This is a genomic window from Burkholderia sp. 9775_39, assembly GCF_015712225.1.
Taxonomy (GTDB): Bacteria; Pseudomonadota; Gammaproteobacteria; order Burkholderiales; family Burkholderiaceae; genus Burkholderia; species Burkholderia cenocepacia.
The window spans coordinates 1-56,045 of the sequence record NZ_JACCQC010000038.1; the positions used below are offsets into that span (position 1 = coordinate 1).

At 68.0% G+C, this 56,045-nt stretch carries 47 protein-coding genes; 25 read left to right on the forward strand and 22 right to left on the reverse strand.

From position 1 onward, the window contains the following. The 6 genes from H0X90_RS32115 to H0X90_RS32140 all read right to left on the reverse strand — a co-directional run. A partial coding sequence (locus tag H0X90_RS32115) for an ATP-binding cassette domain-containing protein (RefSeq protein ID WP_230878121.1) occupies positions 1–800 on the reverse strand: 800 nt, incomplete at its 3' end. 2 nt (positions 801–802) lie between these two features. After that, the gene (locus H0X90_RS32120) at positions 803–1,996 is read right to left on the reverse strand and encodes an efflux RND transporter periplasmic adaptor subunit (RefSeq protein ID WP_006483156.1); all 1,194 of its coding nucleotides are present in this window, start codon (positions 1,994–1,996) and stop codon (positions 803–805) included. 271 nt (positions 1,997–2,267) lie between these two features. Beyond that, complete coding sequence (locus H0X90_RS32125; protein WP_006483165.1) at positions 2,268–2,996, reverse strand: bifunctional 2-polyprenyl-6-hydroxyphenol methylase/3-demethylubiquinol 3-O-methyltransferase UbiG; 729 nt, start codon at positions 2,994–2,996, stop codon at positions 2,268–2,270. Between the two features lie 55 nt (positions 2,997–3,051). Then, positions 3,052–3,633 carry an HD domain-containing protein gene (locus tag H0X90_RS32130; protein WP_006498847.1) on the reverse strand — a complete coding sequence of 194 codons (582 nt, stop codon included), beginning with the start codon at positions 3,631–3,633 and terminating at the stop codon, positions 3,052–3,054. 78 nt (positions 3,634–3,711) lie between these two features. After that, positions 3,712–4,278, reverse strand: coding sequence for a helix-turn-helix transcriptional regulator (locus H0X90_RS32135; RefSeq protein WP_077021268.1), 567 nt, complete (start codon positions 4,276–4,278; stop codon positions 3,712–3,714). A gap of 47 nt (positions 4,279–4,325) precedes the next feature. Continuing rightward, positions 4,326–4,964 carry a hypothetical protein gene (locus H0X90_RS32140; protein ID WP_077021267.1) on the reverse strand — a complete coding sequence of 213 codons (639 nt, stop codon included), beginning with the start codon at positions 4,962–4,964 and terminating at the stop codon, positions 4,326–4,328. Positions 4,965–5,303: 339 nt separating this feature from the next. Here H0X90_RS32140 and H0X90_RS32145 point away from each other — a divergent pair, with 339 nt between their 5' ends. Both H0X90_RS32145 and H0X90_RS32150 read left to right on the forward strand, forming a co-directional pair. Next, a complete protein-coding gene (locus H0X90_RS32145) occupies positions 5,304–6,707 on the forward strand; it encodes an HdeD family acid-resistance protein (RefSeq protein ID WP_077188769.1) in 1,404 nt (467 codons plus the stop codon). A 93-nt stretch (positions 6,708–6,800) separates the two neighbouring features. Next, positions 6,801–7,373, forward strand: a complete 573-nt coding sequence (locus tag H0X90_RS32150; protein ID WP_006498849.1) for a hypothetical protein — start codon at positions 6,801–6,803, stop codon at positions 7,371–7,373. A gap of 78 nt (positions 7,374–7,451) precedes the next feature. Here H0X90_RS32150 and H0X90_RS32155 read toward each other — a convergent pair whose 3' ends face one another. Next, positions 7,452–8,036 carry an OsmC family protein gene (locus H0X90_RS32155; protein WP_227739690.1) on the reverse strand — a complete coding sequence of 195 codons (585 nt, stop codon included), beginning with the start codon at positions 8,034–8,036 and terminating at the stop codon, positions 7,452–7,454. A gap of 35 nt (positions 8,037–8,071) precedes the next feature. On the opposite strand from H0X90_RS32155, the gene H0X90_RS32160 reads away from it, so the two are divergent. Beyond that, positions 8,072–8,803 (forward strand): ribonuclease T2, encoded by a 732-nt coding sequence (locus H0X90_RS32160; protein ID WP_006498851.1) that lies wholly within the window; start codon positions 8,072–8,074, stop codon positions 8,801–8,803. 25 nt (positions 8,804–8,828) lie between these two features. Here H0X90_RS32160 and H0X90_RS32165 read toward each other — a convergent pair whose 3' ends face one another. The 3 genes from H0X90_RS32165 to H0X90_RS32175 form a co-directional block, all read right to left on the reverse strand. Then, positions 8,829–9,464: an isochorismatase family cysteine hydrolase gene (locus H0X90_RS32165; RefSeq protein ID WP_077188770.1), complete on the reverse strand. Its 636-nt coding sequence runs from the start codon at positions 9,462–9,464 to the stop codon at positions 8,829–8,831. Positions 9,465–9,682: 218 nt separating this feature from the next. After that, positions 9,683–10,333, reverse strand: coding sequence for a hypothetical protein (locus H0X90_RS32170; protein ID WP_077188771.1), 651 nt, complete (start codon positions 10,331–10,333; stop codon positions 9,683–9,685). A gap of 180 nt (positions 10,334–10,513) precedes the next feature. Continuing rightward, positions 10,514–11,428: a glutaminase gene (locus tag H0X90_RS32175; RefSeq protein ID WP_077188772.1), complete on the reverse strand. Its 915-nt coding sequence runs from the start codon at positions 11,426–11,428 to the stop codon at positions 10,514–10,516. Positions 11,429–11,647: 219 nt separating this feature from the next. On the opposite strand from H0X90_RS32175, the gene H0X90_RS32180 reads away from it, so the two are divergent. The 3 genes from H0X90_RS32180 (at position 11,648) to H0X90_RS32190 (ending at position 14,486) form a co-directional block, all read left to right on the forward strand. Then, positions 11,648–12,358: a response regulator gene (locus tag H0X90_RS32180; protein ID WP_006498855.1), complete on the forward strand. Its 711-nt coding sequence runs from the start codon at positions 11,648–11,650 to the stop codon at positions 12,356–12,358. A gap of 64 nt (positions 12,359–12,422) precedes the next feature. Then, entirely contained in the window at positions 12,423–13,553 is a 1,131-nt protein-coding gene (locus tag H0X90_RS32185; RefSeq protein ID WP_077188773.1) for an ATP-binding protein, read from the forward strand. 306 nt (positions 13,554–13,859) lie between these two features. Further along, the gene (locus H0X90_RS32190; protein ID WP_077188774.1) at positions 13,860–14,486 is read left to right on the forward strand and encodes an FMN-dependent NADH-azoreductase; all 627 of its coding nucleotides are present in this window, start codon (positions 13,860–13,862) and stop codon (positions 14,484–14,486) included. Between the two features lie 60 nt (positions 14,487–14,546). Here H0X90_RS32190 and H0X90_RS32195 read toward each other — a convergent pair whose 3' ends face one another. Then, the gene (locus H0X90_RS32195; RefSeq protein ID WP_077188775.1) at positions 14,547–16,964 is read right to left on the reverse strand and encodes a patatin-like phospholipase family protein; all 2,418 of its coding nucleotides are present in this window, start codon (positions 16,962–16,964) and stop codon (positions 14,547–14,549) included. A gap of 272 nt (positions 16,965–17,236) precedes the next feature. Between H0X90_RS32195 and H0X90_RS32200 the strand changes: the two genes are divergently transcribed. Both H0X90_RS32200 and H0X90_RS32205 read left to right on the forward strand, forming a co-directional pair. Then, complete coding sequence (locus H0X90_RS32200) at positions 17,237–18,271, forward strand: rod shape-determining protein (protein ID WP_006498859.1); 1,035 nt, start codon at positions 17,237–17,239, stop codon at positions 18,269–18,271. Between the two features lie 188 nt (positions 18,272–18,459). Beyond that, positions 18,460–19,119, forward strand: a complete 660-nt coding sequence (locus H0X90_RS32205) for a YdcF family protein (RefSeq protein ID WP_048989341.1) — start codon at positions 18,460–18,462, stop codon at positions 19,117–19,119. 482 nt (positions 19,120–19,601) lie between these two features. Here the strand turns inward: H0X90_RS32205 and H0X90_RS32210 are convergent, their stop codons facing one another. Then, entirely contained in the window at positions 19,602–19,799 is a 198-nt protein-coding gene (locus tag H0X90_RS32210) for a hypothetical protein (protein ID WP_077209982.1), read from the reverse strand. On the opposite strand from H0X90_RS32210, the gene H0X90_RS32215 reads away from it, so the two are divergent. The 3 genes from H0X90_RS32215 to H0X90_RS32225 all read left to right on the forward strand — a co-directional run bounded on the left by H0X90_RS32215 (position 19,741) and on the right by H0X90_RS32225 (position 29,564). Next, positions 19,741–26,838 (forward strand): autotransporter-associated beta strand repeat-containing protein, encoded by a 7,098-nt coding sequence (locus tag H0X90_RS32215; RefSeq protein WP_171984211.1) that lies wholly within the window; start codon positions 19,741–19,743, stop codon positions 26,836–26,838. The genes H0X90_RS32210 and H0X90_RS32215 overlap by 59 nt on opposite strands. Before the next feature lie 155 nt (positions 26,839–26,993). Beyond that, complete coding sequence (locus H0X90_RS32220; protein ID WP_077188777.1) at positions 26,994–29,216, forward strand: amylo-alpha-1,6-glucosidase; 2,223 nt, start codon at positions 26,994–26,996, stop codon at positions 29,214–29,216. Positions 29,217–29,312: 96 nt separating this feature from the next. After that, positions 29,313–29,564: a hypothetical protein gene (locus H0X90_RS32225; protein ID WP_006482135.1), complete on the forward strand. Its 252-nt coding sequence runs from the start codon at positions 29,313–29,315 to the stop codon at positions 29,562–29,564. Between the two features lie 478 nt (positions 29,565–30,042). Here the strand turns inward: H0X90_RS32225 and penR are convergent, their stop codons facing one another. Then, a complete protein-coding gene (gene penR / locus H0X90_RS32230; RefSeq protein ID WP_077188778.1) occupies positions 30,043–30,933 on the reverse strand; it encodes a beta-lactamase transcriptional regulator PenR in 891 nt (296 codons plus the stop codon). A gap of 136 nt (positions 30,934–31,069) precedes the next feature. Here penR and blaPEN-B point away from each other — a divergent pair, with 136 nt between their 5' ends. Next, a complete protein-coding gene (gene blaPEN-B / locus H0X90_RS32235) occupies positions 31,070–32,008 on the forward strand; it encodes a PEN-B family class A beta-lactamase (protein ID WP_077188779.1) in 939 nt (312 codons plus the stop codon). 481 nt (positions 32,009–32,489) lie between these two features. On the opposite strand, the gene H0X90_RS32240 is transcribed toward blaPEN-B, so the two are convergent. The 5 genes from H0X90_RS32240 to H0X90_RS32260 form a co-directional block, all read right to left on the reverse strand. Beyond that, the gene (locus H0X90_RS32240) at positions 32,490–32,690 is read right to left on the reverse strand and encodes a membrane protein (RefSeq protein WP_006485688.1); all 201 of its coding nucleotides are present in this window, start codon (positions 32,688–32,690) and stop codon (positions 32,490–32,492) included. Between the two features lie 598 nt (positions 32,691–33,288). Next, a complete protein-coding gene (locus H0X90_RS32245; protein WP_060263825.1) occupies positions 33,289–33,657 on the reverse strand; it encodes an antibiotic biosynthesis monooxygenase in 369 nt (122 codons plus the stop codon). 35 nt (positions 33,658–33,692) lie between these two features. Continuing rightward, positions 33,693–34,139, reverse strand: coding sequence for a MarR family winged helix-turn-helix transcriptional regulator (locus tag H0X90_RS32250; RefSeq protein ID WP_006485683.1), 447 nt, complete (start codon positions 34,137–34,139; stop codon positions 33,693–33,695). Between the two features lie 322 nt (positions 34,140–34,461). Further along, positions 34,462–35,838, reverse strand: a complete 1,377-nt coding sequence (locus H0X90_RS32255) for an ATP-binding protein (RefSeq protein WP_060263829.1) — start codon at positions 35,836–35,838, stop codon at positions 34,462–34,464. Further along, a complete protein-coding gene (locus tag H0X90_RS32260) occupies positions 35,835–36,497 on the reverse strand; it encodes a response regulator (protein WP_006485687.1) in 663 nt (220 codons plus the stop codon). Before H0X90_RS32260 ends, H0X90_RS32255 begins: the two co-directional genes overlap by 4 nt. Before the next feature lie 234 nt (positions 36,498–36,731). On the opposite strand from H0X90_RS32260, the gene H0X90_RS32265 reads away from it, so the two are divergent. From H0X90_RS32265 to H0X90_RS32295, 7 genes are all read left to right on the forward strand, one after another. Continuing rightward, positions 36,732–37,085: a YgiW/YdeI family stress tolerance OB fold protein gene (locus H0X90_RS32265; protein ID WP_077188780.1), complete on the forward strand. Its 354-nt coding sequence runs from the start codon at positions 36,732–36,734 to the stop codon at positions 37,083–37,085. Positions 37,086–37,140: 55 nt separating this feature from the next. Then, complete coding sequence (locus H0X90_RS32270; protein ID WP_006485686.1) at positions 37,141–38,001, forward strand: MurR/RpiR family transcriptional regulator; 861 nt, start codon at positions 37,141–37,143, stop codon at positions 37,999–38,001. 64 nt (positions 38,002–38,065) lie between these two features. After that, positions 38,066–38,491: an N-acetyltransferase gene (locus H0X90_RS32275; RefSeq protein WP_006485684.1), complete on the forward strand. Its 426-nt coding sequence runs from the start codon at positions 38,066–38,068 to the stop codon at positions 38,489–38,491. A 183-nt stretch (positions 38,492–38,674) separates the two neighbouring features. Continuing rightward, the gene (locus H0X90_RS32280; protein ID WP_077188781.1) at positions 38,675–40,342 is read left to right on the forward strand and encodes an ankyrin repeat domain-containing protein; all 1,668 of its coding nucleotides are present in this window, start codon (positions 38,675–38,677) and stop codon (positions 40,340–40,342) included. A gap of 146 nt (positions 40,343–40,488) precedes the next feature. Continuing rightward, positions 40,489–41,349 carry an oxaloacetate decarboxylase gene (locus H0X90_RS32285; RefSeq protein WP_006489758.1) on the forward strand — a complete coding sequence of 287 codons (861 nt, stop codon included), beginning with the start codon at positions 40,489–40,491 and terminating at the stop codon, positions 41,347–41,349. 335 nt (positions 41,350–41,684) lie between these two features. Then, on the forward strand, positions 41,685–41,951 hold the full coding sequence (locus tag H0X90_RS32290; RefSeq protein ID WP_034178596.1) for a YodC family protein: 267 nt from the start codon (positions 41,685–41,687) through the stop codon (positions 41,949–41,951). Positions 41,952–42,056: 105 nt separating this feature from the next. Next, positions 42,057–43,217, forward strand: a complete 1,161-nt coding sequence (locus tag H0X90_RS32295; protein WP_077188782.1) for a cytochrome P450 — start codon at positions 42,057–42,059, stop codon at positions 43,215–43,217. Positions 43,218–43,232: 15 nt separating this feature from the next. Here the strand turns inward: H0X90_RS32295 and H0X90_RS32300 are convergent, their stop codons facing one another. Then, the gene (locus H0X90_RS32300; protein WP_006490851.1) at positions 43,233–43,559 is read right to left on the reverse strand and encodes a superinfection immunity protein; all 327 of its coding nucleotides are present in this window, start codon (positions 43,557–43,559) and stop codon (positions 43,233–43,235) included. A 90-nt stretch (positions 43,560–43,649) separates the two neighbouring features. Next, a complete protein-coding gene (locus H0X90_RS32305; protein ID WP_058903385.1) occupies positions 43,650–44,069 on the reverse strand; it encodes a rhodanese-like domain-containing protein in 420 nt (139 codons plus the stop codon). A gap of 114 nt (positions 44,070–44,183) precedes the next feature. On the opposite strand from H0X90_RS32305, the gene ftrA reads away from it, so the two are divergent. The 5 genes from ftrA to H0X90_RS32330 all read left to right on the forward strand — a co-directional run bounded on the left by ftrA (position 44,184) and on the right by H0X90_RS32330 (position 49,371). Beyond that, positions 44,184–45,146 carry a transcriptional regulator FtrA gene (gene ftrA, locus H0X90_RS32310; protein ID WP_006490855.1) on the forward strand — a complete coding sequence of 321 codons (963 nt, stop codon included), beginning with the start codon at positions 44,184–44,186 and terminating at the stop codon, positions 45,144–45,146. Positions 45,147–45,331: 185 nt separating this feature from the next. Continuing rightward, positions 45,332–46,786, forward strand: a complete 1,455-nt coding sequence (locus H0X90_RS32315; protein ID WP_006490856.1) for a M20 family metallopeptidase — start codon at positions 45,332–45,334, stop codon at positions 46,784–46,786. 59 nt (positions 46,787–46,845) lie between these two features. Then, positions 46,846–47,955, forward strand: coding sequence for a malate/lactate/ureidoglycolate dehydrogenase (locus H0X90_RS32320; RefSeq protein ID WP_006490859.1), 1,110 nt, complete (start codon positions 46,846–46,848; stop codon positions 47,953–47,955). Then, on the forward strand, positions 47,952–48,491 hold the full coding sequence (locus H0X90_RS32325) for a TfoX/Sxy family protein (protein ID WP_006490858.1): 540 nt from the start codon (positions 47,952–47,954) through the stop codon (positions 48,489–48,491). The genes H0X90_RS32320 and H0X90_RS32325 overlap by 4 nt, the downstream gene beginning before the upstream one ends. Before the next feature lie 301 nt (positions 48,492–48,792). Beyond that, entirely contained in the window at positions 48,793–49,371 is a 579-nt protein-coding gene (locus H0X90_RS32330; protein WP_006490860.1) for an NnrU family protein, read from the forward strand. Positions 49,372–49,404: 33 nt separating this feature from the next. Here the strand turns inward: H0X90_RS32330 and H0X90_RS32335 are convergent, their stop codons facing one another. Both H0X90_RS32335 and H0X90_RS32340 read right to left on the reverse strand, forming a co-directional pair. Continuing rightward, entirely contained in the window at positions 49,405–50,784 is a 1,380-nt protein-coding gene (locus H0X90_RS32335) for an amino acid permease (RefSeq protein ID WP_006490861.1), read from the reverse strand. A gap of 289 nt (positions 50,785–51,073) precedes the next feature. Further along, positions 51,074–51,811, reverse strand: coding sequence for a sulfite exporter TauE/SafE family protein (locus tag H0X90_RS32340; protein ID WP_006490854.1), 738 nt, complete (start codon positions 51,809–51,811; stop codon positions 51,074–51,076). Positions 51,812–53,023: 1,212 nt separating this feature from the next. Here H0X90_RS32340 and H0X90_RS32345 point away from each other — a divergent pair. Then, positions 53,024–56,045, forward strand: a 3,022-nt coding sequence (locus H0X90_RS32345; RefSeq protein ID WP_196438379.1) for an Ig-like domain-containing protein, incomplete at its 3' end; no start/stop codon positions are given.

The following is a 56,045-nucleotide window of genomic DNA, read 5'->3' on the forward strand; positions in this document are numbered from 1 at the left end:
GTGTCGGCGGGCGGCGGGGCATCGTGTGGCGCGGGCGACGAAGCCGTCTCGGCTGCCGTTTCGGCTACGTCGGCTGCGCCGATTCCGACTTCCGCGAGCGCCTCCGCGTAGTGGCGGTTCGGCCGGTCGGCGACGATCTCGCCGTCGCTGATCTCGATGATGCGCCGCGCATGGCGCGCCACCGCCTTGTCGTGCGTGACGATCACGATCGTATGGCCGAGCGCGTTCAGCTCGTGCAGGATGCGGATCACGTCCTGGCCGCTTTTCGTGTCGAGTGCGCCGGTCGGTTCGTCCGCGAGGATCACCTGGCCGCCGTTCATCAGCGCGCGCGCAATGCTCACGCGCTGCTGCTGGCCGCCGGACAGTTGGCCGGGACGGTGATGCGCGCGATCCGCGAGCCCGAGGCGCGCGAGCAACGCGCGGGCGCGTGCATGCCGCTCGGCGCGCGGGGTGCCCGCGTAGATCGCCGGCATTTCGAGGTTCGCGACCGCGTCGACGTGCGGCAGCAGGTGATAGCGCTGGAATACGAAGCCGAAGTGCTCGCGGCGCAGCTGCGCGAGCTCGTCGCTGTCGAGCATGTGCGTGTCGCGGCCGCCGACCGTGTAGGTGCCTTCGCTCGGATGATCGAGGCAGCCGAGGATGTTCATCAGCGTCGACTTGCCGGACCCCGACGCGCCGACGATCGCGACGATCTCGCCCGCGTCGATCGACAGGTTGACGTTGTTCAGGACGACGACGTCCTTGTCGCCGGCCGGAAAGCGTCGCGTGACGGCGGCGAGTTTCAGCAGGGGCTGGCGCATCGTTACACCACGTCCGACAGCGGTGCGCGCTCGTCCGCCGACGCTTCGCCGATCACGACGCGCTCGCCGTCCTTCAGGCCGGCCAGCACTTCGACGCGCACGTTGTTGTTGATGCCGATGCGGATATGGCGCGTTTCCGTGCTGCCGTCGGCGCGCAGCACGCGCACCGCCACGGTGCCGTCCTTGCGCTTCTCGCCGAGCGCGGCGGCCGGAATGCTGAGCGCGTTGCGCGCGTTGCCGAGCACGATGTTGACCTGCGCGGTCATCGCGATGCGCAGCCGGTGCTCGGGATTCGGCACGTCGAACAGCGCGTTGTAGAACACCGCGCTGTTCGGTTTCGCGCCGCCACCCGCGCCGCCGCCGAGCGGGCTTTGCGCTTCGGCGTAGTTCTGCGGCGCCGGTTCGATCGCGCGCAGCTTGCCGTAGTGACGCTTGTCCGGTTCGCCGAGGATCGTGAAATACGCGGTCTGGCCGGCGCTTACGCGAATCACGTCCGCTTCCGACACCTGCGCTTTCACGGTCATCGTGTCGAGATTCGCGAGCTTCAGGATCACCGGCGCCTGTTGCTGCGCGATCACGGTCTGGCCTTCCTGCGTGACGATCGCGACGACCTCGCCGTCGATCGGCGCGACGATGCGCGTGTAGCCGAGGTTGGCCTGCGCGGTCTCGATCTGGATGCGGGCCGAACGGATCTGCGCGGCGAGCGACGCGAGCGTCGCGCGCTGCACGTCGAGCGCAGCGCGCGCGGCCTCGAACGATTCGCGCGACGTCGCGTCGTCGGGCAGCATCGCCTGCTGGCGGCGGAACGCGAGTTCGGCCTGGGTCAACTGCGCGGCGGTCGATTGTTGCTGCGCGCGCAGGCTTTCTTCGCTGGCGCGCGCCTGGCGCAGCGCGTTTTCCGAGATCACCGGGTCGATCTCGGCGAGCCACTGGCCTTTCGTGACCTTGTCGCCGAGCTTGACCTTCAGCGTCTTCAACTGCCCCGACACCTGCGCGCCGACGTCGACTTGCCTGAACGCCTGCAGCGCGCCGGTCGCGAGCACCGCGTTCTCGAGATCGCCGCGCGTGACGGGCGCGGACAGGTACTGCGGATGCTTGTCGGGCGCGCAGGCCTTCAGCGTGACGCCGACGGCGATTGCGACGACGGCAAGGGTAGCCAGCACGATGCGCCGGCGGCGATGGGTCTTCTGGGTCATGAGAATGCAGCGAGGATGAAGCGGGCGCCGGCGATGCGTGCGGCCGAACGGAACGATCCGGTCGGCGCCGCGTGCCGGGCGTGTTGCCCGCGACGGGTTCCGCGTACGCATCGCGCGGGCGTGCCGAATCGAATCAGGCGCTCATGGTAAGCGAGGAATTCGCGCCAAATCGTGTGGAAATTGTGCTGAATTGTGTGGACGCCGTATCGATGCGCGGGCCGGACGGTGCAATTGTTTCGATCTGTGAAGGCGGCGATCCGCCGCGACCGCGCTACCGCCGCGCGGCGACGATCGCCATCATCGGCCGGTCGCGTTCCTCGTCGAGAGCGGGCAGCGCGTCGACCTGCCCGGGCGTCGGCGCCCATTCGTCGAGGTGCGTGAGCGTGAAGCCGCTGCGGATCAGCAGGTTCACGAGCGTACCGAGCGTGCGATGCTGCTTGACGACGCCCGGCGCGAGCCAGTCGGTCACGCGTTCGCCTTCGCGCTGGTAGCCGTCGAGCGGCCACGAGCGGTTGCCCTGCGCATCGACGACGAAACCCGGCCGGCGCGGCGCCGTATAGATCGGATGCTCGATCGAGAACACGAGCCGGCCGCCCGGCACGAGCGCGCGGTGGATCGTGCGCAGCAGCGTGTCGAGGTGCACGACGTAGTGGAATGCGAGCGAGCTGTACGCGAGGTCGAACGCGGCATCCGGCAGCGCGAGCGTTTCGAGGTCGGCGCGACGGTACGTGATCGCCGGATGCGCGGTGGTCGATGTCGCGCGTTCGAGCATGCGTTCGGACACGTCGATGCCGAGCACGCCGGCAGCGCCCTGGTCGGCGGCCCAGCGGCTGAACCAACCGTAGCCGCAACCGAGATCGAGCACGTGACGGCCGTGCAGGTCGGGTAGCAGCGCGCGCAGCGCGGGCCATTCGGGCGCGCCGTCGAGCCCGTGAATCGAGCGGTTCAGGCGGCTGTAACCTTCGAAGAAGGCCGGGTCGTCGTAGATGTTCTGCGTCATGCGTCGGCTCAGGTGCGGGTGGGGCGCGCAAGGTGGTACGCCCGATCCCGCGAGCTTACGCGCGCTGCCCACCCGCGTCGATCCTGCGCTGCGTGTCGACATCGACGATCTCGCGGATCGCGCTGAACAGCGGCGCGGCGTCGGTATAGCGCCGGCCGTAGCCGAGATTGAACGCATAGTCGAAATCGGGCGGATTGCTGCCCTGGTTGTGCTGCAGGATCGTTTCGAGCTTGTCGAGCGCTTTCGCCGCGCGGGCTTCCGGCGAGGTGGCTGCCTCGTATTCGTCCCACAGCGCGACGATCTCGTCGCGCGCCGCGCGGTCGAGCGACGCGGTCAGCGTCAGCAGATCGTCGCGTTCGTGCGCGCTCTTGTCGGGGTGCGCGGCCTGCTCGATCGCGGGGATGTCGCCGTGCAGCGCCTCGCCGAGGTCGTGGACGACGCACAGTTTCAGCAGCTTCAGCGTATCGACGCCGGGCAGCGCGTCGGCGAACACGAGCGCCATCAGGCACAGCCGCCAGCTATGCTCGGCCGTGCTTTCCGCGCGCCCGGCCGACGTGTGGCCGCTGCGCAGCACGTCTTTCAGGCGTTCGGCGTCGCGCAGGAAATCGAGGCGCGCGCGGATCGTATCGGGATTCATGGTCGGCGTCCTTGCGATGAACCGCCAAGCGTACGCCGGCCGGCCGCGGGGTGTCCACGCATGAAATATGCGTGGGCGTCAGTGCGCGTCCAGCGTTTCCACGAGCCGCACGGCCGAGCCGTCCGACAGCGTCATCCGCGTCCATCGGCACAGGCTGCCGCGAATCGGCACGACGCGCGACGCGTTCGCGCCGGTATCGAACTCGACGCTCGGCGGTCCCGCGCGGTCGTACCAGCCGAGCGGGTCGAGCGCGGCTTCCATGCGGGCGATTTCCGGCGTCGCATAGCGCCACAGCGACGCGCCGAGCAGCGTCGAAAGCGGCCGCGAGAACTCGGCCGCGCGCGCCGGCGAGCTGGCCAGCAGGCGGTGCGTGAGGTCGCACACGAGATGCATGCGGCCCGTGCTGCCGGCGATCAGCCGCGCGAGCGCGTGGTCGCCCGCGGAATCGAGGCGCGCGGCGAGCAGCCGTTCGGCCGTCGCGCGCTCGGCGGGCGACATCTGCTGAAGGCCGGCTTCCCAGCGGGAGATCGTCGATTGCGCGACGCGGAACAGTTCGGCTGCATGGCTTTGCTTTACGCGGTGCAGCGCGCGCCAGCGCTTGAGTTGCGGGCCGAGCGAGGATGGATGAAGCGGTGAGGCGGTCATGACGATGTTCCTGTTGGGACCGTACCGTGCGCGCCGTGACAGCGCCGTTACATGATTCTGATGCCGCCGTTTGCCTGGATCGCGATTGCCGCAAACGGCACGAGCACGATGCCGCCCAGCACGAGTACGCCGTCGGCGGCCACGGTGATCGGCGTGGCGAGAATCCGCAGACCCATGCCGACGACGGACGGCGATTCCTTGATGTAGACGGAGTACGGGCGGTTGAACGGTTGCGCGGCCGCCTTGTCCTTCTCGACGAAGCCTTCGGTCGAGTAGCGCTTGCCGTCGATGTCGCCTTCGAGCACGAGGCCGGCCGGCTCGCTGGCGAAGCCGTCGGCGGAGGCGGCCCGTCGATCGTCGTCCGAAGCGTCTTTCGGCAGCACGATCCGGTAATGCCCGGTGACGCTGCCGCCGCTCGCGTGAAAGCCCTCGAATGTCGTGCGTACCGATTTCCGGTAGCCGGACAGTAGTACCGGCCGCAATTGGGCTGGCAGATCGAAGATGTAATGGTAGCGCGTGCCGAGGACGACCAGTTTCTTGCCGTCTTCGGTCATCATGAATGCGGATACGTGTTCGCTGTACGCGTCGTTCTTGTACAGCTTCGGCGTGAAACAGCCCGACAGCGCGAGGCTGCTCGCGGCGACGCCGGCGGCCAGCAGGCGCCGGCGCGTGATGGATGTGCTCATTTCTTGTTGTCCCGTCTGTGCGGTTCGGTTGGGTGGCTTTCGCCCTCGGAAGCTGGATTCTCGCGTATCCGTCGCACGTTGTCGAACCCGAACCCTGCCGTGGCAGTGGGCAGCCGCGCCCGTCCGCGCCCCGCCGAAAACGTTTTCGCCAGGCTTTCAACCGGCTCCGCCATATCTTATTATTCGGCCAGAGCGGCGCGTGCCGGCCGCCATCGATCACGTTGACGACATGACGGGCCGGCCACGACAACCGCCTTCCGGCCGGCACGTCGCCCGACGCGCGGTCGAAACGACAGGGGGCGCGAGGCCGCGCGTATCCCGAAAAAATACGAGGGCGCAATGGTACGACTGGTGTTGCTGCTGCTGGGCATCGAATATCTGCGAACCCGCTGGCGCGGGCTGACCGTGCTCGGCTGGCTGTGGGTGGTGGCGGGCGTCGGCATTTTCATCGACGCGCTCGATGGTGCGCTGCATTTCCCGATCGAGCTGTTCGCATGGTTGTTCCTGATCGAGGGGCTCGCGACGCTCGCGGTGGCCGGCAGCGGGGTCGGCGGCCAGCGCATTCTGCGCTACGTGAAAGGCATCGCGGTCGTGGTGGCCGCGGGGCTCGTGTTTGCCGGCCATCATCACGGCCACTTCCTGCTGTCGATGATCTTCGGCACGCTGTTCCTCGTCGACGGGCTGCTGCAGTGCACGTCCGCGTGGATGGTGCGCTATCGCCGCTGGAATGTCGCGTTCGCGTGGGGTGTCGTCGAGATCCTGCTGGCGGTCTTCTTCTTCCAGCCGTACCCGACGCACTACGCGGGCACCGTGCCGTACTGCCTCGGCCTGCTGCTGATGTTCGGCGGAATGCACATGCTGAGCCTCGCCGCGCGCGTGCGGCGGCTGACGCGCAATCCGGCGTTCGCGACCTCGCCCGCGCCGGCGCTGGCGCCGGATCTCGACGATGCGCAGTACCCGCCGCAGTTCGCGCAATCCGAATGGGACGGGCCGCCGGCCGACGGCGAGCGGGCGCTGACCGTGCACGTGTGGACCCCGACCGGCACGTCGAAGGCCGAAGCGCAGCGCTATCCGGTGATCGATCGCTACATCGCGGCGGTGGACGTCAATGGCGTGATCTCGACCGGCCATGCGGCGCTGGAATCGCCGGAGGGCATCTACATCAGCCTGTATCCGGCTGTCGAGATCGATCGTTCTCCGGACGAATTCACGCGTATCCTGCGCGCGACGCGCGAGAACGACGTGCCCGGCCTGTTTCAGCCCGACTATGCGACCGAGTCGAAAGCGTGGTGCCCGTCGACCGTGCGCGTGCGCATCCGCAACTACGATCCGGCCAAGCTCGAGGCGTTCTGGTCGTCGTATCGGCAGAACGTCACGTACAACCTCACGCACCGCAACTGCTCGAGCACCGTGTCGAACGCGCTCGAGGCGGCGCTCGACGGTGCGGTGTGGCGGCTGAAGGGCGCGCGGGCCGGGTGGGGTGCATTCGTGCGGCTGCTGCTCACCCCCGAGTTGTGGGTGGCCGCGCAGATCCGCAAGCGCGCGGTGACGATGGCGTGGACGCCCGGACTCACGCTCGACTATGCGCGCGCGCTCAGCATGCTCGCCGATCCGCGTCCGTTCGCATGGTGGAAGGTGGCGCGCTCGGCGGTGAGCGCGATCATGGCGTCGCGGCGTGCGTGGCGCGAGCAGGACAGCGCGGCGTTGTCGCCGGGCGGCTCGGAGGCGGCGTCGATGAAGTGAAACGCGTGATGCCGGACGCGGGCCCGGCATCACGAAGGGCGCCCGGCGCGGCCCGGCGATATTGCCCGCTACCCGCACCCACGGACGACAACAATGAACAAGACGAGAACGTTCCGCATCGTGATTCCCGCCGCGCTGGCGCTGGCGAGCGCCGGCCTCGCGCAGGCGGGCATGGACGAAGTGCCGCGCATGAGCAACGACGTGTATCGGATGTCGGTATCGTTCTGCTCGAACGTCACGGCCGACGAGAAGATCATGTGCCAGGGCGACATGATCGCCGCGGGCAGCAGGATCGTCGCGGCGATCGGCGGCCTGCCGCCGGCTTCCGCGTCGGCGATCGACGAAGGCGCGCGCAACAAGCTGCCGCCGGAAGAGCGCAAGGGCCTTGCGCCCGTCGAGCCGCGCGCGATCGACAAGGACGACGATCTGGCCGGCCTCGCCGGCATGGTGCGCCTGTGCGACGTGTACGAATCCGGGCCGGCGTCGCGCGCGCGGCACCACGCGGCGCTGCAGCAGAAGGCGCCCGATGTCGCACCGCGTGTCGAGGCGTTGCTGGCCGATGAGTCGACCGCGGCGCGCCAGCGCGTCAGTATCGGCGTGTGGCAGATTCTCGCGCTCGAGGGGCCCGAAGCGTCGGCGCGCGCGTGCACGCAGCTCGGCACCTGAGCGATCACGTGCGGTAAGCGCGTGCCGTTCGACCGTCGACGCACGGGTGCCGACCATGCGGCATCCGTGACGATCAGCTCAGTCGTGCGCGATCGTGGCCGGCCCGATCCGTATCGGCTTGCCGAGCGTTCGGGCGACCGGCGAGGCCCGTACCGCGTCGCGGACGAGTATGTGCTGCGCCTGCGACAGCGGCACCACGAAGCGCAGGGCGATGTCGAAACCGGTTTCGACATCGCGGCGTTCGAGGGTGACGTCCACCGTACAGGCCGGCAGCGTCACGCCCGCGCGTTCCGCTGCCAGTTCGACCGACATGCAGACGCAGGCCGCCAGCGCGCTTTCGAGCAACTCGTGCGGCCGCAGGCCGGCGTCGCCGCCTTTGCCTGCCTTGTGGGTGTCCGAGCGCACGACGCTGCGCCCGTTTCCGATCTCGACGCAGTACGGCTTGCCCAGCCGTGTGGCCGTCACCATGGGGATGCTCCGTTGCAGGATGAAAGTGGCGACAGCGTATGCCGGGGGCGCATGCGGCGGAAGGCAATCGCCGGTACCGGTACCGGCTGTAACAGGTTCGGCGGTACCCCGCGCGTTCTTTCGTGCACCTTCACATTCGTGCCACGTTGCGGCAGCAACAATCGCGGGCAGACATTCGACAACCTTGCGGCGCATCCCGCGACCGCAAGCCTTTTCCGAGGAAACACGCCATGCTCAAGACGCTCGCCCGCGCCGCTGCCGCACTCGCCGTCGCTTCCGTGTCACTGCACGCCGCCGCGCAGACCAGCTACGACTACCTGTTGCTCGCCGCATCGTGGGAGCCGGGTTTCTGCGCGTCGCACGACACACCGGAATGCACGAACCTCGCCGGATCGTACGCGGCGACGAGCCTGTCGCTGCACGGGCTGTGGCCGAACCGCTACGACGGCAACCAGCCGTTCTACTGCGGCGTGCCGCAGAACGACATCGACCTCGACAACGCGCACCAGTGGTGCAGCATGGACGCGTACCCGATCAGCAGCGCGACGCGCAACACGCTCTCGACGTACATGCCGGGCGTCGCATCCTGTCTCGACAAGCACGAGTGGTTCAAGCACGGCACCTGTTCGAACTCGGCGACGCCCGATGCGTACTGGAACCAGGCGTCGGGCATGATCAGCCGGCTCGGCAACACGTCGTTCAACGCGTTCCTGCAGGCGAACGCGGGCAAGACGGTCACGCGTAACCAGTTGCTGTCGGCGTTCGAAGGCGCGTTCGGCAGCAACACGCGCAGCGCGGTGTCGTTGAAGTGCACGAAGACGAACGGCGTGAGCTACTTCACCGAAGCGTGGATCGCGGTGAAGACGAACGCGACCGCGCAGTTTCCGAGCGCGGCGTCGCTCGTGACGGACGGCAACACGCAGGGCACGTGCCCGACGTCGGGCGTGTTCATCGCGAAGTAAGGCGGATGCTGCGGCTCGGCCGTCGTTACGCCAGCAGCCGCAGCGCCTCCGCGAGCGACAGCACCGTCGTGCGCGATTCGAACGCGGTGGCGAACAGATGCTCGTGGACGATCGGGTCCGGGTCGTAGCAGCAATCCTTGACCGTGTAGAGGCGGAAATCGGCGTCACTCGCATGGGCGATCGACGACAGCATCACGCCGGTCGACGCGATGCCGACCATGATCAGCGAATCGACGCCTTGGGCGATGAGCCGCGCCTGCAGATCGGTGCCGAAGAACACGCTCGCGCGGTGGGCGAGGATCAGCTGCTCGTCGGGCTGTTTGGCCAGCTCCGGGCAGGGGGCATCGTCGATGAAGAGGCCGAGTTGCTTGATGCCCTGGCCGTTCTTGTTGAGCGGACTGACTTCCGGATAGCCGGGACTGAAGCGGAGATTCGCGAACCACACGCCGACGCCGGCCGCTCGCGCCGCGTCGCAGAGGCGGCGCGTATTCGAGAGCAATTCAGGGGCGACCGACGGAAAGAGGCCGAGGATGTCGGTCTGGTAATGCATGACGAGCAGCGCGGTTCGGGATGGCGCGATGCGCGGGATCGGCGAGGAGGAATGGCTGTTGGCATGCGCGCGGGCCGTCGTTGCGACTTTTGATGCGTTGTCCGGATTCATGCGTGGGGCTCCAGTAATCGCTGCGGAATGTCGGGAAAGTCGGTTGTTCCGTATCGTCGGTCACGGCGGCGCCAGCGTGCTCGCGCGTTGCGCAGTCTCGGTTGGATATTTCCCGAGGATATCAACGAGTCGAACGATTTCCAGCGCGGCTTGACGGCAGGGGATCACGGCGTTTCGTTGCGATGCTTGCCGGAATCGCGCGTTGCGGCGACAGCGATCTATCGCACCCGTACCGTTCTTACGCAAGCCGGGGCCGGCGGCTCACCGTTATCGCCGCGTTCTCTGTAGGGGACGACCTCCACGGACATCTGCTCGCGCCAGAAGATCTCGGAGATCCGGCGGCCGTGCTCGCCGTAGTGGGTACGATGATTGAACCCCATCGACTCCAGTGCTCCAGTGAATTGCGCGAAATTCGGCTCGCATGTCGTCAGCGGAGCAGCCGGCATTCCGGGAATCGGATCAAAGCCCAGTTCTACGCGCGTCCCTCTTCCATAGACCACGAACCGCTGGATACCGACCGCCCAGTTACCGGGCAGGCGCTGGCCGTAGCCGAAGCTGTCTTGATCGATCGCGTGGGTCTGCACGCCGAAGCTGCGGTGCACCGCGTCGGGTGTCATGTCGGTAACCTGATTGCTGATCCGAATCAGCTCCAGCATGCCTTGCAGCGCTTGCGTGACGGTCAGGTTCGCCGGGCTTCGCGACTCGACGTGCGACGCCCCGCTGCCGTCGGGTGGGGCATCCGCCGATCGCCCATGTGCGCCGCCGAACGGCAGGCACAGGCTCAATGCCGTCACGGCGGCCAAGGGGTTGACGAAGCCGTGCCTGGTATGAGCGGTTGAAACGACGTGAATTCTGTTCTTGGTCTGCATCACGCTGGATCCTTGTTGTCGTCGAGCAAAGCAACGATGTCCATTCCCCGTGCCCGTCCCGCGCGGCGTTGTGACGACATTGTCGACAATCTCGCCGACGTAATGGCGTCACTTCGTGGTGCGCGTCGACATCAATACGCTGTCACGGCACCGGACGACGCGAGTGTCCACTGAGACTTCTCAAAAAATCGACCTTCCCGTGTACGTCGTCAACCACTCCAGCGCCAGCGTCCCCGCCAACGAGTTCCCGTTCGCATCGAGCCCCGGCGCCCACACGCACACCGCCATCTCCCCCGGCAGCACCGCAACGATCCCGCCGCCGACGCCGCTCTTCGCCGGCAACCCGACGCGATACACGAAATCGCCCGCCGCATCGTACGTCCCGCAGGTCAGCATCAGCGCCGACAGCCGCTTTGCCGAACTCGAATCGACGACCCGTTCGCCGGTCGCCGGCGCGACACCGCCGTTCGCAAGAAACAGCGCGGCGCTGGCCAGTTCGACGCAGTTCATCTCGATCGCACATTGGCGGCAATACGCGTCGATCACGGTATCGGGCGGCATCTGCATGTTGCCGAAGCTCGCCATGAAGTGCGCCATCGCGCGGTTGCGCTCCGCGTGCTGCAACTCCGACAGCGCGACGCGCGAGTCGTAGTCGATGTCGTTCGCGCCGATCAGCCGCCGCACGAACTCGACGAGCGCCGTCTCGGCCTTCACGAAGCGGCGGCACAGCACGTCGGTGACCACCAGCGCGCCCGCATTGATGAACGGATTGCGCGGCTTGCCGCGCTCGCTTTCGAGCTGGACCAGCGAGTTGAACGCGGTGCCGGACGGCTCGCGGCCGACCCGTTCCCACAGTTCGTCGCCCAGCAGCTGGAACGCGAGCGTGCACGCGAACAGCTTCGAGATGCTCTGGATCGAGAAGCGCTCGTGCGCATCGCCGACCGTGTAAACGTTTCCGTCGAGCGTCACGACCGCCATCCCGAACTTGTCGGCGGGCACTTTTGCGAGTTCGGGAATGTAGTCGGCCACCCGGCCCTGGCCAATCCAGGGGGCGAGTTCGGTGTGGATGCGTTCGAGAGTCGTCTGGTAATTCATCGCGTCAGGCAGGGTAGAGGCACGGCCGGATTCCGGCGAGCCCGTATGGAACCGTCCCGGCGCCGATTCGTCAAGCGCGGGCGGAATCGCGCCCTTATTTTCAAGACCGGCAAACAGGCAAGCGGCGGGCGCAGTATCATGCGGTACGTTTCGGCCGATGGCCGGCGTCCGGCACCGGCCGGCGCCGCCGCGGCTTCCCCGATGATCCGACCGCTGCCCATGTCTTTTCGCATCCTGCTCGTCGAAGACGACACCCGCCTGTCCACGCTGATCGCCGGCTACCTGCGCAAGAACGACTATGAAGTCGACACTGTGCTGCATGGTGATGCCGCGGTGCCGGCGATCCTGTCCATTCGTCCCGATCTCGTCATCCTCGACGTGAACCTGCCGGGCAAGGACGGCTTCGAAATCTGCCGCGAGGCGCGCAAGCAGTACGACGGCGTGATCATCATGGTGACCGCGCGCGACGAACCGTTCGACGAGCTGCTCGGCCTCGAATTCGGCGCGGACGACTACGTGCACAAGCCGGTCGAGCCGCGCATCCTGCTCGCGCGGATCAAGGCGCAACTGCGCCGCGCGCCCGCGCGCGCGGCCGAAAGCACCGCGCCGCAGCCGGAGCGCTACGCGTTCGGCAAGTTCTCGATCGACCGCACCGACCGCACCGTCGTGCTGCCCGACGGCAGCACGCCCGATCTGACGTCGGCCGAATTCGACCTGCTGTGGGCGCTCGTGTGTCATGCGGGCGAAGTCGTCAGCCGCGACGACCTGATGCTGCAATTGCGCGGCGTCGAATTCGACGGCCTCGACCGCACGATCGACGGGCGCATCTCGAAGCTGCGCCGCAAGCTGCGCGACGACGCGAGCAACCCGCAGCGGATCAAGACGATCCGCAGCAAGGGTTATCAATTCAGCAAGCACGCGTGGGAATGACGCCGCGCTCGCGCGACGCCGTCACGTTCCGCGCGGGCATTCCGCCTGCCGGCCGGGAGCCGCGATGATCCGACGAACCCGTTCGCACCCCGATGCACCGCCGCTGCCGACGCTGCGCTACGTCAAGTGGCGCTGGCTGCATTTCCGTCGCGCGTGGACCGACACGCGCGCCGACCGCATTCCGAGCTGGTCGCGCCTGTACGTGCGCACCTATCTGCATCTGCTCGGCCTCGTGCTGCTCACCGCACTGGTGCCCGCGCTCGCGCTGTGCGTCGAATTGTCGCCGCAGGTCGTGTGGCATGCGTTCGACTCGTTGCTGGGCGACATCTGGATCGTGCTCGCGTTCGTGTTCACCGCGCCCGCGCTCGCCGCGTACCGGTGGATGCGGCCGGTCTGGTCGGATCTCGTGATGGTGCGCGAGCGGGCGATCGACTTCACCGGCGGCCGCTTCAACACCCGCGCGCGCGAATCGCACAGCGTGATCATCGGTCCGCTCGCGCGCACGCTGAATGCGCTGGCGATGCGCATGGAGCGGCTGATCGCCGCGCAACGCGATCTGACGAACGGCATCTCGCACGAACTGCGCACGCCGCTCGCGCGCGTGCGCTTCGCGCTCGAAATGCTGCGCGAACCGGGCTCGGCGGCCGAATACCAGGGCGCGCTCGAGAGCATCGCGCAGGACGTGACCGAGCTCGAGGAACTGATCGACATGAGCCTCACGTATGCGCGGCTCGAATACAGCTCGCTGCAGTCGAACCTCGAGTCGACCGCGCCCGTCGCATGGTTCGAGCATCAGGTGAACGACGCGCAGCTGCTGTATCCGGAGCGTGCGATCGAGTCGCGCATCGCGATCGCGTCGGATTTGCGCGTGAAGATGGACCGGCGGCTGATGTCGTATGCGATGCGCAACCTGTTGCGCAACGCGAGCAAGTACGCGAAATCGCGGATCGTCGTCGGGATCTCGCTCGTACACGGCAACATCGGAATCTTCGTCGAGGACGACGGCCCCGGCGTGCCCGAGAGCGAGCGCGAACGGATCTTCGACGCGTTCGTGCGCCTCGACCGCCGCACCGGCGGTTACGGGCTCGGCCTGTCGATCACGCGGCAGGTGCTCCACGCGCACAACGGCCGGATCGCGGTCGTCGATCCGGTCGAGCTCGGCGGCGCGCGGTTCGAGATCAGCTGGCCGGTCTAGCGATACGCGGCAAGCGTCCCGAGCCTCGCCGCAACAACGGCACGACAGCACGCAGCCGCGCGCGCCGGACCCGGTGCGTCGCCGGCCTTTCCCGCCATACCTTCCCCTTATCGATGCCTTCCTGCACCGCGAGCGCGTGACGATTCGTTTGCCACGCGGGCGCGCTTTGCATTACGATTGCAATTGCAACTATATGGGTGGCCGATCCGTGACGGCGGACGCGGGCGCCCCGCGACGCAGCAGTGAAGCCGGGGCCGCCACGATGGCCGTCCCCTTGTTCATGCATTCCTGTCCGGGTCACACATCATGCGGCTTTTGAATATCGTGTCTTCTCCCCGCGGCGCGAAGTCGGCTTCGATCGCGGTCGCCAATGCCTTTATCGAGGCGTACCGGCAGACGGGCGCCACGCTCGACGTCGATACGTTGAATGTCTGGGAGGAGGATTTGCCGGACTTTGACGGCGACGCGATCGGCGCGAAATACAAGGGCGTCGCCAACGTGCCGATGGACGAGGCGGAGCAGTCGATCTGGCGACGAATCCAGTCCCTCGTGAAGCGCTTTCAGGAAGCGGACCGGATCGTCGTCGGCGTGCCGATGTGGAATTTCGGCTATCCGTACAAGCTCAAGCAACTGATCGATCTCGTCAGCCAGCGGAACATGCTGTTCACGTTCGATGGCACTGCCTACGGCCCGTTGCTGGAGATTCCGCGCGCACTGGCCATCCATGTGCGCGGGCAGGGCGAGGCGGCCGGCGCGGGACGTGCGGGCCATCCCGGCTTCGGGCATCAGGCCGATTACATCGAATTCTGGCTGAAGTTCATCGGCGTGGACGAGGTCAGAAGCCTGACCGTCGAACACACGTGGCATGCGAGAGTGCACGAAAGCATCGAACGCGCGCAAGCGCGTGCGGTCGCGATGGCCGCCGATTTCTGAGCGGGGAACACGCCGGCGCGACGGCCGCGCGGATGCCGCCGCAGCGGCATCCGCGCATGCTCAATAAGTCCGGCCGAGCTGCAGGTAGACGTTGCGTCGGCCGCCGGGGGCGAGCGCCACGCCGATGTAGACCGGCCCGAACGCGGTCGACAGGCTCGTGAAGAACGTATAGCTCTGCTTGAGCGCGCCGCCGCCGATCTTCTCGCCGGCGGCCCACACGTTGCCGACTTCCGCGCTGGCGCCGATCGACAGGGCCTTGATCGGCGACGCGTTGAACGTCATCAGCTGGTTCATGTACGTCACGTTGCCGTATGCGAGCTCGTTGCCGTTCAACTGGTCGGCCGCATAGGCGGCCAGATGCTGGAAGCCGCCGAGCGTGAAGTTGAACGCGTTGATCAGGTTGGTGCCGCCGATGCTCTTGCCGCCTTCGATCGTCGCGCTGATGCTGTGCCGGCCGAACTGTTGCGCGATCATCGCCTTGCCGTAGATCTCCGTGTACGGCGTGTTGGAGATCGCATCGTCGAATTCCTGCGCCGACTGGCTGTTGTGCGACAGCAGCGAGCGTTCGACGCGGAATTCGGTGTAGTAGCCGTGACGCGGGAACATCGGATCGTCGAGCTGATCGATGACGAGCCGCGCACGGGCGATGAGCGCCTGCGACGTGAAACTCGGCCACAGCAGCGTCGAGCTGCTGCCGTCGTCGGCCGAGAACGGCAGGTTGTAGTTCGGCGAGCCGTGCCCGGTCGCGTAGCCGAGGCCGATCCGGAAGTCACCGAGACGCCCGATCGGCAAGCCGAGGTCGAGCCCCGCGCGCGCCGTCTGCATCAGGTACTGGTTCAGCTTCACGTCATTGCTGTTGTCGTACAGGTTCGCATAGCGACGCTGGTATTCCGCGTACGGCGACAGGTACACGCCATATGCGGCCGGCAGCGGCTGGCGCAATTCGACGCGCGCCGACTGCAGGTCGCTGCCGATCGTCGTGTCCGCGCGGAATTCGAGCCCCGACTCCGTGAGCCACGGCCGCCGGTAGCCGACGTGCAGGCGGAAGCCGCCTTCGTCGGTCGAACTGCTCGACATGCCGAGCCCGAACAGCAGGAAGTTGGGCCCCCAGTACTTCTCGCGCGCGTCGATCTCGAGCACGTTGTCGTCGCCGCGGCTCACGATCTGCTGCGTGACGCTCTCGAAGTTGCCGCCCGTCGTGAGTCCGAGCAGATCCTGGCTGACGGTCTGCGGATCGTAGATGTCGCCGGGTTTCACGTGCAGCGCGTTGCTGACGACCCGCTTCGGCACGCCGCCGCTGGTCTTGATGTCGATGCGCGTGATCCGGATCGGTGGCGGCAGCGGCTGCGCGTGCGCGGACCGGTACGCCGCGTACTGTTCCGGCGTGAGCGCGAAACGCTGCAGCCTCGGCAGCGCCGCGGTCGCGGCGGCCTCGCCGGCGGCGATCGCCTGCCTCGCGTTCTGGAAATCGGTGAACGCGAGCGAGCCGAGGTCCGGCGTGAGCAGCACGTCCTGCGCGTCGAGTTGCTTGCGCTGCGCGGTCACGTTCTGGCGGATCAGGATGCCGACCATCTGCTGCATCACGTCGGCCGGCGACGCGAGCGCGTCGAGCGGGCGCAACTGCGAGCCGATGTCGACGGCGATCACGACGTTCGCGCCCATCTGCCGTGCGGTGTCGACGGGCAGGTTGCTGACGAGGCCGCCGTCCACGAGCGCGCGCCCGTTGATCTCGGCAGGCGCGAACAGGCCCGGCATCGCCATGCTCGCGCGAATCGCGAGCGGCAGCGAGCCGTGGTCGAGCACGACCATCTGGCCGGTCTGCAGGTCGGTCGCGACCGCGCGATACGGGATCGGCAGGCGGTCGAACGGCTGGTTGGTCGGCACGGCGGCCGTCCAGTTCGCGAGCAGCGCCTGCAGCCGGTTGCCCTGCACGAGGCCGACCGGTGCCTTGACGCCTTTCTTGCCGAAGCCGAGCGTCAGTCCGTTGATGTACAGGCGTTCGTCTTCCCGGCTGGTTTGCGGCAGGTCCGCGCGATCCGTCACGTCGAACGCGATATCCGCGAGGTTCACTTCCGACAGCCGCTTCTGCATTGCGTCGGCCGCCATTCCGCTCGCGTACAGGCCGCCGACGACGGCGCCCATGCTGGTGCCCGCGATGCAGTCGATCGGGATCCGGTTGTCCTCCAGCACTTTCAGGACACCGAGGTGTGCGTAGCCGCGCGCGCCGCCGCCGGACAGCACGAGGCCGATCGACGGGCGGCCGGCCGGGCCGCCGTCGGCCGAGCAGGTGTGCGCGGACGCAGCGGATGCAGCGGGCGTGGCGGCCGCCGGCGCGTTGGCCGCCGCGGCGACGGCCTGGGCGGCGGCGGATTCGGTGGCCGGCAGCGGTTGCGCGGCGACCGTGCAGCACCAGAAGGCAACGAGCGTCGTGCAGAGCGGGCGCACCGGCGCCCAGCGGAAGGAAACGGTCGCTGTCATGGTGAAAATACCTGGCGTGATCGTGCGTCTGACGCCTGCCGGGAGCAGGCAAGACCGAGAGATTACCGTGTTTTACAGGCCCAACGCGAGAGGCTGTTGCGTAGCCGGACGGGCGCGGAATGCCCGTTTCGGCAATTTCGTCGCGAAAAAATCATGGGAATTGCCTAAAGTATCGGAATGATTTGCCGCTAAGCTCGTGATGGGGCGGCATGGACGCGCGGCAAAAAAGTGCGGCGCGGCCGTCCCGGCCCGTTCCCTCACAAAGGTTTGATATGTCGACACCGCTGTTCGGAAAGTTGTTTGCGCAACCCGTTGCGATCGACCCGGGAACGGCGAGTACGCGGATCTATACGCATGAACGCGGCGTGGTGCTGAACCAGCCGTCGGTCGTCTGCTTCCGCAAGGGCGGCGCGAGCGACGCGCGGCCGACGCTCGAGGCCGTCGGCGAGCTCGCGAAGGCGCTGGTCGGCCGCGAACCGGGGCACCTCGAAGCCGTGCGGCCCATGCGCCACGGCGTGATCGCGGACGCGCACGCGGCCGAGCAGATGATCCGCAGCTTCATCGACATGTCGCGCACCCGCTCGCGCTTCGGTCGCCGCGTCGAGGTCACGTTGTGCGTGCCGTCCGACGCGACGGCCGTCGAGCGCCGCGCGATCCGCGAGGCCGCGTTCGCGGCCGGCGTATCGGAGGTCGAACTGATCGAGGAATCGCTCGCGGCCGGGCTCGGCGCGGGTTTGCCGGTGACCGAGCCGGTCGGCTCGATGGTCATCGACATCGGCGGCGGGACGACCGAAGTCGCGGTCATCGCGCTCGGCGGCATCGTCTACCGCGAGGCGATCCGCGTCGGCGGCAGCCAGTTCGACGCGGCGATCGTCAACCATGTCCGCAACCTGTACGGCGTGCTGCTCGGCGAGCAGACGGCCGAGCACGTGAAGAAGACGATCGGCTCGGCCACCAGCGCGGTGCCGCGCACGTCCACGCGCGCCGTCGGTCGCAGCATCGGCGACGGCCTGCCGCGCTCGGTCGAGCTGTCCAACCACGACGTCGCGGACGCGCTGGCCGCGCCGCTCAAGCAGGTCATCGGCGCGGTGAAGTCGGTGCTGGAAAACGCGCCGGCCGAACTCGTGACCGACATCGCGCATCGCGGCGTGGTGCTCACCGGCGGCGGCGCGCTGCTCGCCGATCTCGAACGCCTGCTGTACGACGAGACCGGGCTGGTCGCACGGATCGCCGATGAGCCGGCCACCTGCGCGGTACGTGGCGCGGGCGAGGCGATGGGGCGGCTCGCGATGTGCCCGGCCGACTGACCCGGGTGCCGGGTTCGCGTCGCGACGCGGCGCATCCTTCACATACTTTCGATCTCCCGATGGCCGGCCTGCGTGGCCGGCATCGGTTCGTCGCATGGACAGGCGCGAGCGCGCCGTGCTAGCGTGACGCGCCCATTCGGGGCGGGCCGGCCGATGCGCGCGGCGATACCTGAGAGAGACCGACTACCTTGAAATATCGAACCAAACGGGGCTTCGCGGCCCGGGCCGGCCGCGTGCTGGCCGTCGTTGCGTGCGTCTGGGCCGCGGCCGCTGGCGCGATCGTCGTCCATGGCATGCGGATGCCGAGCGATCCGGCGGACGTCGCCGTGATCTTCGGCAATGCGCTCGACGAAACCGGCGCGCCGAAGCCCGTGCTCGCGGCCCGGCTCGATGTCGGCGTGCGGTGTTACCGCGCGGGGCAGTGTCCGGCGTTTCTGGTCAGCGGCGCGATCGACGGCCCCGGGCTGAACGAGGCGACGGCGATGCGCGACTACCTCGTCGCGCGCGGCGTGCCGGCGGACCGGATCGCCGTCGACGACCAGGGCGACAACACGCTCGCGACCGCGCAGCACACGCTGGCCTACCTGCGCACGCACCGCCTGTCGCGCGTGCTGATCGTCAGCCAGTATTACCACCTCGCGCGGGCGCGCCTCGCGTTCGAGCGCGTCGGCATTGCGCGGTCGACTATCTCCGCCGCCTATCCGCGCCGCTTTCAGTGGCGCGATGTCTATTCGAGCTGGCGCGAGGTGCCGGCCTATGCGGTGTACGCGGTGCGGCTGTGGGTGAATCCCGATGCGCGGCCGGTTTCGTTTCGGCCGATGCTTTATCTGATGAGCCTGTTTTCGTGACGCGGCAGCCGCGGCGGCACATGCTTCCGGCCGCGTTGCAACGGTGTTTCAAGACGAAAATCGAAGCAATTCCGGGGATTGCTTGAAAATCCGGATTCCTCTGATGATTATTGACGGCGCGGATTATCCATTTCCTGATCCGGCAGGGTAAAAATATTGCACTGCAAGATTCGCGTATAACGCATCACGACGATATATCAGCGTTTTCACGGATGCGGCGCGTCCGATATCTTTGCGAAAACTCGAAACAAGCCGGTGAAAGACGTGCCGGTCGTTATTGATGAGCGCTTTCCGGCGAGTAAAAAATACATGTGCGTCGGCCCTTGATCCGATGGGAAAACATCGACTGGAAAACGGGTTAAGTTTGATATAGCCTTGTCTGATAAAAGCAGGGCAGTAATCAAATCAACAGAAAGTCGCTGCAAAAAACAGGGGCCGCCATCATGTTATTCGACTAGTTTCGACTTGCATTCCCGGTCTGACTAAAAATTCATCCATGAATAAACCGACATCGCGCCGCGATTGCCGGAGCGGACGCTTTCATCCGTGATTTTCTGCTGTGCGTCACCCTGTGTGGTCGCAATACCAATACCAAGGCCGAAATCAATAACGAGGGAAAGCATGAATACTGCGCGTTCGAAAAAGGCGAGTGAACCGTTCCCGAGGCTGTTGTTGCCCACGGGTGTTTTCCTGGCACTGTCCGGCGCGGGTATCGTGCCCGCTCATGCAACTTGCAACCAGGCGGGCACGACGGTGAGCTGTTCCGGCGTCGCGAACCCGCTGGCGCCGAGTTTCTCGAGCAACCTCAACAACATCAACGCGACGGTCAACCCCGGTGCGAGCGTCGGCGTGCTGCTCGGCGTCGGCGGCACGGCGATGTCGCTGACGGGCAACAACACCACGCTGACCAACAACGGCACGATCGACCCGTCGGCGCTCGGCTCGGGGCTCGGCGTGCTGTCGAGCGGCGCGGTGATCGGCAACGCGGCGGCGAGCTCGGTCAACGTCACCAACAACGGCGTGATGAACGGCTCGACCGGCGTGGCGATCAGCGGCGTGACGGGCATGGCGCTGTCGATCCAGAACGGCCAGGGCGGCACGTCGACCATTACGAACACCGGTTCGATCGGCTCTTCCGCGCTGGTCGGTGCGACGCTGATCGGCGCCGATGCGCCGGTGGTCGCCGCCTACGGCGGCGGCACGGTCAACATGACGAACAGCGGGACGATCAGCGGCCGCGTGTCGTTCGGCTCGAACAGCGCGCCCGGGGGCGGCAATACGTTCACCAACTCGGGCGTGATCAACGGCAGCGTGTCGATGGGCGCGAACAGCACGAACACGTTCAATGCCGTGACGGGCTCGCAGGTCAACACGGCCGGCGGCACCGGGGGCGCGTTCAACATCACGGTCGGGGCGAACACGCTCAACGTCGCGCAGACGGGCATCGTCGACGGCGGCGCGGGCGGCAACAACACGCTCAACCTGCAGCAGGGCGCTTCCGCGAACGGCACGATCGCGGCCAACAACTACATCAACTTCAATCACCTGAACGTCCAGGGCGGCAACTGGACGATCAACGGCGCGTCCACCGCGCAGGACGCGACGCTGAGCGGTGGCGTGGCGATCATCAACGACAACGCGTCGCTCGGCACCGGCAACATCACCGGGAACGGCGGTGCGTTGCAGGCGGGCACGGCGGCGCTCAACGTCTCTAACAACGTGTCGCTCGGCGTGGGGGGCCTGACGGTGCAGGGCACGACCGGGCTGACGCTGTCCGGTACGGTGTCGGGTGGCGGTGCGCTGACGAAGAACGACGGCGGCACGCTGACGCTGTCCGGCGCGAACAGCTACACGGGCGGCACCAACCTGAACGCCGGCGGCCTGGTGATCGGCAACAATTCGGCGCTCGGCATCGGCACGCTGAACGTGAGCGCGTCGGCGTCGCTCGATACGAGCACGAACGTGACGCTCGGCAACACGGTCAATCTCGCCTCCGGCTCGACGCTGTCGATCGGCGGCAGCAACAGTCTCGGGCTGACCGGCGCGATCAACGGAAGCGGCGGCCTCGTGAAGAACGGCGCGGCGACCACGACGCTGAGCGGCGTCAATACGTATACGGGCGGCACGACCATCAACAGCGGTACGCTCGCGCTGAATGGGGCCGGCAGTCTGTCGGCGACCGGCACGGTCAACCTGACCGGTGCGGGTGCAACGTTCGACGTGAGCGCTGCGTCGGGCGCGCAGACGATCGGCTCGCTGGCCGGCGCGGCCGGCACGAACGTGAACCTCGGCGTCAATTCGCTGACGCTCGGCGGCACCGGCAATGCGACCTATGCCGGCACGATCGGCGGGTCGGGCAGCGTGACGCTGTCGGGTACCGGCGTGCAATCGCTGACCGGTACGAACGTATACACGGGCGGCACCAACCTGAACGGCGGCAACCTCGTCGTCGGCAGCAATACGGCGCTCGGCAGCGGCGCGGTGAACGTGAACGGCTCGTCGACGCTCGACGCGACGACCAACGTGACCCTGGCAAACGGCGTCAATCTCGCGACGGGCACCACGCTGACGCTCGGCGGCGGCACCGATCTCGGCCTCGGCGGCGTGATTTCCGGTGGCGGCGGTCTCGTGAAGAACGGCGCGGCCGCGCTGACGCTGAACGGCGCGAACAATTACACCGGTGGCACGACGCTGAACGCAGGCAGCCTCGTGCTCGGCAACGGCTCCGCGCTGGGCACCGGTGCGCTGACCGTCGGCGGCGCGGCGACGCTCGATACGAATGCGAGCCTGTCGGTCGGCAATGCGATCGGTCTCGGCACGGGCGCGACGCTGACGCTCGGCGGCAGCAACGCACTCGGATTGAGTGGCGCGATTTCCGGTACGGGCGCGCTGGTGAAGAACGGCGCGTCGACCACGACGCTGACGGGGGCGAACACCTACACCGGCGGCACGACGATCAATGCCGGCACGCTCGCGCTCGGCGCGGGCGGCAGCCTGTCGTCCACGGGTACGGTGAATCTGGTCAATGCGGGAGCCGCGCTCGACATCAGCGCGGGCAGCGCGCAGTCGATCGGCGCGCTGTCGGGCGGCGTCGGCACGAGCGTGAGCCTCGGCGCCAACGCGCTGACGCTGGGCGGGACCGCGAGCGGCACGTTCAGCGGCACGATCGGCGGCACCGGCAGCCTGACGCTGGCGGGTACCGGCACGCAGACGTTGAACGGCGCAAATACCTATACCGGCGGCACGAATCTCAATAGCGGCAGCCTGGTACTCGGCAACAACGGGGCGCTCGGCTCCGGCGCGCTGAACGTCGGCGGGGCGGCGACGCTCGATACGAATGCGAGCCTGTCGGTCGGCAATGCGGTCAATCTCGGCACGGGCGCCGCGCTCACGCTCGGCGGCAGCAACAACCTCACGCTGGGCGGCGCGATTTCCGGCGCGGGCAGCCTCGTGAAGAACGGCGTGGCCACCACCACGCTGACCGGCGCGAATACCTACACGGGCGGCACGACGATCAACGCGGGGACGCTGGCGCTCGGCGCGGGCGGCAGTCTTGCATCGACCGGTGCGATGAACCTCGCGGGCGTCGGCGCGACGCTGGATCTGGGCGGTGCGACGGGCGGCCAAACGCTCGGCGCGCTGTCGGGTGTCGCGGGAACGAACGTCAACCTCGGGAACAATGCACTGACGCTGGGCGGGACCGCCAGCGGCACGTTCAGCGGTGCGATCGGCGGTACGGGCAGCCTGACGCTCGCAGGCACCGGCACGCAGACGCTGAACGGCGCGAGCACCTATTCGGGCGGCACGAACCTCAATAGCGGTGGCGTGGTGCTCGGCAACAATACGGCGCTGGGCACCGGCACGGTGAACGTGGGCGGCGCGGCGACGCTCGATACGAACGCGAGCCTGACGGTGGCCAATGCGGTCAATCTCGGCACGGGTGCGGCGCTCACCTTGGGCGGCAGCAATGCGCTCGACCTGAGCGGTGCGATTTCCGGTGCGGGCAGCCTCGTGAAGAACGGCGCGGCGACGACCACGCTGACGGGCGCGAACACGTACACGGGCGGCACCACGATCAACGCCGGCACGCTGGCGGTGGGCGCGGGCGGAAGCCTCGCGTCGACCGGCGCGATGAATCTCGCGAGTGCCGGCGCGACGCTCGATCTGAGCGCCGCGACGGGCGCACAAACGCTCGGCGCATTGTCGGGCGTCGCGGGCACGAACCTCAACCTCGGTGGCAACGCACTGACGCTGGGCGGGACCGCCAGCGGCACGTTCAGCGGTGCGATCGGCGGCACGGGCAGCCTGACGCTCGCGGGCACCGGCACGCAGACGCTGTCCGGCGCGAACACCTATACGGGCGGCACGACGATCGGCGGGGGCAGCACGCTGGCGCTCGGCGCGGGCGGCAGCCTTGCGTCGACCGGCACGGTGAATCTGGCCGGGGCCGGGGCGACGTTCGACCTGAGCGGCGCATCGGGCGCGCAGACGATCGGCGCACTGACCGGTGCGGCCGGCACGAACGTGAACCTCGGCGGCAACGGGCTGACGCTGAGCGGCAACGGCAGCAACACGTTCGGCGGCGCGATCGGCGGCGCCGGCGGCCTGACGCTCGCCGGCAGCGGTACGCAGACGCTGACGGGCGCGAACACTTATACCGGCGGCACCACGATCAGCGGCGGCGGCACGCTGGCGCTGGGTGCGGGCGGCAGCCTCGCGTCGACCGGCGCGGTGACCCTCGCCGGCACGGGTGCGACGCTCGATCTGAGCGGCGCGACGGGCGCGCAGACGATCGGCACGCTGGCGGGTGCGGGCGGCACGAGCGTGAATCTGGGCGCGAATGCGCTGACGCTGAATGGCACCACCAACGGTACGTTCGGCGGTGCGATCGGCGGGACGGGCGGTGTGACGGTCGCCGGCACGGGCACGCAAACGCTGACGGGCGCGAACACGTATACCGGCGGCACGACGATCAACGGCGGCAGCACGCTCGCGCTCGGTGCGGGCGGCAGCCTCGCGTCGGGGGGCGCCGTGACTCTCGCGGGCGCGGGCGCGACGTTCGACGTGAGCGGCGCGACGGCCGCCCAGACGCTCGGCACGCTGACCGGCGCGGCCGGCACGAACGTGAATCTCGGCGCGAATGCGCTGACGTTGAACGGCAGCGGCAACGGTACGTTCGGCGGTGCGATCGGCGGGACGGGCGGCGTGACGTTCGCCGGCACGGGCACGCAAACGCTGACGGGCGCGAACACATATACCGGCGGCACGACGATCAACGGCGGCAGCACGCTTGCGCTGGGAGCCGGTGGCAGTCTCGCGTCCGGTAGCACCCTGAATCTCGCGGGCACGGGTGCGACGTTCGACGTGAGCGCTGCGAGCGGCGCGCAAACGATCGGTGCGCTGTCGGGGGTGGGCGGCACGAACGTGAATCTCGGCGCGAATACGCTGACATTGAACGGCAGCGGCGACAACACGTTCGGTGGCACGATCGGCGGGACGGGGGGCGTGACGCTGGCGGGCACCGGCACGCAGACGCTGACGGGGGCGAACACGTACACGGGCGGCACGACGATCCATGGCGGCAGCACGCTTGCACTCGGCGCGGGAGGTAGCCTCGCGTCGACGGGCGCGGTGAATCTTGCGGGCACCGGTGCGAGGTTCGATGTGAGCGCCGCGACCGGTACGCAAACGATCGGTGCGCTGTCGGGCGCGGCCGGCACGAACGTGAGTCTCGGCGCGAATGCGCTGGCGCTGAACGGCACCGGCAGCAGTACGTTCGGCGGCACCATCGATGGCTCGGGCAGCGTGACGGTGGCGAGCGGCACGCAGGTGCTGACCGGCGGCAACACGTACACGGGCGGCACCACGATCGCCGCCGGCGGCACGCTGCAACTCGGCAACGGCGGCACGTCGGGCAGCGTGGCCGGCAACGTCGTCGACAACGGTGCGCTGATCGTCAATCAATCCGGCAATGTGACGATCGCGAGCGTGCTGTCCGGCACCGGCTCCCTCACCCAGGCCGGCAGCGGGCAACTGACCCTGACCGGCACGAGCACGCTGAGCGGGCCGACCACGGTCAGCGCGGGCACCCTCGCCGTCAACGGTTCGCTCGGCCAGTCGACCGTGACCGTGCAGAGCGGCGCGACGCTGACCGGCACCGGCACGGTCGGCGGCCTCGTCGTGCAGAACGGCGCGACGGCGGCTGCCACGCAACCGGGCGCGGCGCTGAACGTGGGCGGCAACGTCACGTTCCAGCCGGGTTCGACGTTCCAGGTCGCCGCCACGCCGCAGCAAAGCGGCAGCCTCGCGGCGAGCGGCACGGCGACGCTGAACGGCGGCACCGTGCAGGTGCTGGCGAACCAGAGCGCTTACCAGCCGAGCACGACGTACACGATCCTCAGCGCGTCGTCGGGCGTGCAGGGCGCGTTCACCCAGGTGAGCGCGAACTACGCGTTCCTGACGCCGACCCTCAGCTACGACCCGGGCCACGTGTACCTGCGACTGGTTCAGAACGGCACGTCGCTGCCCGACGTCGCGACGACGCCGAACCAGCGCTCGGTCGCGACCGCGCTGGGCGGGCTCGGCGCCGGCAATCCGCTGTACGACGCGGTGCTGACGACCGACGCGCCCACCGCGCGCCGCGCGTACGGGCTGCTCGACGGCGAACTGCAGGCGAGCCTGAAGAGCATGCTGCTGCTCGACAGCCGCTATGTACGCGACGCGGTGACCGATCGTGTCCGCCAGGGTCTCGCGCCCGGATCGGGCCCGCTCGCGGCCCTGTCGTCGGGCGGCGCCGCGCTGTGCGGCGACAACACGGCCGGCGTGGCCGACCCGACGCTGCCGCCGGAACGCCGGATCGGCTCGCGCGACGGGTGCTACGGTGGGACGCCGTATCAGCCGGTCGTCTGGGGGCAGGCGTTCGGCGGCCGCAGCCGGCTCGCCGGCGACGGCAACGCGTCGACGATCAACCGCAGCATGACGGGCTTCATCGCCGGCGCCGACATGGCGCTCAACGACAAGTGGCGCGCGGGGCTGGCGGCCGGTGTCACGCACAGCTCGCTCGACAACGACCAGAGTTCGTCGGCGGCGGTGAACAGCTACTACCTGTCGCTGTACGGCGGCGCGCAGTACGGCGCGCTCGGCGTGCGCGGCGGCGCGTCGTACACGTGGTACCGCATCAACAGCGACCGCTATCCGGGCTTCGCGGGCTTCTCCGATCACGACTCGGCCGGCTACAACGCGAATTCGGCGCAGGTGTTCGGCGAAGTCGGCTACGCGCTGCCGGTCGGGCCGGTCGCGATCGAGCCGTTCGCGGGCCTCGCGTACGTGAACCTGCATACCGACGGCTATACGGAAACCGGCGGCGCGGCCGCGCTGCGCGCCGGCGGCGAGACGACCCACGTCGGCTTCTCGACGCTCGGCCTGCGTGCGGCGTCGCAGCTCGGCTCGATCGCGAGCGGCACGTTCACCGCGCGCGGGACGGTCGGCTGGCGACATGCGTTCGGCAACGTGCGGCCGTCGTCGGCGTTCACGTTCGCGAATGGCGGCACGTCGTTCCAGGTGTCGGGCGTGCCGATTGCTCGCGACAGCGCGGTACTCGAAGCCGGCATCGACGCGAACGTCACGAAGCGCCTGACGCTCGGCCTCACGTACAGCGGCCAGTATGGCAGCGGCGTGCGCGACAACGCGATCCTCGGCAACATCCTGTGGAAATTCTGACCGGCAACTGACGTACCCGTCCGCGGCGCCTCGCGACGCAGCAACGTCGCGGGGCGCCGCGGCCGTTTCGTCGCTGCGCACGTGCCCGGTTCTGGCCTATCCTGTGCGAAACACGCGACGCGCGCCGCGCGTTGCGCCTCGACACAGGAGCATCGATGCCGAATCACGCCGAAGCCACGACGACGCAGGCGCCGCAAGTCGCGCCAGTTGCCCCGACCATCGCGTCGGGTCCCGCCTTCATCGCGCCCGAAGCCGATCAGCAGGTTCTCGCGCGCAACAACCAGTACGTGCTGAAATCCGGTGACGCGTTCGTGGTCAGCGACGCGCTCGGCGACATCGGCGGGCATGACGACGGCCTGTTCGTCGACGACATGCGCGTGCTGTCGAAATGGCGCCTGACGTTCGGCGGCCGCGCGCCGTCGCTGCTGTCGGGCGCGACGAGCGCCGACAACGCGTCGTTCACCGCGCACCTGACGAACCGCCCGCTGCCGCCGCTCGGCGGCCACGAGACGCCCGAGGGCGTGATTCATATCGAGCGCATGCGCGTGCTCGCGGGCGACGTGCTGTACGAAGCGCTGACGCTGACGAACTACGGCGCGAGCGAAGCCGAGGTGCCGCTGTCGCTGTCGTTCGCGGCCGATTTCAAGGACATGTTCGAAGTGCGCGGCACGCAGCGGCCGAAGCGCGGCACGGTGGGCGCGCCGCGCGTCGACGCGGGCGCGGTGCGGCTGCGCTACGACGGCCTCGACGGCGTGGAGCGCAACGTGACCGTGCATTTCTCGCCGGCGCCCAACGCGCTGTCGGTCGATCGTGCGGACTACACGCTGACGATCGCCGCGCAGGCGTGCGTGTCGATCTACCTGACCGTCGATGCGACGCTCGGGCCCGAGCAGGGCGAAGGGCCCGGATGCGGCCGCGTCGCGCTGCGTACCGCGCTGGTCGGCGTGCATCGCGAGATGCGGGCACGGCGCGAGTCGATGGCGCGCGTGAACACCGGCAATCCGCTGTTCGACGCATGGCTCGATCGTTCGCTCGCGGATCTCGGGCTGCTCACGACGCAGCTCGACACGGGGCCGTACCCGTATGCGGGCATTCCGTGGTTCTCGACGCCGTTCGGTCGCGACGCGATCATCACGTCGCTGCAGATGCTGTGGCTGCAGCCGTCGCTCGCGCGCGGCGTGCTGCGCTTTCTTGCCGAGCATCAGGCGCGCGAGACCTCCGCGTTCCGCGACGCGGAGCCCGGCAAGATCATGCACGAGTTCCGCCGCAGCGAGATGGCCGCGACGGGCGAGGTGCCGTTCGCGCTGTACTACGGCGGCGTCGATACGACTCCGCTGTTCATCGTGCTCGCGGGCGCCTATCTCGAACGCACCGGCGACGATGCGCTGATCGACGAGCTGTGGCCCGCGCTCGAGCGCGCCGCGCAATGGGTGATCGACAAGTGCGACCGCAATCCGTACGGACTGCTCGATTACCAGCGCACGTCGGAGCGCGGCCTCGCGAACCAGGGCTGGAAGGACAGCCACGATTCGGTGTTCCACGCGGACGGCCGTTTCCCGGACGGGCCGATCGCGCTCGTCGAAGTGCAGGCCTATGCGTGCGCGGCGCTCGACGCGATGTCGGCATGCTCTCACCGGCGCGGCCATGCGGCCGACGCGACGCGCTACGCGTTGCGCGCGAAGACGCTGCGCGACCAGGTCGACGCGCTGTTCTGGATGCCGGAAGGTGATTTCTACGGGATCGCGCTCGACGGTCATGGCGAGCTGTGCCGCGTGTTCGCGTCGAACGCCGGCCACCTGCTGGCGTTCGGGCTGCCCGACGCCGAGCGCGGCGCGGCGGTCGCCGGCGTGCTCGGCTCGGCGCTGTTCCAGACGGGCTGGGGCATCCGCACGCTCGCGGCCGGCCAGCCGCGCTTCAACCCGATGGCATATCACAACGGCTCGGTGTGGCCGCACGACAATGCGCTGATCGCGCGCGGCCTCGCGCGCTATGGCGACAAGACGGCCGCGGTGAATCTGCTGCGCGCGCTGTTCGAGGCGGCGGTGAGCTTCGAGATGCGCTTGCCGGAGCTGTTCTGCGGGTTCCCGCGCCGGCGCGGCGAACCGCCGACCGCGTATCCGGTGGCCTGCCTGCCGCAGGCGTGGGCGGCCGGCGCGCCGTTCATGATGCTGCAGGCGTGCCTCGGCGTGAGCATCGACGCGTCGCGCCACGAGGTGCGCGTCGAGCGCCCGGCCTTGCCGGAAGGCGTCGACTGGCTGCGGATCGACGCGCTGCGCGTCGGCGACGAAACCGTATCGCTGACGTTCCGCCGTGTCGACGGTCAGGTCGTCGCGGCGGCGGAGCAGCCGGGCCGCGTGAAGGTGGTCGCGGTACTGTAGCGGGGCGCTGCGCGAACGTTGCGCGATGTCGCGCCACGTTCGCGCGCAGCGGCATAGAATCGTGACATGACCCTTGAACGATGGCGGAGGTAGACGATGACGACCGACAACCGGCCCGACGACGGCGAGCACAAGCTCGAGAATCTGGAAGCGGCGGTCGACCACCTGCACAAGTCGATCGAATCGCAGAGTATCGCGGTCGGCGCGGCGAAAGGCATCCTGTTCAGCCTGATCGAAACGCTCGGCGCACTGATCGGCGATCCCGACCTGCCCGAGCATGCGCGTTCGGGCTACGAAGCGTTGCGCGACAAGGCGAGCGAATTGCGCGGCGGGCTCGACCGCCATTGATGCACGGGCGGCGCGGGCGCTGCCCGATTTGGCAGACGCGGCACAAAACCCCGTGCGCTCAACCAGTTAGGTGCCCGATACGCAGGATATCCACAAGCTTGCCAACACAATCTGTGGAGAACCGCCCGGCCGCCGGCCGGGTGCGTTGCGGGTGCGTGGCGAGCGGTTCGACAACCGTTCCGGTGCCACACCATTGACCGGTCAAGGTCCGTGGATCGAATCCCCTTGTGTATCAAGATGTTACGCGTCCGATCTGATGGATATCCACAGGCTTGCCAACAAAATCTGTGGACAACTCGCAATCGATTGCGTCGCAGGGGTTGAGGATCCGGCCGGAATGCGACCGGGGCACGAAGCCCGTGCGCAAAGGCTGCCCGCGCCGTGCACCGGCACGCTAATGCGTGCGCGATCAAGGGCTTAGGCGCCAGGTACCCAGGATATCCACATCCTTGCCAACACTTTCTGTGGACAAGCGGCGTTATTCGACGGGCGCGGCGCCGGCCGCCTCGGCCACGATCCAGTCGCGAAAGAGCATCATCGCGGGCGTCAGCGGTTTCGACTTCAGCGACGTGAGCCAGTAACCGCCCGCGCGCACGTCGATGTCGAGCGGCCGCGCGAGCTGGCCGAGCTGCAGTTCGCGCGCGAACATGCACGCGGGCGCGAGCGCGACGCCCGCACCCTGCATCGCGGCCTCGACCATCAGCCGGGACGAATCGAACACGGGCCCGTTGACGGCCCACGGTTCGAGCCGCGCGGCGTCGAACCAGCCGAGCCATTCGTCGGTGCGGTACGAGCGCAGCAGCGTTTCGTTCGCGAGATCGGCCGGCCGCGCGAGGCGCCGCGCGATCTCCGGCGTGCACAGTGCGGTGAGTGGCGCATCGAGCAGCCGCTCGTTGCGCGTCGCCGGCCAGTTGCCTTCGCCGAAACGGATCGCGAAGTCGAGGCCCTCGGCGGCGAGGTCGACGACATTGTTGTTGGTCCGCAGCCGCAGCTCGACGAACGGGTGCGTGTCGCCGAACTGCTTCAGCCGCGGCATTAGCCAGCCTAGGGCAAAGGTGCCGACGACGCCGAGCGTCAGCACTTCGTGGAAACGCCCGCCGTCGAACTGCTTGAGCACCGTTTCGATGCGGCTGAACGCGTCGCTCAGCACCGGCAGCAGCGCGCGCCCTTCGTCGGTGAGCCCGAGGCCGCGCGGCAACCGCGTAAACAGCGTACAGCCGAGCCGCTCCTCGAGCGAGCGCACCTGCTGGCTGACGGCGGCCTGCGTCACGCTCAGCTCGAGGCCGGCGCGCGTGAAGTTCAGGTGGCGCGCCGACGATTCGAACGCGCGCAACGCATTGAGCGGAAGATGAGGGCGGAGCTTCGTCATAAGAATTTCTTTTGTCAGCGCTCAATTATCGTTGCTTGTCAGGCAACCGTAAAGTCTCGATAGTGCTGTCTCGGCGGCCGGCCGTTTTCCCTCTCCCGACACCGTTGCGCCGCCATTCCACCACGAGACAACCGACATGACCTACTCATCGAAACGTCGAACCCTGTTGCTGGCCGCCGCGACGGCGCCGCTCGTTCTCACCGCCACCGCGTGCGCGTCGCGGCAGGCCGCTGCGCCGGACCCGGCCACGGCGGCAGCGGCGGCTGCCGCGGATGCCATGGCGCCCGCCGCGGCAGCAGCGACGCTCGCCGATCTCGAGCGCGACGCGGGCGGCCGTCTCGGCGTATGCGCGATCGACACGGCGAGCGGCCGGGTCATCGAGCATCGCGCGGGCGAGCGCTTCCCGTTCTGCAGTACGTTCAAGGCGATGCTGAGTGCGGCGGTGCTCGCGCAGAGCGTCGAGCGGCCGGGCTTGCTGCAACAGCGCGTGACGTATACCAAGGCCGACCTCGTCAACTATTCGCCGGTGTCGGAGAAGCATGTCGGCGCGGGCATGACGGTGGCCGCGCTGTGCGAGGCGACGATCCAGTACAGCGACAATTTGGCCGCGAACCTGCTGATGAAGCTGATCGGCGGCCCGTCGGCGGTCACCGCCTACGCGCGCTCGATCGGCGACGACGCGTTCCGGCTCGATCGATGGGAGACCGAACTGAATACCGCGTTGCCGGGCGACCCGCGCGACACGACGACGCCCGCCGCGATGGCCGCCAGCATACGCGTGCTGACGCTCGGCGACGCACTGCCGGCCGCGCAGCGTGCGCAGCTCGTCGCGTGGCTGCGCGGCAACAAGGTCGGCGACAAGCGGATTCGTGCGGGCGTGCCGGCCGGATGGGTGGTCGGCGACAAGACCGGTACTGGCGACTACGGGACGACGAACGACGCGGGCGTCATCTGGCCGACGTCGCGCGCGCCGATCGTGCTGGCCGTGTACTACACGCAGACGCGAGCCGATGCACGAGCGAAGGATGACGTGATCGCGTCGGTCGCGCGCATCGTCACGCAGACGTTCGGTTGAGCGGCGCGGCGCGGCGTGCGTGGCGAGATCCGCGGGCGCGCCGTGCCGCAGTCGTGACCCGCGCGATCAAACGTTGTGCGATCAACGACTTAGATCGCGCATGCTCAGGATATCCACATGCTTGCCAACAAAAAGTGTGGACAAGCCCGCACGCGGCGGCGCCAGGCATGCGCCCGCCGTCGTGCCGCGTTTGAAGCAGCGCGGACAAAGTCTTTCGGATCAAGCGTTTGGCCGCGGTATGCGCAGGCTATCCACACGCTTGCCAACACAATCTGTGGACAAGCGCGGCGAGCAGTGTGGCAGCCGGCGCGTCACGCGTCGAGGCAGCACATAATCGGTGATTGGCCGCTCGCGTGCCGTTTTCGAGGCGGCGCGGACAAAGTCTTTCGGATCAAGTGCTTGATCGCGGTATGCGCAGGCTATCCACATGCTTGCCAACACAATCTGTGGACAAGCCCGCGCGCTGCCGCGATGGCAACGCTCAGGGCTGCCGATCGCCGACGGCCGGCCAGCGCGCGAACGCGAACACCCACAACATGATGAAGTTCAGCACCGGGACGAACATCGTCAGGATCCACCAGCCCGAATGCCCGGTGCGCCGGACGATGCGGACGTACGGATAGACGACGATGGCGACGAGCACGAGCGAGATGAGCAATTGCCACGCGGTGAAGTGTTCCATGGTCTTCCTCGGATTGAAATGTCGTCATGCGGTGCCGGCGGAACGGCCGGCCCGTGGCGCCGACGCGCGTTGCCGGCCATGCGCGGCCGCGTGCGGCTTGCGTGATCTTGATGGGTGACGGGCGCGGGCGTCAAGGTATCGGCGCCGCGCTGCGATCGCACTGAATCGTCCGCGTGCGCGCCGGCCGCTACCGCGCGCTGCCGAAACGATGACACGCGGCACGAACCGTAGACCGATCAATGGGTTAGCGCAGGCTTGCGCAGGATATCCACAAGCTTGCCAACACAATCTGTGGGTAACTGGCGCAGCGCCGGCCCGGCATGCGTGCGGGCGTTACGACGCGCAGCGGGCGTGCATCGGACTACAGGACTACATCGGGACTACATCGCCGTGGCGTCGTGATGCGAAGTGCGGCGAAGCGGTGTGCGCGATGACCATGGCGCGCGCCGTGTCTGCATCACGCGTGCCAAAGTCCATCGGATCAAGGGTTTAGCGTCGCGGTGCGCAGGATATCCACAAGCTTGCCAACATTTTCTGTGGAGAACTCCACGTTCGCGAGGCGGCCGATGCCACGCACTGCCACGCTTCGCATGCCCGCTCACGCCGTGCAGATACCCGCCACGCCGACCTTCTGGAACAGGTGCGGGCTGGCGACGGCGGACGACGGATAGGCCGACAGCTTGGCGACGAACTCCGGATGCGTGAAGGCCGCGCGAAACGCTTCCGTCGATTCCCAGATCGCGTAGTTCAGGTAGGTCGGGCTGTCGCCGAGTGCGCGATGAAGCTGCGTCGAGATGAATCCCGGCTGCCGCTTCATGAAAGCCGCGTCGTCTTTCCAGGCGGCGAGAAAATCGGCTTCGTCGGCGGGCGCGAGCGTGAACACGTTGACGAGCACGACCGGGTCCGCGTCGATCGCAATCTGTTGCTGGATCGGAAAGGCCGGATCCATCGGCTTGAACTGGGGCATGGGTGCTCCTGGTGAGGTAGAGGGCAAGCGGGCGGCTACGCGTGGCCGTCCTGGCCGTGCGCGCCGGACATCGCCGACAGCACGCGCAGCGCCGCGTCGAGGTCGGAAGAGCTGAAGTCGCCGGCGATGTCGCGGACATGCCGCTGCCACTGCTCGACCACGGCCTGATAGGCCGCTTCGCCGCGCGGCGTCAGCGCATACAACGGCGAGCGCTTGTGCGCCGGATTGGGCAACGACAGCACCAGCCCTTCGTCGGTCAGCACGTTGATCTGTTTCAGGACGGCCTGCCGCGTGATGCCCATCGTGTCGGCGATCTGCGGGATGTTCGGCGCGTCCGGCGCCATCGAGATCGCGCCCAGCACCTGCCAGCGCGCGCTGGTCAAGCCGTGCGGCCCGGCGAAGGTGTTGCCCCATTCGATCAGCAGGCCGTTCAACCGGAATACGGATAGCGCGACGGCGGTCAACTTGTCGGATTTCGTCATGGCCAGTTCGGGTCGTAAATTGACAACTACTTTACGTAATAGACAACCGGTTGTCAAATTGGCGGGCGAGTGTCGACAGACGAAGGGGCTTCGGTATTGCAGCGTGGAAGCGCACGCGGACATCCGTGAAACCTCGACCGATCTTTGGGGCGAGCGGATCGTCCACGAGAAGTGACGCGCGCGGGCGTGCTTGCCCCGGGCCGGCGCATTTGCCGCGCACGCACGACAAACCCTTTCCGATCAAGGGCTTGGTGCTGTTAATGGAAGGTTGTCCACAAGCTTGCCAACATTATCTGTGGACAAGCCTTCGGCCGCCCGCGCATCAGGCCGGCAGCGGGAAGCGCACCGTGACGGTCAGCCCGCGCCCGCCGCGGGTGGTGCCGAGCGAGACGGTCGCGCGATGCTGTTCGGCGATCCGCTTGACGATCGACAGCCCGAGCCCGCTGCCCGACGACGTGGCGGCCTGCGCGCCTTCGCCGCGATAGAAGCGTTCCCACACGTCGGCGCGCTCGGCTTCCGGAATGCCGGGGCCGTCGTCCGCGACTTCGAGCACGGGCGTCGTGCCGTCGACGCGCGCCGACACGTCGACGCGCGCGCCTTCGCCTGCATAGCGGATCGCGTTGTCGACGAGATTGTTCAGCAGCACGCGCAGCGTGTCGGCATTGCCCGCGGCCATCACCGGCACGTCGACGATCGCGCCGAGATCGATCCGGTGCGCGTCGGCGACGCGTGCGCGATCGGACACCACCGAGCGGCACAGCGCGGCGAGATCGACCGGCGCCGATGCGGAGACGACCGCCTGCGCATCGGGTTCGAGGCGCGCGAGCGTCAGCAACTGTTCGGCGAGGTGGCCGAGGCGGGTCGTGCCCGCATGGATCTGCGCGAGGATGTGCTCGCGTTCCTCGGCCGTCGCCGCGCGCCGCAGCAGTTGCGACTGGATCGACAGCCCCATGATCGGCGTGCGCAGCTCGTGCGCGGCATCGGCGATGAAGTGCCGCTGCAGCGTGAACGAGCGGTCGAGGCGCGCGAGCAGGTCGTTGATCGCTTCGGCGAGCGGGCGGACCTCGTTCGGCATCGACGCGACGTCGACCGGTTCGAGGTTGTTCGCATTCCTGCGTTTCAGGCCGGACGCGATCGCCCGCAGCGGCCGCAGCCCCGCGCCGATGCCGAACCACAGGCCGAGCGCGAGCAGCGGCAGCATCGAGAACACGGGCCACAGCAGGTGGACGGCGATGCCCGCGATCGCTTCCCAGCGCGCATGCCGCGCCTGTGCGAGCCGGATCGTCGTGCCGCCGCGCTCGGTCACATAGGTGCGCCACGGCTGGCCGCCGACGTCGACGCTCGCGATGCCCTGCTGCGCGGGCGGCGGCAGCTTCGAGTCGCGATCGGTCGAATACACGAGCGTGCCGTTGCGCCACACCTGCAGCAGCACCGCGTCGGGGTCGCTCGCTTCGAAGCCGTGCTTGCCTTTGGCATGGTTGCTGAACGACAGCTCGCCGTTCGGGCCGACCACGATCTGTTTCGACATGCTGCGCATCTGGTCGTCGAGCAGGTCGTCGAGTTCGCGCAGCGCGCCCCAGTAGGTGCCGGCACTCGCGACCAGGCCGATCACGCACGCGGCCGGCAGCAGCCACGTCAGCAGGCGCCGCCGCAGCGACGCGTTGCGCCAGCGCGCGACCGCGCGTTCCATGCGCGTCACGTGCCGTCACCGATCCGGTAGCCGACGCCGCGCACCGTGCGGATCATGTCGTGGCCGAGTTTCTTGCGCAGGTTGTGGATATGCACCTGCACCGCGTTGCTCTCGATTTCCTCGCCCCAGCTGTACAGCCGTTCCTCGAACTGCTCGCGCGAAATCACCGCGCCCGGTTCGCGCATCAACTCGTGCAGCAGTACGAATTCCTTCGGCGACAGCGGGACTTCGTCACCGTCGAGCCAGACGAGGTGCTTGACGGGATCGAGCCGCAGCGGGCCGATCGCGAGCGTCGTCTGCGCGCGACCCGCATGGCGGCGGCTGACTGCGCGAATGCGGGCGAGCAGCTCGTCGAGCTCGAACGGCTTGACGAGATAGTCGTCCGCGCCGCTGTCGAGGCCGGCGATGCGGTCCGGCACGCCGTCGCGCGCGGTGATGATGATCGCGGGCAGGTTTTCGTCGCGGCGGCGCAGCGCGGCGAGCACCGACAAACCGTCGCGGTTCGGCAGCCCGAGATCGAGCAGCAGCAATCCGTAGCCGGTCGCGCGCAGCGCGAGCGACGCGGCGTCGCCGTCCTTCACCCAGTCGACCGCGAAGCCTTCCTGTTTGAGGCCCTGTTCGAGCCCGCTGCCGATCAGCGGATCGTCCTCGACGAGCAGTACGCGCATGAATTCGTGTCTCTTCAAACGGGGCGCCGCGGCGCCCGGGATCCCCATGATAAGCGCACGCGTCTTAGACCAAGCTTAAATGCGCGCGGGGCGCCGCGCGGTTTTCGTACTCGTCCAATGCGGCACCGTGTCACTTCGGCATGCCCTTCAGGTTTGCTTAATCTTACGGTCCGTAATCTGGCGCCGTCGCGTTCAACGGAGCGCGGCGCCACATCGAAGAAGAGGACCACGATCATGAAACACCTGGCCAGAATTCTGGCGGTCGCGCTCGTCGCGCTGCCCGCCGCCGTCTACGCGCAATACACGGGGCCGTCCGCGCTGACGACGACGACCGTGAAGGCGCTGCTCGCCAACGGCCGGGACGACCAGCACGTGCAGTTGCAGGGGCGCATCGTCAAGCACGTCGGCGGCGAGGATTACGAGTTCGCCGACGCCACCGGCACGATCCACGTCGAAATCGACCACAAGCTGTGGGCGGCGGGCCAGCCCGTCAGCGACAAGAACGAGGTGAAGCTGACCGGCGAATTCGAGCGCAAATGGTCGGGCCGCGTGAAGGTCGACGCCGATCACGTCGAAGTGCTGCGCTGACCGATGCGCGCGGGGCCGGTGATACCATGGACGACCGGTTCCCGTTCCCATCAAGATGGCCGCCAATTTCGACGAACTCGCGTCCCGGATCCGGGCGCAATTTTCCGAGCTGAGCCCGCAATTCCAGGCGGGCGCCGCCTTCCTGCTCGATCATCCCGACGAAGTCGCCACGTCGTCGATGCGCAAGGTCGCGCAGCGCGCGCAGGTGCAGCCTGCGTCGCTCGTGCGGCTCGCGCAGCAATTCGGCTTTCCCGGCTGGAACGAGCTGCGCGACCTGTGCGTCGCGCGCGTGCGCACGCGGCCCGAGCCGCTCACGCAGCGTGCGCGCTCGCTCGTGCGGCCCGACGCGAAGGCGTCGCTCGCGCACGACCTGCTCGCCGCGCAGCAGCACAACCTGTCGGCGACCGCCGCGCAGAACGAGCATGCGCTCGCGGATGCGGCAAAGCTGATCCGCAAGGCATCGCATGTGCACGTGGCGGGGTTTCGCTCGTGCTATCCGGTCGCGTTCGGTTTCGTCTACGGCTACCGGCTGTTCCGGCCGACCGTGTCGCTGCTGAACGGCGTCGCCGGGTCGCTCGAAATGGAACTGCGGACGATCGCGAAGCAGAGCGTGACCGTGATCGTCAGCTTCGCGCCGTATTCGGCCGAAGCGACGCGCGTCGCGCAGGCCGCGAAGGCGCAGGGCAGCCGGATCGTCGCGATCACCGACAGCGCCGTGTCGCCGATCGCGCTGCACGCGGACGCGCAACTGATCTTCACGCACGACAGCCCGTCGTTCTTTCCGTCGCTGGTGGCCGCGCATGCGATGGCCGAGGCGCTGGTCGCGCAGTTGCTGGCGCTCGAAGGCAGCGATGCGATCGCGGCGCTCGAGCGGACCGAAGCGGAACTGCACGCGAAGGGCGCGTACGTCGTTTGACGGGCGCGGCATGGGCAGTTTCAGCCCACTGTCATCACTTTCATTCACGACCCGACGCAACTCGATGACGTTGACCTACGCAGTGACCGATGCGGGCGACGCGGCGGTGCGCAAGCAGATCGTCGCGCCGCTCATCCGCTTCAACGAAAGCCAGGCCGGCCCGGTCGACTTCCGGCCGCTGGCCGTGATCGTGACCGACGAGGCCGGCGCGGTGGTCGGCGGCCTGTGGGGCGGCACGGCGTTCGGCTGGCTGCACGTCGACCTGCTGGTCGTGCCCGAGGCCGCGCGCGGCCAGGGCGCCGGCACGCGCATCATGGACCTGGCCGAACAGGAGGCCGTCGCGCGCGGCTGCCACAGCGCGTGGCTCGACACGTTCGACTTCCAGGCGCGACCGTTCTACGAGAAGCGCGGCTATGTCCGCTTCGGCGAGCTGCCCGATTATCCGGTCGGGCACAGCCGCATTTTCCTGACGAAGAAACTCGCGGGCTGAGCGCCGCCGCGCGGCACGATTGACGTTGCCGGCGGCCGTCGCCTACGATACCGGACAGCGATGCAGGTCGCTTCCGGGTCCGCGGAAAGGGTTCAACCCACCTGTCGCGGCAAATCCGGGCTTTCCCCATCCTTTGTGCTGGCGGTATTGCGGACCTTCGGCCATCCATGCACGAGGATCCGCATGAAAAAGCTGCCTCCCAACGCCCATCCCGATCATCTGAAAAAGCAGGCCAAGGCGTTGTTGCGCCTGTACCGGCAGGGTGACGCCGATGCCGTCGCGCGCTTCGTCGAGTCGCTGCCCGCCGCCGCGAATCGCACGCACGACGAAACGCTCGCGCTCGGGCTGCGCCTGCACGACGCGCAGTCCTGCATCGCGCGCGAGTACGGTTTTGCGTCGTGGGCCGATCTCGGCGTGTTCGTCGAAACCCATGCGCTCACGCGGGAACCGCGGCCGCTGCTGATTCGCCGCTGGCTCGAGCTCGCTTACGGCGCCGACGTGACGGGCGGCTTCGACGCGGCCCGGCCGCGCGTCGCCGCGCAATTGCTGCTCGATCATCCCGATCTCGTTTCGGCGGACCCGACCATCGCGTGTGCGGCCGGCGATCTCGACGCGGTGAAGGCCGCGCTGGCCGCCGATCCCGGCTGGATCGCGCGCGCCGGCGGGGCGCTGAAGCTGCCGCCGCTCGTCGCCGTCACGCATTCGCGGCTCGGGCAGCTTCCCGAATTCGCGGCGAGGTTGCGTGCGTGCGCGCGTCATCTGCTCGATGCGGGCGCTGATCCGAACCAGCGGATCGGCAACCGGTATCCGCCGGCCTCGCTCGCCGCGCCCGATGCGTCGGCGCCGCTGTCGGCGCTCTATGGCGCCGCCGGCGTCCAGGGCGATCCGGCGCTCACCGCGATGCTGCTGGAAGCCGGCGCCGATCCGAACGACGGCGAATCGCTGTATCACTCCGTGGAGAACCCGGCGTGCACGCGGCTGCTGCTCGAGCACGGCGCACGGGTGGGCGGGACGAATGCGTTGCGACGCGCGCTCGACGTGCCGGACGCGGCCGCGCTCGAACTGCTGCTCGCGCATGGCGGCGATCCGAACGAACCGGCCGGCGAGGGGCCGACCAGGACGTGGGGCGCGCCGTTGCTGCGCGCGATCGCCGTGCGTTGCCCGGCGCGCCATGTCGCCGCGCTGCTGGCGGCCGGCGCCGATCCCCACGCGCGGACCGCCGCGGGCGTCAGCGCGTACCGGCTCGCGATGCAGACCGGATCGTCCGATGTCGCGGCGCTGTTGCGCGCGGCCGGCGCGGAGGAGGCGCTCGATGCGCAAGACGCGTTCGTGGCGGCGTGCGCGCGCGCCGATGCCGACGACGCACGGCGCATCCAGGCGCGTCATCGCGACCTGCCCGGTGCGCTGTCCGACGACCGGCTGCGGTTGCTGCCGGACGCCGCCGCATGGGGTTCGCGCGATGCGGTGAAGGTGATGGTCGAGCTGGACTGGCCGATCGACGCGCGCGGCGGCGACTGGGACGCGAGCGCGCTGAATCACGCGGTGTTCCGCGGCGATGCGGAACTGCTGGCGTTTTTGCTCGCGCACGGTGCAGGCTGGCGCGACCTGCACGGGTTCGGCAGCGACGCGCTCGGTACGTTGTCGTGGGCGTCGGTCAACGAACCGGAGGGAGCCGGTGAGGCCGACTGGGAGGCGTGCGCGCGCGTGCTGCTTGCGTATGGCGTGCCGCCAGCGGTGCGCGATCCGTCGAATCCGGATGGCGTGCTGATCGACGGTCGCGCGATGCGGTTCTCCGAGGCCGTCACCGACGTGTTGCTGGGCAGCGACGGTGGGCGGCCCGTATCGACGTGAACCGACGCGGGCGGCCGCGCGGGGTGGCCTGCATTCGGCGTTGGGCCGCATTCTTCCTGTTGCGCGACGACATTTCGACGAAAGCTGAAACGTCGCGTGCACGACCGGCGTAAGCTCACCCGTCAACACTGTCCCTGGAGTTCGCGATGATCCGTTCCGACCTGCAAGCCCGCCACGCCGAAGCTTTCCGTGCGCTGCATACGCGCCCCGGCGCGTTCATCATCCCGAACCCGTGGGACGCCGGCACCGCGCGCCTGCTCGCGATGGCCGGCTTCGAGGCGCTCGCCACGACCAGCGCCGGCTACGCGTTTTCGAAAGGGCAGCCCGACAACGCGATCGACCGCGACGCGATGCTCGATCACATCGCCGATCTCGTCGCCGCGGGAGGCCTGCCGGTGAGCGCCGATCTCGAGAACGGCTTCGGCGACGCGCCCGGCACGGTGGCCGAAACGATCCGGCTGGCGGCCGAAGCCGGCGCGGTCGGTGGCTCGATCGAGGATGCGACCGGCCGCGCCGATACGCCGATCTATGCGCGCGACGCGTCGGTCGAGCGCATCGCGGCGGCCGTCGACGCGGCGCGCGCGCTGCCGTTTCCGTTCACGCTGACCGCCCGCTGCGAAAACTACCTGCACGGCCGCCGCGACCTCGACGACACGATCGCGCGGCTCGTCGCCTATCGCGACGCCGGCGCCGACGTGCTGTACGCGCCCGGCATCACCGACGCCGACGAGATCGCGGCGGTGACGCGGGCGGTCGGCGCGCCGGTCAATGTCGTCATGGGCCTGCAGGGCGGGCTGCTGAGCCTCGACGAACTGGCGGCGCTCGGCGTGAAGCGTGTCAGCGTCGGCGGCGCGCTGGCGCGGGCCGCGCTCGGCGCGTTCCTGCGCGCGGCGACGGAGATGAGGCGCGACGGCACCTTCACCTTTACCCAGGCGGCCGTGCCGGGGCGCGATATCAACCGCTGGTTTGCGGCGCCGGATAATTCGCCGATTTTGTTCGACGAATGAGCCCCAATAAAAGCCGGAATCGTTTACGGCGAAACATTGATTGACAATAATCAACCGGTTTCGCGTCCGAATTAATCGTCGATGACGACGCGAAAATCATCGTCTATTCTCCGCATTCCGCCCGTTCGGCCACAGCCGGCGCGCCGCGCCTGACGCCCGGCGGGCCGTCAGGCGTGACGATCCCGCGCATTGTTGCAGGTTATTGTTCAGAGCGTTGCCGCGCGCGGCAGTTGCCGGATGATTTTTTGATTGATAATCTGCGGCACGTTCCAATGGCCGGTCAGTGCGCCGCCGGGAATATCAATATATTCAATATATAAAAAGCTGAGAGAGCGATGACGATCCGAGAAAATCACCGCATGAGGTTTCGCGTGGGCGATGTCGTGACGCTTAAAACGGGCGGCCCGCGCATGACCGTCACGTATGCCGGGCCGGTCGTGTTCGACGACGGCGACTGGCTGATCTGCCAGTGGTTCGACGAAAGCGGCGAATTCCGGCAGGAAATGTTCCATCACGACACGGTGGTGCCCGAACCGCGCGCGATTTCGGCCGGGCGGGTCCGGCTGCGCATGCAGTCGCACCGCGACCGATCGGCGGCCTGACACCGGCCGCCTCAGCCATGCCGTGACTCGTCGCTCGCCGTTCGTACCGCGACATTTCACGCCATCCCGAAACATGCGGCGGCGCACTGCGCCGATACTGAGCGCATGAACCCGACCGATCCCATTGCCGCGGTCACGCACCGCGATCCCTATCCCTATTACGCCGCGCTCGTCGACGGGCCGCCGCTCGCGTTCGATGCCACGCTCGGCCTGTGGGTCGCGAGCCGCGCGACGGCCGTGACGGCCGTGCTCGGCGACCCGGCCTGCCGCGTGCGCCCGCTCGACGCGCCGGTGCCGCCCGCGTTGCGCGGCACGACGGCCGGCGCGCTGTTCGGCGAGCTGGTACGCATGAACGAGGGTGCATCGCGACACGACGTACCGAAGCAGGCGTTGCGTGCGGCGTTCGCGCCGCTCGACCCGGCCGCGCTGCGCGATCGCGCCGCGGTGATTGCCGCGCAGCGGTTGTCCGCGCCCGGCGATGCCGACGCGCTGAACGCGTGGTGCATGACGGTGCCCGTGTGCGCGGTTGCCGAGCTGCTCGGCTTCGACGAAACCCAGCTCGACGACATCGCGGCGCGGGTCGTCGAATTCGTCGCGGCACTGTCGCCGCTGTCGGATGCCGCGGCGCTGGCGCGCGCGAGCGACGCGGCGCGACAACTGCTCGACCGGATGACGGAACGCGTCGCGCAGTCGCATGCGCAGGACGGCACGCTGGTCGCCGCGGTGCAGCAGGCGGCCCGCGCGTCGGGCTGGCAGGCGGGCGGCGCGCTGGTCGCGAATCTCGTCGGGTTGCTGTCGCAGACATGCGAGGCGACCGCTGCATGGCTCGGCAATGCACTCGTGGCGTGGAACGGCGAAGCAGGCGAGGTGCCGGACGCCGCCGCGATCGACGCATTCGTCGCCGAAGTCGGGCGTTTCGATTCACCGGTACAGAACACGCGCCGCTTCGTCGCGGCACGCACGACGATCGAAGGCGTGAGCGTCGAAGCCGGCGACGCGATCCTCGTCGTGCTGGCGGCGGCGAATCGCGATCCGGCCGTGCATCGCGAGCCGCACCGGCTGATGCCCGGCCGCACGGCGGGGCCGAATTTCGGCTTCGGCACGGGGCCGCATGGATGTCCGGGCGAGCGAATCGCACGGGCGGTCACGGCGGGGGCATTCGCGGCGCGGTTGCACGCGGGCGGCTGGCCGCCGCGTGACGCACTGAAGTGGGATTACCGCGCGTCGACCAACGTCAGGATGCCGAAGTTCGACGCGAGTCGGTGAAGGGGAAAGAGGGACTTACCGGCAGCCTTGTTTTTCCGCCCATTGCTCCTGGGCGGCGACACGGCGTTGCACGCGTTCGACGAGGCCGGTCGAAAAAGTCCGCATGCTGATGCCGCGGCGCTTCGCGAGGATCGTCTGCGCGACGTCGGTGCGCGGGTTCGGCTGGCACGCCCAGTACAGCGTCATCAGCCAGCCGATGCCTGTCCACGCGAACAGGGCGTTGAACATCGCGATCGTCAGCTTGTCGTGCCGGCCGCGCCGGTCGGCAATGACGGCCGGCAGGAAATAGAGCGCGATCGCCGCGACTGAACCGGCCACTTGAATCAGGACTGCATCATGCATGGTGCTGCTCCGTCCGAACTGCAATGAGGCTGATTGTCGCGCTTTTTCCGTTCGTGTGCAGGCAATTGATTGTTGCGCTTTTAGTGACGATCAGGCGGGTTCGACGTCCGCCGGCTGCACGTCGTTGCTCAGTGCGAAACCTTCGTCGAGCCAGCCCGTCACGCCGCCGATCATCAGCTTGACCGGGCGGCCGAGGCGCGCGAGCCGGATCGCCGCGCGGGCGGCGCCGTTGCAGTGCGGCCCCGCGCAGTAGACGACGAACAGCGTGTCGGCCGGGTAGCCGGCGAGCTTGCTTTCGACGATCTTGCGGTGCGGCAGGTTGCGCGCGCCGGGCACGTGGCCGGCGGCGAACTGGTCGGGGCCGCGCACGTCGAGCAGCACGAAATCGGGCGTGCCGGATGCGAACGCGTCGTGCACGTCCCAGCAATCGGTCTCGAAGCGCAGCGAGGCCTCGAAATGCGCGAGGGCGGCGGGGCTGTCGGCGGCGGGGACGTCGGTGACGTGGGACATGGTCAGGCTCTCCGGGTTGAACGGGCACGAAATGCGCCGCAATGAAGGGCAGTATCGCGGTTCGGCGCGGGTCGCGGCAGTGGCGCGATCGACAAGTTCCGGTAACATCACGCCATGCACAATCATCTCGTCGTCGCGCTCGCCTACGATCGGCTCTGCACGTTCGAATTCGGCTGCGTGGTCGAACTGTTCGCGCTCGAGCGCCCCGAACTCGGCGTCGACTGGTATCGCTTCGCGGTATGCGCGAGCGAGCCGGGGCCGGTGCGCGCGGCGGGCGGCATTACCGTTGCCGCGCCCTACCGGCTCGCGACGCTCGATCGCGCGGACACCATCGTGATTCCCGGCTGGCGCGATCCGGACGAATTGCCGCCCGAGCCGTTGCTGAAGAAGCTGCGGGCCGCGCACCGGCGCGGCGCGCGGCTCTGCTCGATCTGTTCGGGCGTGTTCGTGCTCGCGGCGGCCGGCGTGCTCGACGGCCTCACCGTGACGACTCACTGGCGGTATGCGGAACGTCTGCAGGCCCGTTATCCGGCGCTGCGCGTGAATCCCGATGCGCTGTACGTCGACGAAGGGCAGATCGTCACGTCGGCCGGCTCGGCGGCGGGGCTCGACATGCTGCTGCATCTCGTGCGCCGCGATCATGGCGGTGCGATCGCGAACCGCGTCGCGCAGCGTCTCGTGCTGCCGCCGCATCGCGACGGCGGCCAGGCGCAGTTCGTGCCGCGTCCGGTCGCACCGGGCGGCACCGACCGGCTCGCCAAGCTGATCGACTGGATGCGCGCGCATGCGGCCGAGCCGCACACGCTCGCGTCGCTCGCCGCGCAGGCCGCGATGAGCACGCGCACGCTGCAGCGTCAGTTCTCCGATGCGACGGGGATGTCGCCGCTGGCGTGGCTGATCCGCGAGCGCGTGAACGTCGCGAAGGACATGCTCGAGGCGCAGCCGGCACTGCCGCTCGCACAGGTTGCGGCGCGCGCCGGGTTCGGTTCCGAGGAGTCGCTGCGCCGGCATTTCCGGCGCGTCGCGGCGACGAGCCCGGCCGCGTACCGGCGCGGGATGGATCGCGGCGGCACGTAGCGGGTGTCGGGCCGGAGCGCTCGCGCGACGATGAAAAGCCGCCCCTGCGGCACGATGCGCTCACCCGCGCGGCCGGGCTGCGCGACGCATTTCCGAACGCTGTCTGAACGGCCAGGAGGGGCGCCGGCGGGGGCGCATCGGCGTATGATCTGGGTTTTCGTCAGCCCGATCCAGGCACCCCCACCATGACTTCCGTCGACACTACCCCCGTCCTCGACCATGACAAGCTCGTTACCTTCATCGAGCGCAAGTGGAACGATGAAATCCTCCACGCCCTGACCGACTACATCGCGATTCCCGCGAAGAGCCCCGCATTCGACCCCGACTGGGCGAAACGCGGATATCTCGAGCGCGTCGTCACCGATGCCGCGCAGTGGGCCGAACGGCAGCCGGTGAAGGGCCTGAAGCTCGAAATCGTGCGCCTGCCGGGCCGCACGCCGGTGATCTTCTTCGAGTCCCCGGCCACGCGCTCGGGCAGCACCGACACGATCCTGCTGTACGGCCACCTCGACAAGCAGCCCGAATTCGACGGCTGGCGCGCGGACCTCGGCCCGTGGACGCCGAAGTTCGAGAACGGCAAGCTGTACGGCCGCGGCGGCGCGGACGACGGCTATGCGATCTACGCAAGCCTCGCGGCGCTCGGCGCGCTCGACGAGCAGGGCATCGAGCGGCCGCGCTGCGTCGGCCTGATCGAGACCTGCGAGGAGTCGGGCAGCTACGACCTGCTGCCGTACGTCGACGCATTGCGCGACCGGCTCGGTCAGGTGTCGCTCGTCGTGTGCCTCGATTCGGGCGCCGGCAACTACGACCAGATGTGGCTCACCACGTCGCTGCGCGGCCTCGTGTCCGGCGATCTGCAGGTCGAGGTGCTGGAAGAAGGCGTCCACTCGGGTGTCTACGGCGGCATCGCGCCGTCGAGCTTCCGCGTGATGCGCCAGCTGTTCGAGCGCCTCGAAGACGCGAAGAACGGCAACCTGCTGCCGGGCGTGTTCCATTGCGAGATTCCGTCGAGCCGCGTGCGCGAAGCCGAGGCCGCTGCCGCGATTCTCGGCGACACGGTGTGGAAGGGGCTGCCGTGGGCGTGCGGCCAGGATGGCAAGCCCGTGCTGCCGACCACGACCGATCCGCGCGAGGCGCTGCTGAATTCGACGTGGCGTCCGTCGCTGTCGGTGACGGGCGCGGCCGGCATGCCGGCGCTCGCCGATGCGGGCAACGTGCTGCGTCCGCGCACCGCATTCAAGCTGTCGCTGCGGCTGCCGCCGCTCGTCGACGCCGCGCAGGCCGTCCAGCAGCTCAAGGAATTGCTCGAACTCGATCCGCCGTACAACGCGAAGGTCACGTTCAAGCCGGACGCCGGCGCCGCGACGGGCTGGAGCGCGCCGGATCTCGCGCCGTGGCTCGCGTCGTCGCTCGACGCCGCGTCGCGCCGCCACTTCGGCGCCGACTGCGCGTACATGGGCCTCGGCGGCACGATCCCGCTGATGAACGTGCTGCAGGAAGGCTTCCCCGCAGCGCAATTCATGGTGTGCGGCGTGCTCGGGCCGAAGTCGAACGCGCACGGCCCGAACGAGTTCCTGCACGTACCGTATGCGAAGAAGCTCACCGCGGCCGTTGCCGACGTGATCGCGACCGCGCGCTGATCGGCGCAACGTTCGACGTACCGTTGCCCGACCCGAACCGCCTTGATGGAGTGTTGCCGATGACCGCACTGCCGACGCCCGATACCGAACCGCTGCGCATGCGCGCCGAATCGCTGCACGCCTTCGTCGCGGCACTCTGGGAACGGGCCGGCAGCCACCCGCGCGAGGCGACGCTCGTCGCCGATCACCTGGTCGGCGCGAATCTCGCGGGCCACGATTCGCACGGGATCGGGATGATCCCGAATTACGTCGCGTCGTGGCGCGAAGGGCAGTTGCAGTTGAACGGGCACGCGTCGATCGTCCGCGACGGCGGCGCGGTGCTGACGATCGACGGCGGGCGCGGCTTCGGCCAGGTGATCGCGTTCGAGGCGATGGTCGAAGGAATCGAGCGCGCGCGGCGCATGGGCATCTGCGCGATCGGGCTGCGCGACGTTCATCACCTCGGCCGCATCGGGCACTGGGCCGAGCAGTGCGCGCGCGCCGGGCTCGTGTCGTTCCATTTCGTCAACGTGCCGGGCGACCTGCTGGTCGCGCCGCTGCACGGCACCGATCCGCGTTTCGGCACGAATCCGTTCTGCGCCGCGTATCCGCGGGCGGGCAAGCCGCCGTTGCTGCTCGATTTCGCGACGAGCGCGATCGCGTACGGCAAGACGCGTGTCGCGTACAACCAGGGCAAGCGCGTGCCGGCCGGGTCGCTGATCGACCATCGCGGCCAGCCGACCGACGATCCGGCCGTGATGCACGAGCAGCCGTTCGGCGCGCTGCTGCCGTTCGGGCTGCACAAGGGCTATGCGCTCGCGGCGATGTGCGAGATCTTCGGCGGCGCGCTGGTGGGCGGGCATACGACGTACGGCGATACGCTGCAGAAGACGAGCGCGATCGTCAACGGGATGCTGTCGGTGCTGATCGATCCGAACGCGTTCGACGCGGCCGATGCCGAACGCGAAGCCGATGCGTTCGTCGCGTGGGCGAAGGCGTCGCCGCGGGCCGGCGATGCGCCGGTGCAGGTGCCCGGCGAGCCGGAAGAGGCGAGCCGCGCCGCACGCGGCACGGCCGGGATTCCGGTCGACCGCGCAACGTGGCGGCAGATTCGCGAGAGCGCGGCGGCCGTCGGGGTCGACGCGGCCGAGTTCGATGCGTGGACGCAGCGCTGCGAGGCGTCCGCATGAGCTGGCAGGCGGAGAAGGCGCACGGCGAGGAAATTGCGTATCAGCTTGCGCCGCTCGGTACGGTCGCCGTAGCACGGTTCTTCAGCGGGGCGGCCTTGCGGCTCGACGGCGTGATGTTCGGCTTCCTGTCGCGCGGGTCGCTGTTCCTGCGTGTCGACGACGTGAATCGCCCGGCGTTCGTCGCGGCGGGGATGGGGCCGTTCTCGTATGCGCGGCCCACGCGCACCGTCTCGCTCGAGGGCTATTACGAAACGCCGGCCGACGTGCTCGAGGATGCGGGCGCGCTGTTCGACTGGTGCCGCAGCGCGTATCGCGCGGCGCTGCTGGCCGGGCCGCCGAAGCGCAAGGCGCGGGCGGTGTCGAAGACGGGATCGAGGGCGGCGCCGAAGCCTGCAGCGAAACCGGCGCCCAAAAAGGCATCCACGCCAGCGGCGAAATCCGCATCGAAACCGGCGTCGGCGCAGAAAGCGAAACCGGCATCGAAATCATCATCCGCGCCGGCACCGAAACCGGCAGCGAAGCGCAAGCAGACGTAATACCGGCCGCGTGGCGCGACAGCCTCGCAAGGTTCGCTTTCCTTTCTTTCAGACCGCCTCGTCGCGGCCGACCAGCACGCCGCGCGGGCGACTGGCCCGCGCGATCCGGCGCATGAACGCATCGAGCGTGACGCACCGCACATCCTGCGTGCTTCACAACGGCGGCCCCGACGTTTATGATCGGCGCGGGCTGCGCCCGTGCGTCGCGCGACCCGCGCCGGCCTCGCCGCCGGCCCGCGAACGGCGCACCGTACGCCGCGCGGCACGCTTCCCCACTCATCATTCCAGACGGAGACAGCCGATGCTCGTCCTGATTCTCGGTTTAGCGATCTTCCTCGGTGTGCACTCGGTCCGGATCGTCGCCGACGGCTGGCGGTCCGCGACGATCGATCGGATCGGCGAGAAAGGCTGGAAGGGCGGCTACGCGATCGCGTCGATCGTCGGCTTCGTGCTGATCATCTGGGGGTACGGGATCGCCCGCGCGGGCGCGACGTTGCTGTGGGTGTCGCCGGTCGGCGTGCGCCACCTGACGGGCATGCTGACCGCGGTCGCGTTCGTGCTGATCGCCGCGTCCTACGTGCCGCGCAACCGGATCAAGACGCTCGTCGGGCATCCGATGCTGGCCGGCGTGATGGTGTGGGCGGTGGCGCACCTGCTCGTGAACGGCACCGTGCATGCGGTCGTGCTGTTCGGTGCGTTCTTCGTGTGGTCGATCGTCGATTTCGTCGTGTCGCGTGCGCGGGATCGCAGCGACGGTGTCCGCTATCCGGCCGGCGGGCTGGCCGGCGACCTCGCAACCGTGGCGGCCGGGCTCGTCGCCTGGGCCGTGTTCGCGCTGTTCCTGCACGGCCCGCTGATCGGCGTGCGGCCGTTCGGCTGAACGGAACGCGCACGCCGGTCGGCCTCCCGCCGGTCAACGCCCCTTCGCGCCGGCGGCCTGCCCGAACGACGGCTGCTTGCGCCGCAGGAAGTACGCCGCGACGATCGCGAGCGCCGTCAGCACCGTGAACCAGAACTGGAAGCGCGAATCCGGGTTGAACGCCTGCGACCCCAGCACGGCGACCAGCGCCAGCAGCGCGACCCAGTTCGATACTGGATAGAACCACGCGCGGAACGCCGTCGGGTCGCGTTGCTCGTGCTTCGTCTGCCGGCGCATCGCGAAGTGCGCGACGATGATGAAGATCCACACGATCATCACGAACGCGCCGCTGCTCTTCGCGAGCATCAGGAACAGGTCGCCGCCGCTCACGAAGTGAATGCCGAGGATCGACACGCAGATCGCGAGGCACAGCACGAGCGCGTTCATCGGCACGCCCTTCGCGTTGGTGCGGCCGAACACCGCCGGCGCGTGGCCGCGCTGGCTCAGCGAGAACAGCATGCGCGAGTTCGAGAACAGGAACGAGTTCATCACCGACATGAACGACACGAACAGCACGATCTTCATCGCGACGGCGGCCTCCGTGAAGCCTGCCATGCCGAACAGCGATACGTACGGCGATTTCAGGTTGGCCTTGTCGGTCCACGGCATGCACAGGATCAGGATCGACACCGAGCCGACGTAGAACACCATCACGCGCACGATCACGCTCTTGATTGCGCGGATCACGTTCCTGCTCGGGTTTTCCGATTCGCCCGCGGCCACTGCCGCGATCTCGCTGCCGCCGAGCGAGAAGATCACGACCATCACGCCGGCGAGCACGGGCGAGATGCCGTTCGGCATGAAGCCGCCGTGATCCGTGAGGTTCACGAGCCCCGGCGCGGGAATGCGCGGCTGGAAGCCGAGCAGGATCGACGCGCCGAGCGCCATGAACACGATGATCGTCGCGACCTTCGCGAACGACAGCCAGTATTCGGCTTCGCCGAACGAGCGCACCGAATACGCGTTGCTCGCGATCAGCGTGACGAGCATGAACAGCGCGCCGCCCCAGATCGGCAGCCACGGCAGGAAATCGTGGAGGATCGCGCCGAGCAGGATCGCTTCGACGGTGATCGTCATCATCGACTTGAACCAGTACAGCCAGCCGACCGCGAAGCCGGCCCATTCGCCGAGATAGCTGCTCGCATACGTGGAGAACGATCCGCTGTCGGGATTGCGGGACGCCATTTCGCCGAGCATGAACATGACCAGCGTGACGATCACGCCGCCGATCAGGTACGACAGGATCGCCGCGGGGCCGGCCGTTGCGATGATCGCGCCGGAGCCGACGAACAGGCCCGCGCCGATCACGCCGCCGAGCGCGATCATCGTGATGTGCCGTTGCTTGAGGCTTTGCCTCAACGAGTTGTCCTGCATCTCCTACCTCTAGTTATTGTTGGCCGGGAACGTATCGGGCGGCGCGGCGGCAAGCGTTCTGCCGCTGCGGGGCGCCGATGTCGAGGGAGCGTGTGTGACGCGATGTGCGGGGCCGCCGGCGGTGAATCGAAATGGCGGCCACGGTGTGCCGGTCGGTGCCCGCGAGAGGGCGATGATGGCGACAAACCGGATTGTCGGCGGACACTGCCGCGACGGCAAACGAGATATGCGAAAGACGTCTTGCGGTTTGCTCATCAATTGCCGCGATCGCGGCAGGCGTGGGCGTGGGTCAGATCGGTTTGACGAACAACCCGATGGTCAGCAGCACGCCGATGCAGACGATCGCGATTCGCAGCACGCGTTCGTTGACGCGATGCAGCGCCCATGCGCCGAGCAGGCCGCCGACGATGGCGCCGCCGCCGAGTGCGATCGCCGCGCGCCAGTGAAGGTGCGGCGAGGTGAGGAACAGCACGACCGCCGACGCATTCATCACGCCCGCGAGCGCGTTCTTGGTCGACATCGCGCGACGCGGCGGCAGGCCGGCCATCGTCAGCGCGGCCATCATCAGGAACCCGATGCCGCCGCCGAAGTAGCCGCCGTAGATCGCGATCAGGAACTGCGAGGCCCCGGCCGCGACAGGGCCGAGATGTTGCGTGCCCGCGCCCGGCTTGCGAAAGAAGCTGCCCCATGCGAACACGATCGTCGCGAACAGCACGAGCCACGGGACGAGGCGCGAGAAGATCGACGAAGGCGTCTTCAGCAACAGCAGCCCGCCGAGCGCGCCGCCGACCACGCTGATCGCGAACAGCGCGCGAAACGGCAGCCTGCCCACGCCGCTCACCATGTTCCGGCTCGCCCAGCCCGTCGTGACCTGGCCGGGGAACAGTGCGACCGTCGACGTGATGTTGGCCGCGAGCGGCGACATCCCCGACACGATCAGCGCGGGCAGCGTGACGAACGAGCCGCCGCCGGCGAGAGCGTTCTGCAGGCCGGCCCACAGGCCGGCGAGGATGATGAGGGCGAGCACGATCGATGGATCCGGGATATTCCGACCTTGAACCGCGAACGGCCAAGCTTGCCGGGCGGGGATGCACGATGGTAATTCAGGACCGCGGCCGATGCACGCACGATACGCGGCGTGCCGATGGCGGCCAGGACGCGGACGAAATGAGCATCGATTGTCTGCGGCGACGATTCAATTAATAAAGACCAGGTCGTTTATTTCGTTTCTGGATTCATCGGGTGTGGTTTTCGGGAGACGGGTTTTTGGTATGAGCGGACAGGGTTGCGGTGAAAGTTGAATTGGATTCCGGGCATCCATGCAGAAACGGATGCTGGGGTCGGAAGCGCCCGGATGTCGGAAGTTTTTGAGTGAATGTCGGGAAGAGAGAAGCGTCTCGCGAAAATCCTTGTCGTCGAAGAGGTTTTTGGCAGGATCCGACGCGTCGAAATGCTCGATCTCAATATAGTTGCATGGTGAGGTTCGATTTCATTTTTCACCCTGCAGCGTTGGGTGCGAGCGTGCGTGCATGCGCCTTGTCGCACCGGCTGGGCCGAAAACATTCGGTTCCAGCGGTGCTTTCCGGGATAACCCGTATCGCGGTGAATCATTGTCACGACAGCGAATAAGGTGAACCAATCCAGACAATTGTTTATGTTTTTATAAGCGGCGGGAAATATGCGAAAGAAAGGCTGAAAATATTTGTAAAAGTGCCAGTGGAGTGCAATCATGTACGTGAAAGACCGGTGTAATCTAAACGCAGGCACGAGCGGTACATAGAGAGAGTGATGGTGCACCGCGGCAATTCGCCCTGATCAAGCGAATTGTTGATGATTCGCGATAAAAGGAAATAACTAATATGGCGAGGGCGGTAGAAATGCAGATCCAATATCAAACAAAAAATCGCCGCGTGGACAACACCCGCGGCGCGAGGGCCATCAAACACGTATGTCCGTCGGACTGGCGCGTTGTATTGGGCCATTTCCCGGCACGCAGGGCGAACGGCTGTTCCGGCCGTCTGGACTCATCCCTGATTCCGTAGCAGCCCCGGCTCCATTTTTCCTTTTCCGGCATAGGCCGCCTCGGGCGGGCTAGCGGCTCGTTGCGTCCCGCGCGAGCCGGATACCCGGTTTGCAGCGGCGCGAATTCGCGTCGTGCTCCGTCGCGCCTGTTTGGTTGAACGTTTGCCTGTCATCGACGGGCCAGGTTTTGTCACATCCATCTACAAGGAGTCGGGCAATGGTTTCCTCGTCGGTCTTGAGCAATCACGTCGATGTTCCGGTCGCCAACGGGTCGCAGGTCGTCGCGTCGCCGGGAGGCCCGGCCAATTTCCTGCTGTCGGCCCACAAGGAGGACGTGGCCAACTATGCGCGTTCGGGGAACGACCTGGTCGTCGAATTCAAGGACGGCCGAACAGTGCGCGTTCAGGCGTTCTTCGAGAACGGCGCGGATTATCACAATCTCGTCTTCGTTCAGGACGACGGGCGATTTCTTGTGCAGTTCGGCCCCGCACTGCAGGCGACCGGCGATGGCATCGTCGATGCGGCGCTCACTTATGCGCCGATCGGCGACGGGTTGTCGACCGGTGCGCTGCTCGGAATACTCGGCGGCGTCGCCGCGGCCGGCGGCATTGCGGCAGCCGCGGCCAGCGGCGGCGGTGGGGATGACGGCGGTAGCGGCGCCAGTGGCGGAGGAACGCCGACCGGGCCGGCGCGACTGGCGATCGATTCGATCGATGGGCAGTCGACCGACGGCAACGGCAATATCGTCACGGGGCGGGCGTCGCCGACGATCGCGGGTTCGGGCGCTCAGCCGAACACGACGGTGACGATCCAGGTCGATGGTCAGACGATCGGTGCGGTGACTGCGGACGCGAACGGGCGCTGGTCGTACACGCCCGGTACGTTGCCGGAGGGCGCCCATCAGATCACCGTGACGCAGACCGACAGTAGCGGCAATACGAGCGAGCTGAGCACGGTGGGGATCGTGGTGGATACGATCGTGCCGGAAACGCCTGCGATTACGGCCGTCAGCGACGATGCACAACATCCGGTGACGATCGGCGGTGCGACGAGCGATACGACGCCGACGCTCGGCGGTACCGCGGAAGCGGGTAGCAGGGTGAGCGTGTATGACGGCACGACGCTGCTGGGAACGACGACAGCGGATTCGTCCGGGAAGTGGACATTTACGCCGACCACGGGTTTGGGCGAGGGCGCGCACTCGATTACGGTGACTGCGACAGATGCGGCCGGCAACGTGAGCACCCCGAGCGCGGCCTTCGAGCTGACGATCGATACGACGGCTCCCGCGCTGCCCACGGTGAACGCGACGGACGGTACGTCGCTGTCGGGCACGGCGGAAGCGGGCGCGACGGTCAACATCGATACGAATGGCGACGGTACGCCGGACGCTACCGTAACGGCTGATCCGAGCGGCGTCTGGACGTATACGCCGTCGACCCCACTGCCGATCGGCACGGTGATCGGCGTGACCGCCACGGACGCGGCGGGCAATACGGGCCCGTCTGCTTCGGTAACGGTGACGGGAGATACGACGGCACCGGGTGCGCCGATCATCGGCACCGTGACGGACGATGCGGGCTCTGTTGTTGGTGCGATTGCCTCTGGCGGCAGTACTGATGATGCGACGCCGACATTGAGTGGTACAGCGGAAGCAGGCAGCACGGTGAGCGTGTATGACGGCACGACGTTGCTGGGCACGACGACAGCCGACCCGTCCGGAAACTGGACGTTCACGCCGACCACGGGTTTGGAAGAGGGCGCGCACAGCCTGACCGTCACCGCCACGGACACGGTCGGCAATGTGAGTGTTCCGAGCACGGCCTTCGACCTGACGATCGATACGACAGCTCCTGCATTACCCACGGTGAACGCGACGGACGGTACGTCGCTGTCGGGCACGGCGGAAGCGGGCGCAACGATCAACATCGATACGAACGGCGACGGCACGCCGGACGCCACCGTAACAGCCGACCCGAGCGGCGCGTGGACGTACACGCCGTCGACCCCGCTGCCGGCTGGTACGGTGATCGGCGTGACTGCTACCGATGCGGCGGGCAATACGGGCCCGTCTGCCTCGGTGACGGTGACGGGCGACACGACGGCGCCTGCGGCACCGATCGTTGTTAGTGTCACGGACGACGTTGGCTCGATCGTCGGGCTGCTGACGACTGGCGCGACGACGGACGACACGACCCCGACGCTTGCCGGTACGGCGGAAGCAGGGAGCACGGTGAGCGTGTATGACGGCACGACGTTGCTGGGCACGACGACGGCAGATCCGTCCGGAAACTGGACGTTCACGCCGGCCACGGGTTTGGGAGAGGGCGCGCACTCGATTACGGTGACTGCCACGGACACGGCCGGCAATGTGAGTGTTCCGAGCACGGCTTTCGAGCTGACGATCGATACGACGGCTCCTGCATTACCCACGGTGAACGCGACGGACGGTACGTCGCTGTCGGGCACGGCCGAAGCGGGCGCGACGGTCAATATCGATACGAACGGTGACGGCACGCCGGACGCCACCGTGACGGCCGACCCGAGTGGCGCGTGGACGTACACGCCCTCGACCCCGCTGCCGGTCGGCACGGTGATCGGCGTGACGGCCACCGATGCGGCGGGCAATACGGGGCCGTCTGCCTCGGTGACGGTGACGGGTGACACGACGGCGCCTGCGGCACCGATCGTTGTTAGCGTCACGGACGACGTTGGCTCGATCGTCGGGCTGCTGACGACTGGCGCAACGACGGACGACACGACCCCGACGCTTGCCGGTACAGCGGAAGCAGGGAGCACGGTGAGCGTGTATGACGGCACGACGTTGCTCGGCACCACGACAGCAGACCCGTCCGGAAACTGGACGTTCACGCCGACCACGGGTTTGGGAGAGGGCGCACACAGCCTGACCGTCACCGCAACGGATGCGGCCGGCAACGTGAGTGTTCCGAGCACGGCCTTCGATCTGACGATCGATACGACGGCTCCGGCGATTCCGACAGTGAACGCGACCGACGGTACGTCACTGTCGGGTACGGCCGAAGCGGGTGCGACGGTCAACATCGACACGAACGGCGACGGCACGCCGGACGCCACCGTAACAGCCGACCCGAGCGGCGCGTGGACGTACACACCATCGACCCCGCTGCCGATCGGCACGGTGATTGGCGTGACTGCTACCGACGCGGCGGGCAATACGGGCCCGTCTGCTTCGGTAACGGTGACGGGCGACACGACGG

Excerpts from the sequence above, each read along its gene's own strand:
- H0X90_RS32135 (WP_077021268.1), bottom strand. The coding sequence starts at position 4,278 with ATGACCGCCTCACCGCTTCATCCATCCTCGCTCGGCCCGCAACTCAAG.
- H0X90_RS32325 (WP_006490858.1), top strand. The coding sequence starts at position 47,952 with ATGAGCTGGCAGGCGGAGAAGGCGCACGGCGAGGAAATTGCGTATCAG.
- H0X90_RS32175 (WP_077188772.1), bottom strand. The coding sequence starts at position 11,428 with ATGAATTACCAGACGACTCTCGAACGCATCCACACCGAACTCGCCCCC.
- H0X90_RS32125 (WP_006483165.1), bottom strand. The coding sequence starts at position 2,996 with ATGACGCAGAACATCTACGACGACCCGGCCTTCTTCGAAGGTTACAGC.
- H0X90_RS32245 (WP_060263825.1), bottom strand. The coding sequence starts at position 33,657 with ATGCCCCAGTTCAAGCCGATGGATCCGGCCTTTCCGATCCAGCAACAG.
- H0X90_RS32190 (WP_077188774.1), top strand. The coding sequence starts at position 13,860 with ATGCGGCTTTTGAATATCGTGTCTTCTCCCCGCGGCGCGAAGTCGGCT.
- H0X90_RS32265 (WP_077188780.1), top strand. The coding sequence starts at position 36,732 with ATGAAACACCTGGCCAGAATTCTGGCGGTCGCGCTCGTCGCGCTGCCC.
- H0X90_RS32170 (WP_077188771.1), bottom strand. The coding sequence starts at position 10,333 with ATGCAGACCAAGAACAGAATTCACGTCGTTTCAACCGCTCATACCAGG.
- H0X90_RS32200 (WP_006498859.1), top strand. The coding sequence starts at position 17,237 with ATGTCGACACCGCTGTTCGGAAAGTTGTTTGCGCAACCCGTTGCGATC.
- H0X90_RS32160 (WP_006498851.1), top strand. The coding sequence starts at position 8,072 with ATGCTCAAGACGCTCGCCCGCGCCGCTGCCGCACTCGCCGTCGCTTCC.
- H0X90_RS32335 (WP_006490861.1), bottom strand. The coding sequence starts at position 50,784 with ATGCAGGACAACTCGTTGAGGCAAAGCCTCAAGCAACGGCACATCACG.
- H0X90_RS32275 (WP_006485684.1), top strand. The coding sequence starts at position 38,066 with ATGACGTTGACCTACGCAGTGACCGATGCGGGCGACGCGGCGGTGCGC.
- H0X90_RS32215 (WP_171984211.1), top strand. The coding sequence starts at position 19,741 with ATGAATACTGCGCGTTCGAAAAAGGCGAGTGAACCGTTCCCGAGGCTG.
- H0X90_RS32145 (WP_077188769.1), top strand. The coding sequence starts at position 5,304 with ATGGTACGACTGGTGTTGCTGCTGCTGGGCATCGAATATCTGCGAACC.
- blaPEN-B (WP_077188779.1), top strand. The coding sequence starts at position 31,070 with ATGACCTACTCATCGAAACGTCGAACCCTGTTGCTGGCCGCCGCGACG.
- H0X90_RS32330 (WP_006490860.1), top strand. The coding sequence starts at position 48,793 with ATGCTCGTCCTGATTCTCGGTTTAGCGATCTTCCTCGGTGTGCACTCG.
- H0X90_RS32295 (WP_077188782.1), top strand. The coding sequence starts at position 42,057 with ATGAACCCGACCGATCCCATTGCCGCGGTCACGCACCGCGATCCCTAT.
- H0X90_RS32225 (WP_006482135.1), top strand. The coding sequence starts at position 29,313 with ATGACGACCGACAACCGGCCCGACGACGGCGAGCACAAGCTCGAGAAT.
- H0X90_RS32300 (WP_006490851.1), bottom strand. The coding sequence starts at position 43,559 with ATGCATGATGCAGTCCTGATTCAAGTGGCCGGTTCAGTCGCGGCGATC.
- H0X90_RS32315 (WP_006490856.1), top strand. The coding sequence starts at position 45,332 with ATGACTTCCGTCGACACTACCCCCGTCCTCGACCATGACAAGCTCGTT.
- H0X90_RS32280 (WP_077188781.1), top strand. The coding sequence starts at position 38,675 with ATGAAAAAGCTGCCTCCCAACGCCCATCCCGATCATCTGAAAAAGCAG.
- H0X90_RS32130 (WP_006498847.1), bottom strand. The coding sequence starts at position 3,633 with ATGAATCCCGATACGATCCGCGCGCGCCTCGATTTCCTGCGCGACGCC.
- H0X90_RS32270 (WP_006485686.1), top strand. The coding sequence starts at position 37,141 with ATGGCCGCCAATTTCGACGAACTCGCGTCCCGGATCCGGGCGCAATTT.
- ftrA (WP_006490855.1), top strand. The coding sequence starts at position 44,184 with ATGCACAATCATCTCGTCGTCGCGCTCGCCTACGATCGGCTCTGCACG.
- H0X90_RS32260 (WP_006485687.1), bottom strand. The coding sequence starts at position 36,497 with ATGCGCGTACTGCTCGTCGAGGACGATCCGCTGATCGGCAGCGGGCTC.
- H0X90_RS32185 (WP_077188773.1), top strand. The coding sequence starts at position 12,423 with ATGATCCGACGAACCCGTTCGCACCCCGATGCACCGCCGCTGCCGACG.
- H0X90_RS32290 (WP_034178596.1), top strand. The coding sequence starts at position 41,685 with ATGACGATCCGAGAAAATCACCGCATGAGGTTTCGCGTGGGCGATGTC.
- H0X90_RS32180 (WP_006498855.1), top strand. The coding sequence starts at position 11,648 with ATGTCTTTTCGCATCCTGCTCGTCGAAGACGACACCCGCCTGTCCACG.
- penR (WP_077188778.1), bottom strand. The coding sequence starts at position 30,933 with ATGACGAAGCTCCGCCCTCATCTTCCGCTCAATGCGTTGCGCGCGTTC.
- H0X90_RS32155 (WP_227739690.1), bottom strand. The coding sequence starts at position 8,036 with ATGCGCCGCAAGGTTGTCGAATGTCTGCCCGCGATTGTTGCTGCCGCA.
- H0X90_RS32285 (WP_006489758.1), top strand. The coding sequence starts at position 40,489 with ATGATCCGTTCCGACCTGCAAGCCCGCCACGCCGAAGCTTTCCGTGCG.
- H0X90_RS32320 (WP_006490859.1), top strand. The coding sequence starts at position 46,846 with ATGACCGCACTGCCGACGCCCGATACCGAACCGCTGCGCATGCGCGCC.
- H0X90_RS32165 (WP_077188770.1), bottom strand. The coding sequence starts at position 9,464 with ATGAATCCGGACAACGCATCAAAAGTCGCAACGACGGCCCGCGCGCAT.
- H0X90_RS32305 (WP_058903385.1), bottom strand. The coding sequence starts at position 44,069 with ATGTCCCACGTCACCGACGTCCCCGCCGCCGACAGCCCCGCCGCCCTC.
- H0X90_RS32140 (WP_077021267.1), bottom strand. The coding sequence starts at position 4,964 with ATGAGCACATCCATCACGCGCCGGCGCCTGCTGGCCGCCGGCGTCGCC.
- H0X90_RS32240 (WP_006485688.1), bottom strand. The coding sequence starts at position 32,690 with ATGGAACACTTCACCGCGTGGCAATTGCTCATCTCGCTCGTGCTCGTC.
- H0X90_RS32150 (WP_006498849.1), top strand. The coding sequence starts at position 6,801 with ATGAACAAGACGAGAACGTTCCGCATCGTGATTCCCGCCGCGCTGGCG.
- H0X90_RS32220 (WP_077188777.1), top strand. The coding sequence starts at position 26,994 with ATGCCGAATCACGCCGAAGCCACGACGACGCAGGCGCCGCAAGTCGCG.
- H0X90_RS32250 (WP_006485683.1), bottom strand. The coding sequence starts at position 34,139 with ATGACGAAATCCGACAAGTTGACCGCCGTCGCGCTATCCGTATTCCGG.
- H0X90_RS32120 (WP_006483156.1), bottom strand. The coding sequence starts at position 1,996 with ATGACCCAGAAGACCCATCGCCGCCGGCGCATCGTGCTGGCTACCCTT.
- H0X90_RS32195 (WP_077188775.1), bottom strand. The coding sequence starts at position 16,964 with ATGACAGCGACCGTTTCCTTCCGCTGGGCGCCGGTGCGCCCGCTCTGC.